This is a genomic window from Labrys sp. Lb11 (assembly GCF_057554225.1).
In genome coordinates, this window is sequence record NZ_BAAJOT010000007.1 from 115344 (window position 1) to 170939 (window position 55596).

General features: G+C 69.5%; 53 protein-coding genes and 1 other RNA gene (2 of these 54 running past the window's edge). 33 read left to right on the forward strand and 21 right to left on the reverse strand.

The genetic code is table 11. From position 1 onward, the window contains the following. A protein-coding gene (locus tag AC27L4_RS25590; protein WP_487145347.1) for a sensor histidine kinase N-terminal domain-containing protein crosses the window boundary here: on the reverse strand, positions 1 to 565 show its beginning. It extends 857 nt beyond the left edge of the window; the window shows 565 of its 1422 coding nt (coding positions 1-565); it begins with the start codon at positions 563 to 565; its stop codon lies off the left edge, out of view. Beyond that, positions 537 to 1205 carry a response regulator transcription factor gene (locus AC27L4_RS25595; RefSeq protein WP_487145348.1) on the reverse strand — a complete coding sequence of 223 codons (669 nt, stop codon included), beginning with the start codon at positions 1203 to 1205 and terminating at the stop codon, positions 537 to 539. Before AC27L4_RS25595 ends, AC27L4_RS25590 begins: the two co-directional genes overlap by 29 nt. A gap of 243 nt (positions 1206 to 1448) precedes the next feature. Here AC27L4_RS25595 and AC27L4_RS25600 point away from each other — a divergent pair, with 243 nt between their 5' ends. From AC27L4_RS25600 to AC27L4_RS25615, 4 genes are read left to right on the forward strand one after another with little or no spacing between them, the layout of a single operon-like run. After that, positions 1449 to 2135 carry a TerC family protein gene (locus AC27L4_RS25600; protein WP_487145349.1) on the forward strand — a complete coding sequence of 229 codons (687 nt, stop codon included), beginning with the start codon at positions 1449 to 1451 and terminating at the stop codon, positions 2133 to 2135. 60 nt (positions 2136 to 2195) lie between these two features. Continuing rightward, on the forward strand, positions 2196 to 3164 hold the full coding sequence (locus AC27L4_RS25605) for a Bug family tripartite tricarboxylate transporter substrate binding protein (protein WP_487145350.1): 969 nt from the start codon (positions 2196 to 2198) through the stop codon (positions 3162 to 3164). Beyond that, positions 3161 to 3655 (forward strand): tripartite tricarboxylate transporter TctB family protein, encoded by a 495-nt coding sequence (locus AC27L4_RS25610; protein WP_487145351.1) that lies wholly within the window; start codon positions 3161 to 3163, stop codon positions 3653 to 3655. Before AC27L4_RS25605 ends, AC27L4_RS25610 begins: the two co-directional genes overlap by 4 nt. Continuing rightward, positions 3655 to 5163, forward strand: a complete 1509-nt coding sequence (locus tag AC27L4_RS25615; protein WP_487145352.1) for a tripartite tricarboxylate transporter permease — start codon at positions 3655 to 3657, stop codon at positions 5161 to 5163. The genes AC27L4_RS25610 and AC27L4_RS25615 overlap by 1 nt, the downstream gene beginning before the upstream one ends. 254 nt (positions 5164 to 5417) lie before the next feature. Here the strand turns inward: AC27L4_RS25615 and AC27L4_RS25620 are convergent, their stop codons facing one another. The 7 genes from AC27L4_RS25620 to AC27L4_RS25650 all read right to left on the reverse strand — a co-directional run bounded on the left by AC27L4_RS25620 (position 5418) and on the right by AC27L4_RS25650 (position 11745). Next, a complete protein-coding gene (locus AC27L4_RS25620) occupies positions 5418 to 6116 on the reverse strand; it encodes a methyltransferase family protein (RefSeq protein WP_487145353.1) in 699 nt (232 codons plus the stop codon). 87 nt (positions 6117 to 6203) lie between these two features. Beyond that, entirely contained in the window at positions 6204 to 6479 is a 276-nt protein-coding gene (locus AC27L4_RS25625) for a hypothetical protein (protein ID WP_487145354.1), read from the reverse strand. A 4-nt stretch (positions 6480 to 6483) separates the two neighbouring features. Then, on the reverse strand, positions 6484 to 7269 hold the full coding sequence (locus AC27L4_RS25630; RefSeq protein ID WP_487145355.1) for an ABC transporter ATP-binding protein: 786 nt from the start codon (positions 7267 to 7269) through the stop codon (positions 6484 to 6486). Further along, entirely contained in the window at positions 7269 to 8267 is a 999-nt protein-coding gene (locus AC27L4_RS25635; RefSeq protein ID WP_487145356.1) for an ABC transporter permease, read from the reverse strand. Before AC27L4_RS25635 ends, AC27L4_RS25630 begins: the two co-directional genes overlap by 1 nt. 10 nt (positions 8268 to 8277) lie before the next feature. Further along, positions 8278 to 9312: an ABC transporter substrate-binding protein gene (locus AC27L4_RS25640; protein ID WP_487145357.1), complete on the reverse strand. Its 1035-nt coding sequence runs from the start codon at positions 9310 to 9312 to the stop codon at positions 8278 to 8280. Between the two features lie 29 nt (positions 9313 to 9341). After that, positions 9342 to 10676 (reverse strand): O-acetylhomoserine aminocarboxypropyltransferase/cysteine synthase family protein, encoded by a 1335-nt coding sequence (locus AC27L4_RS25645; protein WP_487145358.1) that lies wholly within the window; start codon positions 10674 to 10676, stop codon positions 9342 to 9344. Positions 10677 to 10701: 25 nt separating this feature from the next. Continuing rightward, a complete protein-coding gene (locus AC27L4_RS25650; RefSeq protein WP_487145359.1) occupies positions 10702 to 11745 on the reverse strand; it encodes an isopenicillin N synthase family dioxygenase in 1044 nt (347 codons plus the stop codon). A gap of 346 nt (positions 11746 to 12091) precedes the next feature. Between AC27L4_RS25650 and AC27L4_RS25655 the strand changes: the two genes are divergently transcribed. Next, positions 12092 to 13417 (forward strand): UDP-glucose dehydrogenase family protein, encoded by a 1326-nt coding sequence (locus AC27L4_RS25655; RefSeq protein ID WP_487145360.1) that lies wholly within the window; start codon positions 12092 to 12094, stop codon positions 13415 to 13417. A gap of 42 nt (positions 13418 to 13459) precedes the next feature. Here AC27L4_RS25655 and AC27L4_RS25660 read toward each other — a convergent pair whose 3' ends face one another. Beyond that, complete coding sequence (locus AC27L4_RS25660) at positions 13460 to 14158, reverse strand: helix-turn-helix domain-containing protein (RefSeq protein ID WP_487145361.1); 699 nt, start codon at positions 14156 to 14158, stop codon at positions 13460 to 13462. 870 nt (positions 14159 to 15028) lie between these two features. Here AC27L4_RS25660 and AC27L4_RS25665 point away from each other — a divergent pair. The 7 genes from AC27L4_RS25665 (at position 15029) to AC27L4_RS25695 (ending at position 24211) form a co-directional block, all read left to right on the forward strand. After that, complete coding sequence (locus AC27L4_RS25665; RefSeq protein ID WP_487145362.1) at positions 15029 to 15991, forward strand: substrate-binding domain-containing protein; 963 nt, start codon at positions 15029 to 15031, stop codon at positions 15989 to 15991. Then, positions 15991 to 17187: a sugar ABC transporter permease gene (locus tag AC27L4_RS25670; RefSeq protein ID WP_487145363.1), complete on the forward strand. Its 1197-nt coding sequence runs from the start codon at positions 15991 to 15993 to the stop codon at positions 17185 to 17187. Before AC27L4_RS25665 ends, AC27L4_RS25670 begins: the two co-directional genes overlap by 1 nt. Next, a complete protein-coding gene (locus AC27L4_RS25675; protein WP_487145364.1) occupies positions 17184 to 17978 on the forward strand; it encodes an ATP-binding cassette domain-containing protein in 795 nt (264 codons plus the stop codon). The genes AC27L4_RS25670 and AC27L4_RS25675 overlap by 4 nt, the downstream gene beginning before the upstream one ends. A 228-nt stretch (positions 17979 to 18206) precedes the next feature. Then, entirely contained in the window at positions 18207 to 19454 is a 1248-nt protein-coding gene (locus AC27L4_RS25680; protein ID WP_487145365.1) for a DegT/DnrJ/EryC1/StrS family aminotransferase, read from the forward strand. A 31-nt stretch (positions 19455 to 19485) separates the two neighbouring features. Beyond that, entirely contained in the window at positions 19486 to 20283 is a 798-nt protein-coding gene (locus AC27L4_RS25685; protein ID WP_487145367.1) for a glucose 1-dehydrogenase, read from the forward strand. A 65-nt stretch (positions 20284 to 20348) separates the two neighbouring features. Then, the gene (locus tag AC27L4_RS25690) at positions 20349 to 22406 is read left to right on the forward strand and encodes a hydantoinase/oxoprolinase family protein (RefSeq protein WP_487145368.1); all 2058 of its coding nucleotides are present in this window, start codon (positions 20349 to 20351) and stop codon (positions 22404 to 22406) included. 17 nt (positions 22407 to 22423) lie between these two features. Then, entirely contained in the window at positions 22424 to 24211 is a 1788-nt protein-coding gene (locus tag AC27L4_RS25695; protein ID WP_487145369.1) for a hydantoinase B/oxoprolinase family protein, read from the forward strand. A 47-nt stretch (positions 24212 to 24258) separates the two neighbouring features. Here AC27L4_RS25695 and AC27L4_RS25700 read toward each other — a convergent pair whose 3' ends face one another. The 6 genes from AC27L4_RS25700 to tkt form a co-directional block, all read right to left on the reverse strand. Further along, the gene (locus AC27L4_RS25700; protein ID WP_487145370.1) at positions 24259 to 24705 is read right to left on the reverse strand and encodes a DoxX family protein; all 447 of its coding nucleotides are present in this window, start codon (positions 24703 to 24705) and stop codon (positions 24259 to 24261) included. A 122-nt stretch (positions 24706 to 24827) separates the two neighbouring features. Then, complete coding sequence (locus AC27L4_RS25705) at positions 24828 to 25775, reverse strand: tetratricopeptide repeat protein (RefSeq protein WP_487145371.1); 948 nt, start codon at positions 25773 to 25775, stop codon at positions 24828 to 24830. Beyond that, positions 25772 to 26422 (reverse strand): thiamine phosphate synthase, encoded by a 651-nt coding sequence (locus AC27L4_RS25710; protein ID WP_487145372.1) that lies wholly within the window; start codon positions 26420 to 26422, stop codon positions 25772 to 25774. The genes AC27L4_RS25705 and AC27L4_RS25710 overlap by 4 nt, the downstream gene beginning before the upstream one ends. Before the next feature lie 218 nt (positions 26423 to 26640). After that, positions 26641 to 27837 (reverse strand): phosphoglycerate kinase, encoded by a 1197-nt coding sequence (locus tag AC27L4_RS25715; RefSeq protein WP_487145373.1) that lies wholly within the window; start codon positions 27835 to 27837, stop codon positions 26641 to 26643. A 181-nt stretch (positions 27838 to 28018) separates the two neighbouring features. Then, entirely contained in the window at positions 28019 to 29029 is a 1011-nt protein-coding gene (gene gap, locus AC27L4_RS25720; RefSeq protein WP_487145374.1) for a type I glyceraldehyde-3-phosphate dehydrogenase, read from the reverse strand. 50 nt (positions 29030 to 29079) lie between these two features. After that, complete coding sequence (gene tkt, locus AC27L4_RS25725) at positions 29080 to 31068, reverse strand: transketolase (RefSeq protein ID WP_487145375.1); 1989 nt, start codon at positions 31066 to 31068, stop codon at positions 29080 to 29082. Between the two features lie 373 nt (positions 31069 to 31441). Here tkt and AC27L4_RS25730 point away from each other — a divergent pair, with 373 nt between their 5' ends. Continuing rightward, entirely contained in the window at positions 31442 to 31720 is a 279-nt protein-coding gene (locus tag AC27L4_RS25730) for a DUF4164 domain-containing protein (RefSeq protein ID WP_487145376.1), read from the forward strand. A 3-nt stretch (positions 31721 to 31723) separates the two neighbouring features. Next, the gene (locus AC27L4_RS25735) at positions 31724 to 32086 is read left to right on the forward strand and encodes a cell division protein ZapA (RefSeq protein WP_487145377.1); all 363 of its coding nucleotides are present in this window, start codon (positions 31724 to 31726) and stop codon (positions 32084 to 32086) included. Between the two features lie 4 nt (positions 32087 to 32090). Here AC27L4_RS25735 and AC27L4_RS25740 read toward each other — a convergent pair whose 3' ends face one another. Beyond that, complete coding sequence (locus AC27L4_RS25740) at positions 32091 to 33113, reverse strand: LacI family DNA-binding transcriptional regulator (RefSeq protein WP_487145378.1); 1023 nt, start codon at positions 33111 to 33113, stop codon at positions 32091 to 32093. Positions 33114 to 33213: 100 nt separating this feature from the next. Between AC27L4_RS25740 and AC27L4_RS25745 the strand changes: the two genes are divergently transcribed. Further along, on the forward strand, positions 33214 to 34407 hold the full coding sequence (locus AC27L4_RS25745) for a phytanoyl-CoA dioxygenase family protein (protein WP_487145380.1): 1194 nt from the start codon (positions 33214 to 33216) through the stop codon (positions 34405 to 34407). Positions 34408 to 34522: 115 nt separating this feature from the next. After that, on the forward strand, positions 34523 to 35848 hold the full coding sequence (locus AC27L4_RS25750; RefSeq protein ID WP_487145381.1) for an NAD(P)/FAD-dependent oxidoreductase: 1326 nt from the start codon (positions 34523 to 34525) through the stop codon (positions 35846 to 35848). A gap of 10 nt (positions 35849 to 35858) precedes the next feature. Here the strand turns inward: AC27L4_RS25750 and ybaK are convergent, their stop codons facing one another. Both ybaK and AC27L4_RS25760 read right to left on the reverse strand, forming a co-directional pair. Beyond that, positions 35859 to 36332 carry a Cys-tRNA(Pro) deacylase gene (ybaK, locus tag AC27L4_RS25755; protein ID WP_487145382.1) on the reverse strand — a complete coding sequence of 158 codons (474 nt, stop codon included), beginning with the start codon at positions 36330 to 36332 and terminating at the stop codon, positions 35859 to 35861. 17 nt (positions 36333 to 36349) lie between these two features. Then, the gene (locus tag AC27L4_RS25760; RefSeq protein WP_487145383.1) at positions 36350 to 37048 is read right to left on the reverse strand and encodes a sulfate transporter family protein; all 699 of its coding nucleotides are present in this window, start codon (positions 37046 to 37048) and stop codon (positions 36350 to 36352) included. Positions 37049 to 37259: 211 nt separating this feature from the next. Between AC27L4_RS25760 and AC27L4_RS25765 the strand changes: the two genes are divergently transcribed. The 7 genes from AC27L4_RS25765 to ruvC all read left to right on the forward strand — a co-directional run bounded on the left by AC27L4_RS25765 (position 37260) and on the right by ruvC (position 42992). After that, positions 37260 to 38546, forward strand: coding sequence for an AAA family ATPase (locus AC27L4_RS25765; RefSeq protein ID WP_487145384.1), 1287 nt, complete (start codon positions 37260 to 37262; stop codon positions 38544 to 38546). 163 nt (positions 38547 to 38709) lie between these two features. Continuing rightward, a complete protein-coding gene (locus AC27L4_RS25770) occupies positions 38710 to 39450 on the forward strand; it encodes a hypothetical protein (RefSeq protein ID WP_487145386.1) in 741 nt (246 codons plus the stop codon). 108 nt (positions 39451 to 39558) lie between these two features. After that, positions 39559 to 39716, forward strand: a non-coding RNA gene (gene ssrS, locus AC27L4_RS25775) — 6S RNA. A gap of 32 nt (positions 39717 to 39748) precedes the next feature. Continuing rightward, entirely contained in the window at positions 39749 to 40327 is a 579-nt protein-coding gene (locus AC27L4_RS25780) for a 5-formyltetrahydrofolate cyclo-ligase (RefSeq protein WP_487145388.1), read from the forward strand. Next, entirely contained in the window at positions 40327 to 41151 is an 825-nt protein-coding gene (locus tag AC27L4_RS25785; protein ID WP_487145389.1) for a TIGR00282 family metallophosphoesterase, read from the forward strand. The genes AC27L4_RS25780 and AC27L4_RS25785 overlap by 1 nt, the downstream gene beginning before the upstream one ends. A 142-nt stretch (positions 41152 to 41293) precedes the next feature. Then, positions 41294 to 42040 (forward strand): YebC/PmpR family DNA-binding transcriptional regulator, encoded by a 747-nt coding sequence (locus AC27L4_RS25790; protein ID WP_487145390.1) that lies wholly within the window; start codon positions 41294 to 41296, stop codon positions 42038 to 42040. A 442-nt stretch (positions 42041 to 42482) separates the two neighbouring features. Next, a complete protein-coding gene (gene ruvC, locus AC27L4_RS25795) occupies positions 42483 to 42992 on the forward strand; it encodes a crossover junction endodeoxyribonuclease RuvC (protein ID WP_487145391.1) in 510 nt (169 codons plus the stop codon). A 23-nt stretch (positions 42993 to 43015) separates the two neighbouring features. Here the strand turns inward: ruvC and AC27L4_RS25800 are convergent, their stop codons facing one another. Further along, positions 43016 to 44326, reverse strand: coding sequence for an MFS transporter (locus AC27L4_RS25800; RefSeq protein ID WP_487145393.1), 1311 nt, complete (start codon positions 44324 to 44326; stop codon positions 43016 to 43018). 174 nt (positions 44327 to 44500) lie between these two features. Between AC27L4_RS25800 and ruvA the strand changes: the two genes are divergently transcribed. Then, positions 44501 to 45118 carry a Holliday junction branch migration protein RuvA gene (gene ruvA / locus AC27L4_RS25805; protein ID WP_487145395.1) on the forward strand — a complete coding sequence of 206 codons (618 nt, stop codon included), beginning with the start codon at positions 44501 to 44503 and terminating at the stop codon, positions 45116 to 45118. Further along, positions 45115 to 46155 carry a Holliday junction branch migration DNA helicase RuvB gene (gene ruvB, locus AC27L4_RS25810; RefSeq protein WP_487145396.1) on the forward strand — a complete coding sequence of 347 codons (1041 nt, stop codon included), beginning with the start codon at positions 45115 to 45117 and terminating at the stop codon, positions 46153 to 46155. The genes ruvA and ruvB overlap by 4 nt, the downstream gene beginning before the upstream one ends. A 290-nt stretch (positions 46156 to 46445) precedes the next feature. Here ruvB and pal read toward each other — a convergent pair whose 3' ends face one another. After that, the gene (pal, locus tag AC27L4_RS25815; protein WP_487145397.1) at positions 46446 to 46964 is read right to left on the reverse strand and encodes a peptidoglycan-associated lipoprotein Pal; all 519 of its coding nucleotides are present in this window, start codon (positions 46962 to 46964) and stop codon (positions 46446 to 46448) included. A 290-nt stretch (positions 46965 to 47254) separates the two neighbouring features. Between pal and AC27L4_RS25820 the strand changes: the two genes are divergently transcribed. The 8 genes from AC27L4_RS25820 to AC27L4_RS25855 form a co-directional block, all read left to right on the forward strand. Continuing rightward, entirely contained in the window at positions 47255 to 47713 is a 459-nt protein-coding gene (locus AC27L4_RS25820) for an RrF2 family transcriptional regulator (RefSeq protein ID WP_487145398.1), read from the forward strand. A 116-nt stretch (positions 47714 to 47829) separates the two neighbouring features. Continuing rightward, positions 47830 to 49407, forward strand: coding sequence for an ABC transporter substrate-binding protein (locus tag AC27L4_RS25825; RefSeq protein WP_487145399.1), 1578 nt, complete (start codon positions 47830 to 47832; stop codon positions 49405 to 49407). 78 nt (positions 49408 to 49485) lie between these two features. Further along, positions 49486 to 50424 carry an ABC transporter permease gene (locus AC27L4_RS25830; RefSeq protein ID WP_487145400.1) on the forward strand — a complete coding sequence of 313 codons (939 nt, stop codon included), beginning with the start codon at positions 49486 to 49488 and terminating at the stop codon, positions 50422 to 50424. Positions 50425 to 50434: 10 nt separating this feature from the next. Next, positions 50435 to 51289 carry an ABC transporter permease gene (locus tag AC27L4_RS25835; RefSeq protein WP_487145401.1) on the forward strand — a complete coding sequence of 285 codons (855 nt, stop codon included), beginning with the start codon at positions 50435 to 50437 and terminating at the stop codon, positions 51287 to 51289. Continuing rightward, positions 51286 to 52953, forward strand: coding sequence for a dipeptide ABC transporter ATP-binding protein (locus tag AC27L4_RS25840; RefSeq protein ID WP_487145402.1), 1668 nt, complete (start codon positions 51286 to 51288; stop codon positions 52951 to 52953). The genes AC27L4_RS25835 and AC27L4_RS25840 overlap by 4 nt, the downstream gene beginning before the upstream one ends. After that, complete coding sequence (locus tag AC27L4_RS25845) at positions 52943 to 54406, forward strand: amidase (protein WP_487145403.1); 1464 nt, start codon at positions 52943 to 52945, stop codon at positions 54404 to 54406. The genes AC27L4_RS25840 and AC27L4_RS25845 overlap by 11 nt, the downstream gene beginning before the upstream one ends. 2 nt (positions 54407 to 54408) lie before the next feature. Further along, the gene (locus tag AC27L4_RS25850) at positions 54409 to 55338 is read left to right on the forward strand and encodes a MurR/RpiR family transcriptional regulator (RefSeq protein WP_487145405.1); all 930 of its coding nucleotides are present in this window, start codon (positions 54409 to 54411) and stop codon (positions 55336 to 55338) included. Positions 55339 to 55389: 51 nt separating this feature from the next. Next, positions 55390 to 55596 carry the start of a serine hydrolase domain-containing protein gene (locus AC27L4_RS25855; protein WP_487145406.1) on the forward strand. 984 nt of this gene lie beyond the right edge of the window, so 207 of the gene's 1191 nt are visible here — the first part of the coding sequence; the start codon lies at positions 55390 to 55392; its stop codon lies beyond the right edge, outside the window.

Genomic DNA, 55596 nt, shown 5'->3' on the forward strand with positions numbered 1-55596 from the left:
CCATGATCGCAATCAGGATCATCGCCTGGGTGATCAGGTCCGCGGCCAGGGCATCCCGCGCCTCGCGGGTCTGGGCCACGGTGGTGACGACCCAGCCCTGCGCGGCGGGATCGGACAGGAAACGCGCCTGCGTCGCCATGCGCACACGATTGCCGCCGAACCAGCCGTCGGAAACCGACAGCTGGGGCCCGCGCCCGGCGGGCGCCGCACCCGGCGCCTGCAGGGCCTCGTAGCCGGTGACGAAGGCTCCGTTCGGGCCCGCCACCTTGTAGTAGATACGGGCGCTGCCCGACAGGGACAGGCTTTCCAGGGCGGAAAGCGGCACGTCGGCCGTGACCGCGCCGCCCTCGACCCGCACCGTCTCGCTGATCTGGCGCGCGGCGCTGAGCAGCAGCCGGTCATAGGCGCCGTCGGCGGCGGTGCGGGCATAGTCTCGCGCCCCCAGGATCAGGAGCACGGCGCTGGCGGCGAGCGCCAGCGCAATCAGCACGACCAGGCGGCGGTAGAGCGAGGGACCGATCCGCGCGGCGGGGGCCTCACTCGCTCGCGACGATCCGGTAGCCAAGGCCGCGCAACGTGCGGATCTCCGCCTTGGCACCGGCGAGCTTGCGCCGAAGCCGGGCGATGTAAAGCTCGACCGCATTGGCATTGACCTCCTCGTCGAAGCCGAAGATCTGGTCGAGGATCGCCTCCTTGGTCAGGACGCGCTGGGGCTGCGTCATCAGCACTTCGAGGATGGAGATCTCGCGCCGTGTCAGATCCACCGGCTGGCCCGCGACCTTGACGCTACGCGTCGCCTGGTCAAGCGTGATGTCGCCGCAGGTCACCAGGTTGACCGTCTGGCCGTGGCGGCGGCGCAGCAGCGCCCGCGCCCGGGCTTCCAGCTCGCGGAAATCGAAGGGCTTGACCAGATAGTCGTCGGCGCCGAGATCGAGCATGCCGACCCGGTCGTCGACCTGCGAACGCGCCGTCAGCACCAGCACCGGCGTGTCGTGCCTGAGGGCCCGCAGGCGCTGCAGGATGGCGAAGCCGTCGCGGCCCGGCAGCGTCACGTCGAGCAGGATCAGGTCGTAGGACTGCACCGCGATCAGATCGAAGGCCACGGCGCCGTCCGTCTCCCAATCGACCGCGTGCCCCATGCGCTCGAAGCGCGCGACAATGGCCTCTCCGACGTCGACCGTGTCCTCGACCAGCAAAATCCGCACTGTTTTCGCCCGATTCCGCCGCTTTTTGCCCGTGACAGCTTGATGACAGGTTTCCAGCCTAAGGTCCCCGCCCGAAGCTGCCAAGGGCAGCACGATATCGGCCATCGCCGCGCCGGACGGCCGGCGGCAAACAGGGAATCGGATGGACCTGCTCGCAAGACCTCAACCAGCGCCTGCATCGAGGGCCGCCGCGGCACGGATCGTGCCCTGCGGAGCCTTGCCTGTGCTCGGGACCCGGATTTGATGGACCTCCTCTTCGACTACTCGCTCGACATCCTGAAGATCATCTGGATCGACCTCCTGCTGTCCGGCGACAATGCGGTGGTGATCGCCCTCGCCTGCCGCACGCTGCCGCCGCACCAGCGGCGGGCCGGCATGCTGCTCGGCGCCGGCGCCGCGGTCGGCCTGCGCATCATCTTCGCGCTGATCGTCACCCAGCTCCTGGGCGTGCCCTTCCTGAAGGTGGTCGGCGGCCTGCTGCTGTTCTGGATCGCGGTCAAGCTCGCCCGCGGCGAGGACGAGCACGAGCATCAGGTCGAGGCGGCCGACGGCCTCTGGCGCGCCGTGCGCACCATCGCCATCGCCGACGCGGCCATGAGCCTCGACAACGTCCTGGCCATCGCCGCCGTGGCGGACGGCAATGCCTGGCTGTTCATCTTCGGCCTGCTCCTGTCGATCCCGCTGATCATCGCCGGCTCGGCCCTGGTGATGGGCATCATCAATCGCTTCCCGATCTTCGTGTGGGCCGGCGCGGCGCTGCTCGGCTGGATCGCCGGCGAGATGATCATCTCCGACCCGTGGGTCGTCTCCAGGATCGGCTCCGACCTGCACGTCCTCGAATGGGTCATCGCCGGCGCCTGCGCGGTGGGCGTGGCCGCCGTCGGCTACATCCTGAAGAAACGCACCGGGGAGCCCAATCCGGCTCCCTGACATCCCCAGCGACCGGCAAAGCCGGCGCCTCGACCATAAGCTGACCCCAAGGAGGCAATCATGACGTTCCAAGGATCGATGCGCGCGCTCGCCTGCGCCGTCTGCGTCGGCATTCTGACGCTGGCCGGCCCGGCGCAGGCTCTCGACGACCTGCGCCTGATCGCCCCGGCCAAGCCGGGCGGCGGCTGGGACCAGACCGCCCGCTCCCTGCAGGAGGTGATCCAGAAGGGCGGCGCGGTGAAGACCGTGACGGTGGAGAACGTCGCCGGCGCCGGCGGCACCATCGGCCTCGCCCAGCTCGTCGACCGCGAGAAGGGCAATGGCGGCGTGATGATGGTCAACGGCCTGGTGATGCTCGGCGCCGTGCTGACCAACAAGTCGCCGGCCACGCTGGAGCAGACCACGCCGATCGCCCGCCTCACCGGCGAGTACGAGGTGATCGTCGTGCCGGCGGCCTCCGAGATCAAGACCCTGGCCGATCTCCTCGCCAGGCTGAAGGCCGATCCCGGCGCGGTGGCCTGGGGCGGCGGCTCGGCCGGCGGCACCGACCACATCCTGGCCGGGCTGATCGCCAAGGCGGCCGGCGCCGAACCGGCCAAGCTCAACTACATCCCCTTCTCCGGCGGCGGCGAGGCCCTGGCGGCGATCATGGGCGGCCATGTCACCGCCGGCGTCTCCGGCTACAGCGAATGGGCCGGCCAGATCGCGGCGGGCGAGCTCCGGGCCCTGGCCATCTCCGCCCCGGCGCGCGTAGCGGGCATCGATGTGCCGACCCTGAAGGAACAGGGCGTCGATGTCGACTTCGCCAACTGGCGCGCCATCGTCGCCCCGCCCGGCCTGGACGACGCCCAGAAGAAGGCGCTGATCGAGGTGATCGACGCCGCCGCCAGGTCGGAGGACTGGAAGAAGATCCTCGCCGACAAGAACTGGACGGATCTCTACCTCTCCGGCGACGCCTTCGCCGCCTATCTCGCCGCGGAGCACGACCGCACCACCGAGATCCTCAAGAGCATCGGTCTGGTCGAGTGAGCGACCAGCCGGCCCCAGAGCCCGACAACCGCCTGGTCGGCTTCTGCACCGGCCTCGGCATTGCCGGCCTCGGCGTGGTCATCGGCGTCAGCACCTTCATGATGAAGGTCGGCGTCTCCTACGCCAAGGTCGGCCCCCGGGCCGTGCCCTTCGTGGTCGCCGCGGCGCTGACCGTGCTCGGCCTCGCCTTCGCGCTGCAGTGCCGGCGCCTGCCTCGACGCGCCGCGACCGCCCCGGCCGCGCCCGCCACCGAGCTCATGCCGCCGCTGCTGATCGCGGCCGGCATGATCCTCGACATCGTGCTGATGGAGCGGCTCGGCTTCGTCGTCGCCTCGATCGTGCTGTTCCTGGCCGTCGCCTATGCCTTCGGCAGCCGGCGCTTCCTGCGCGACGCGCTGATCGCGGTCCTGGTGTCGCTCGCCGCCTATCTCGGCTTCACGCACGGGCTCGGCCTGCAATTGCCCGCCGGCATCCTCAAGGGGATCGTGTGATGGATACCGTCCTCGCCCTCATGCACGGGTTCGAGACAGCGCTGACCCCGATGAACCTGCTCTGGTCTCTGGTCGGCGTCACCCTCGGCACCTTCATCGGCATCCTGCCCGGCATCGGCCCGGCGCTGACCATCGCGCTGCTGCTGCCGATCACCGCCAAGCTCGACCCGACCGGCGCCTTCATCATGTTCGCCGGCCTCTATTACGGCGCCATGTACGGCTCCTCGACCACCTCGATCCTGCTCAACACGCCGGGCGAGAGCGGCTCGATCATCACGGCGGTCGAGGGCAACATCATGGCCCGGCAGGGGCGCGGCGCGGCCGCGCTCGCCACCGCCGCCATCGGCTCCTTCGTCGCCGGCACCCTCGGCACGCTGTGCCTGACCTTCGCGGCGCCGCTGATGATCAAGGTGGCGCTGAAGTTCGGCCCGGTGGAGTATTTCTCGCTGACCATCCTGGCCTTCACCGCGGTCTCCGCCCTGCTCGGCAGCTCGGTGCTGCGCGGCCTGATCAGCCTGTTCTTCGGCATCGGCCTCGGCGTCGTCGGCCTCGACGGGCTGACCGGCCAGGCGCGCCTCGCCTTCGGCGTGCCCTCGCTGCTCGACGGCATCGACATCGTCGTCGTCGCGGTCGGCCTGTTCGCCGTCGGCGAGGCGCTGCACGTCGCCTCGCGCCGCGAGCTGCGCGAGGCCGAGATCAGCCCGGTGAAGGGCTCGCTGTTCATGACCCGCCGTGAATGGGGCCGCTCCTGGAAGCCCTGGCTGCGCGGCACCTTCATCGGCTTCCCCTTCGGCGCCCTGCCGGCCGGCGGCACCGAGATCCCGACCTTCCTCTCCTATTTCCTCGAGAAGAAGCTGTCGAAGACGCCGGAGGAGTTCGGCAAGGGCGCCATCGAGGGCGTCGCCGGGCCGGAGGCCGCCAACAACGCGGCCGTGGCCGGCGTGCTGGTGCCGCTGCTCACCCTCGGCCTGCCGACCTCGGCGACGGCGGCGATCATGCTGGTCGCCTTCCAGCAGTACCACCTGGAGCCGGGTCCGTTCCTGTTCCAGAACTCCGGCTCGCTGGTCTGGGGCCTGATCGCCAGCCTCTATATCGGCAACGTCATGCTGCTGATCCTCAACCTGCCGCTGGTCGGGCTGTGGGTGCGCCTGCTGTCGATCCCGGCGCCGCTGCTCTATGGCGGCATCCTGGTGTTCTCGACCCTGGGCGTCTACGGCCTCAACCACTCGGTCGTCGACCTGATCCTGCTCTTCGCCCTCGGCCTCGTCGGCCTCCTGATGCGCCGCCTCGACATCCCCGTGGCGCCCTGCATCATGGGCCTGATCCTGGGGCCGCTGGCAGAGGAGAACCTCGGCCGGGCGCTCGCCATCAGCCAGGGCCGGATCGGCGTGTTCTTCACCAGCCCGATCTCGGCGACGCTGCTCGCGGTCTCCCTGGCCATCCTCGCCCTGCCGATCGTCATCCGCATGCGCCGGGCCAGGATGGAGGCGATGGCTGCGGCGCCGTAGGGGCCGTCGGATGGACATGCCGGGACGGTCGCCATGGCGCGGCCGCCCCAAGACGAACGTCCTTCGCCTGACGACGAATTGGCCGTTTCGAGCCATGCCACGGGCTCGTCCGTCCGGGGCAGAACAGGAGCATGTCGAGCGTGAACAGGAGGTTCGGAAACTCGGCCGGCGTCATTCCCAAGCCGTCTCTTTCCGAAATCCCCACGCCCCGAAACGCAGGCCTCGCGGCCGGCGTTCCCCGACCAGCCGGCCCTTCACCACACCCCCGGCACCCACCGGTACCTCACCCGCCTTGTATAGTCCCGGTAGCCCGGCAGCTCGGCGATCAGCGTGCGCTCCTCGAAAAGGGTGCGCGGGATCAACCCGATCACCACGACGGAGGCCGGCGCCAGCGCCCACCAGGAGCCGAGGCACAGCGCCATGCTGACGGCGAGCAGCGATCCGGAGAGGTAGCCGGGATGGCGGACGATGGCATAGGGCCCGCTGTCGATCACCGTCTGCCCGCGATCCTTCTGAATGCGCACGCCCGGCTCGAAATGGCGGTTCACCGCCTGCGGCCACACCTGCCCGGCAAAGCTCAGCGCGAACAGCACATAGCCGAGCCGGACGGCCCAGTCCGGCGCCTGCGCCCAGCCGAACCGGAAGTCGAGCGCGGCGACCGGGAGGATGAGGAAGAAGCCGCCGAGAACGACTGCGAGGAAGAGATAGTCGAGGGGCTTCGTGCCCGGTTGCACCCGGGACCGCGCTGCGAAGATCTCCGGGTTCACCCGCCACAGGACGAGGATCGCGACCAGCATCGCGGCCAGGAAGGCGATGCCGAACCACCAGCCGTGCGGCCAGTCCAGCGTGCCGGCAGGCCCGAACAGCAGCCCGGCCATGACGGCGAGGGCCAAGGCCAGAGACACGAAGCTCCGCCGCATGGCGGCGGCCTGCGCCTTGGTGGCTGAGACCATGGCCACGATCCTTCCGAGCAGCCGGAGCATAGCCCCCCTGCCCGCATCGCGAAACACCTTGCCCCGGAGGCCGGAGCACTGCCTGGCTCAGGCCCGCCGCCAGGCCCGGGCGCTGAGGCTGGCCGAGACCAGGCCGAGGCCGATCCAGAAGCTCGCGGCCCGGTAGCCGACGATGGCGAGGGGATGCTCGCCCCGGCACAGGGCCCGGGCGAGCCGGCAGATGTCGCTGTCGCCGATCAGGCAGGCGCCGGCATCGCCCAGGCTCATATAGGCGTAGCCGACCACCTCGCGATAGGTGAGCCACCACCAGCCGAGGGCGGCGGCGAGGACCAGGCCGCCGCCGGCGAAGAGGGCGCGGGTCACGGCGTCAGCCCCCGATGCCGAGGATCGCCAGGATCTCGCGGCGCAACGCCACCAGATCCGGATCATCGCGATGGCGCGGATGCGGCTTGTCGACCGGGATCTCGGCCTTGATCCGCGCCGGGCGGCCGCTGAAGACGATGATGCGCGAGGCCAGGATCAGCGCCTCCTCGACATCGTGGGTGACCAGCAGCGCCGAAAAGCCGTTGCGCTGCCACAGCGCCGCAAGCTCGGCCTGCAGCGCCAGTCGGGTCAGGCTGTCGAGCTTGCCCAGGGGCTCGTCGAGCAGCAGCAGCGCCGGGTCGTTGACCAGGGCCCGCGCCAGCGCGGCGCGCTGGGCCATGCCGCCGGAGAGCTGGTGCGGATAGGCCCGGGCAAACCCTTCGAGGCCGACCAGGGCGAGCGCGGCGTCGACCCGCTGCTTCTCCCGCGCCAGCACGCCGCGGGCATCGAGCCCGGTCGCGACGTTGTTCCAGACGCTGGTCCAGGGGAACAGCGTCGGATCCTGGAACACCAGGATGCGGGAAGGATCGGGCCTCTCCACCGGCCGGCCGTCGGCCAGGATGGCGCCGGCGGCCGGCGGCTCCAGCCCGGCGACGAGGCGCAGCAGGGTGGACTTGCCGCAGCCCGAGGGACCGAGCAGCGCCACGAACTCGCCGGGCGCCAGCGCGAGATCGACGGCGTCGAGCACGTCCAGCCGGGCGCCGTCCAGGTCGAAATGATGGCTGACCCCGCGAATGTCGACGGCGACGGCGCGCCGGGCCTGCGCCTGAACCGAGGCTGCGTCAGCCATCAGATGAAGCCTTTCTGCCAATTGAGCAGCCGGTCGCGGACCACGAACAGCAGCCGCACGATGCCCGAGCACAGCACGGCCATGATGATCAACGTCGCATAGACGTTGGCGTAGCCGGAATAGGCGGTCTGGAACTGGATGTACCAGCCCAGGCCGTATTTCGCCCCGAGCATCTCGGCCACCACCAGCACGGCAAAGGAGTAGTAGAGACCCATGAACAGGCCGACGAAGACATGCGGCAGCGAAGCCGGAATCGCGACCTTGCGGATGAGATACCAGGGGCCGGCGCCGAGGACGCGGCCGACATCGTAATAGGAGCGGTTGACCGAGCCGACGCCGGACGCGGTCAGGATCGCGACCGGGATGCCCGAGGCGAGCGCGACGATGAACACGCTCGCCGCGAAGGTGGTCGGGAAAAAGTAGAAGGTGCAGGGGATCCAGGCCGTCGCCGGCACCGGGCCGATCAGCTTGAGCAGCGGCATGCCCCAGTAGTTGACGCGCCTCGACCAGCCGAGGGCGAGGCCGGCGCCATAGCCCGCGGCGATGCCGGCGAGGAAACCGAGCGACCACAGCCGCAGCGTATAGGCGATGCACAGGAGGAGCCGCGGCCCATCGGTGACATAGACGTTGAGCAGCCCGTGCGGCGGCGAGAAGAACGGCTTCGGCAACCAGCCGGTCTTGGCCGTGGTCAGCTCCCATAGCGCCAGCCAGACGCCGATGGCGATCAGCCAGGGACCGTAATGCGCCAGGCCGTGGCCGAAGCGGCCGAGGCGATGGGCGGTGACGCCGAGGACGGCGAGCGCCACCGCTGCCGCTCCGGTGATCGCAGCGAACAGGCCGGCGCTGCCCCATGGCACCACGTCGGGCAGGCCGACGGTCACCCATGCCGCCACGGCAAAGGCGACCGCCGCGATCAGCCCATGCCACCAGACGCGCGCCGCAGCGGGTCGCTGCCGCGCGATGGCGCCAAGGGCGATGGCCGATGTCGTTTCGCTCATCCGACCGGCCTCAGGCGAGCAGGTTGACCGTGATCCGCTCGGCGAACGCCCGCGGATCCGTGGTCGGATCGAGCACCTTGACCAGCTTCAGGTCCTCTGCCGACTGGCGGATCTGGTCGACCAGCGGCTGGCCGATCGGGTGATTGTGGGCCACCAGGCCGGCGATCACCGCGTTGAGGTCGTCGAGCCCGAGGCCGGCCGGCTTCAGCGTGTCGAAGTACCATTGCGCCACCTCGTCGGGATGGCTGGCGGTGTATTCGTGCACCTCGATATTCGCCTCGGCGAGGCGGCGGATCGCGTCCTTGTTGGCATCCAGGAACGGACCGTTGGCGCCGAGCACGCAGCAGGTGTGCCCCTCATAGACGCCCGTCTGGGTATCGGCGATCTTGGTGAAGCCGAATTTCCGCTCGATCGCATAGGCCCAGGGGTCGAGATGGGCGGCGAGGTCGGCCTCGCCGCGCTCGACGCTGTCGCCAACGAGGTCGAACGGCACCGCCTTCCAGGTCACGTCCGCCTCCGGGTCGATGCCGGCCTTAGCCAGCGTGACCTGGAAGGCGACCTGCGGTGGGGCACCGATGCCGTAGGTGGCGATGGTCTTGCCCTTGACGCCGGCAAGGTCGGTGACGCCGGAGGCCTTGGAGGCCAGCAGCCGCTGGCAGCCGCCATGCGAGCCGACGAAGAGCTTGACGTCGAAGCCCTGCTCCAGCGGCTTCAGCCAGTCGCCGATCAGGCCGGCGCCGGCATCGGCCTTGCCGGTGGCGAGCGCCTGGATCAGGGTCTGGCCGCTCGCGCCCTGGTAGAACAGCTCGACGTCGAGATTGTGCCTGGCATAGATGCCCTTGGCGACGCCGAAGCCGAGCGGGGAATGGCAGGCCGCCACTTCCGTCCAGGCGAGGCGGATCTTCGGAGCCGGGCCGGCGATGGCGGGCGCGGCCAGGCCGCGACCGACGACGCCGGCCGTCGCGGCCAGGCCGAGCGTGCCGGCCGCCCGCAGCAGCCCGCGGCGGGACAGTGCCCCGAGGCCGTTCGATGGTCTGGTGGTCATGCGCAATCCCTCCGAGGCGAAAACCGGCGTCACGCCGCCTTGCGGGCCGGCTCGCCGCCGATGGCCGGGACGGCCCGGTCGAGCGCCTGCGACAGGTCGGCCAGGATGTCGTCGGCATGTTCGAGGCCGACCGAGAGCCGGACATAGCCGGGCGTCACCCCGGCGGCCTGCTGCTCCTGCTGCGTCAGCTGCTGATGCGTGGTCGAGGCCGGATGGATGGCGAGCGAGCGGGCATCGCCGATATTGGCGACATGGTAGAACAGCTTCAGCCCGTCGATGAAGGCACGGCCCGCCTCGACGCCGCCCTTCAGCTCGAAGCCGACCAGCCCGCCATAGCCGCCCTTGAGATAGGCATCGGCCCGGCGGCGCGGCTCGCCGCTCTGCAGCCCGGGGAAGACGACATGCTCGACCGCCGGATGTCCGGCCAGGAAATCGGCGACCTTGACCGCATTCTCGTTGTGCTGGCGCAGCCGCAGCGGCAGCGTCTCCAGCCCCTGCAGCAGTTGGAAGGCGTTGAAGGGCGACAGCGCCGCGCCGAGGTCGCGCAGCAGCTTCACCCGGGCCCTGAGCACATAGGCGATCGGGCCGAGCGGCTTGGCCGCCTCGGTCCAGACCGCGCCGTGATAGGCTTCGTCCGGCTCCGTCAGCAGCGGGAAGCGGGCGGCATGCTCCTCCCAGGGGAAGTTGCCGCCGTCGATGATCAGGCCGCCGATCGAGGTGCCGTGGCCGCCGATATATTTGGTGGCGGAATAGACCACCACGGCGGCGCCGTGCTCGAAGGGCCGGGCGATCAGCGGCGCGGCGGTGTTGTCCACCACCAGCGGCACGCCGAGCGAGCGGCCGATCTCGGCGACCTCGCCGATCGGGAACACGTTCAGCTTCGGGTTCGGCAGCGTCTCGGCATAATACGCCCTGGTCCGATCGTCGGTGGCGCGGCGGAAATTCTCCGGATCGGCCGGATCGACGAAGCGCACCTCGACGCCGAACTGCTTCAGCGTCTGGGAGAACAGCGTCCAGGTGCCGCCGTAGAGATCGGTCGAGGACACGACGTTGTCGCCGGCCTGGGCGACATTGAGCAGCGCATAGGCCGAGGCGGTCTGGCCCGAGGCGATCGCCAGCGCCGCGGCCCCGCCCTCCAAGGCGGCGACGCGCTCCTCCAGCGCCGTCGTGGTCGGGTTCTGCACCCGCGTGTAGATGTTGCCGAGCTCCTCCAGCGCGAACAGGCGCGAGGCATGGCCGGTGTCATGGAACTGGTAGGAGGTGGTCTGGTAGATCGGCACGGCCACCGCGCCGGTCGTCGGATCGGCGCGGTAGCTGCCGCCGTGCAGGGCCAGGGTCTCGAAGCGGGGTGAAGCAGTGGTCATGGCGTCTCTCCGGAACAGCGTCGGATCAATAGGCGGAGGCCGGCCCGGCGCTGGGGTCGAGCAGGTCGGCGTGATGGCGGCGGGCGACGTCCGGATGGGAGCGCAGGCGGCTCTTGAGGACGTTGCGCCCGACCTCGCGGAACAGCGGGTTGAGCGGATCCCGGGTCAGGCCCCGCGCCTCGGCGGCCAGGTGCGGCGGCAAGTCGAGCAGCGGCACGCTGGCGTCGAGCCGGGCGCCGAGGAAGAAGGCGACCGACAGGCGATCGACGCCGGCGGGCGGCGTCACCACCCGGTGGACATTGGCCCGGAGATAGCCGTCCGAGGCCAGCTCCAGGATCTCGCCGATGTTGACGACGAAGCTGCCCTCGACCGGCGGCGCGTCGATCCAGCCCGCCTCCCCTTCCACCTGCAGCCCGCCCTGGCGGTCCTGCAGGAGCACGGTGACGAAGCCGGAATCCTTGTGGGCGCCGACGCCCTGGTCGCTCGAGGTCGCGTCCCGACCGGGATAGCGGATGATCTTCAGCAGTTGGTTCGGCACCGGCGTGTAGATCGGTTCGAACACGGTCTCCGGCTGCTCCAGGGCCACCGCGAAGGCGCGCAGCACGCGGATCGCCAGCGTCGTCACCGCCGCCTGGTAGTCGAGCAGCACCGGCCTCAGCTCCGGCAGGGCGTCGGGCCACTGGTTCGGTCCCTGCAGCCGCGTCCAGGGCGGCGCGGCCGGATCGGCCGGCAGGGCCGGACGCTCCGCGCCGATATCGACCTGCTCGCGCCAGTCCGGCTTGCCGCGGGTGTGCTCGAAGCCGGCGCGATTGTAGCCGCGGAAATGCGGCGAGTTGACCATCTCGATGGCGAGCTTGTCGGCCTCCGGCAGGGCGAAGAACCGGCGCGACAGCGCCAGGACCTCGCCGATCAGCGAGGGGGCGATGCCGTGGCCGACGAGATAGAAGAAGCCCGGACCGCGCGCAGCCCGTCGCAGGTCGTCCAGGAAGGCGGCACGCTCGGCGGCGTCGGCGTCGAAGCGGCTGATGTCGAGGACCGGCAGGGTCTCGCCGGCGGAGGAATCGGGCATGGGATCGTCTTTCGGTTCGCCGTTCGCGGACCCGGCGGGGCGGCGCGGCGAGGATCAGCCGACCATGTCGCCATCATTAAGTCAATAATTTTGATAGACTATATATTCTAATGATCGTCCCCGCGGCAGCACGAATTTTTGCCCGAGCAGGGCCGTCGCGCCGGTCCGGGCCGCGGGAGACAGGTTGCGCAAACGACCGATTTGCCTCACCTATCATGCGGATGCCGCTACGGTGCCGTCTTTCCCGGCCGGCGCGTGCGGCCTGCGCCTCGCCTGCACGGGCATCGGGGGTCGCCGCGGCGTCACCGGAGCCTATCGCCATCCACGAACGAACTGAGGGCTCGCCTTGCGTATCGCTATGATCGGAACGGGGTATGTCGGGCTGGTGACCGGAGCCTGCCTTGCCGATTTCGGCCACGTGGTCACCTGTGTCGACAAGGATCCGGCCAAGATCGAGGGGCTGCTGGCCGGCCGGATGCCGATCTACGAGCCCGGCCTGGACGACCTCGTCGCCCGCAACGTCCGCGAGAAGCGCCTGTCCTTCGCCACCGATCTCGCCCCGGCCGTGCGCGAGGCCGGCGTGGTGTTCGTCGCGGTCGGCACGCCCTCGCGCCGCGGCGACGGTCATGCGGACCTGTCCTATGTCTACGGCGCGGCCCGCGAGATCGCGGCCGCCGTCGACGGCTTCACCGTGGTGGTGACCAAGTCGACCGTGCCCGTCGGCACCGGCGACGAGGTCGAGCGCATCATCCGCGAGACCCGGCCGCAGGCCGACGTCGCCGTGGTCTCCAATCCGGAATTCCTGCGCGAGGGCGCGGCGATCGAGGATTTCAAGCGGCCGGACCGCATCGTCATCGGCACCGAGGACGAGCGGGCCCGCGCCGCGATGTCGGAAGTCTATCGCCCGCTCTACCTCAACCAGGGACCGCTGCTGTTCACGGAACGGCGCACGTCCGAGCTGATCAAATACGCGGCCAACGCCTTCCTCGCCACCAAGATCACCTTCATCAACGAGATCGCCGACCTGTGCGAGAAGGCCGGCGCCAACGTGCAGGAGGTGGCGCGCGGCATCGGCCTCGACAAGCGCATCGGCTCCAAGTTCCTGCATGCCGGGCCGGGCTATGGCGGCTCGTGCTTCCCCAAGGATACGCTGGCGCTGATGCGCACCGGACAGGACCATGGCGTGCCGCTGCGCCTGGTCGAGGCCGTGGTCAACGTCAACGATGCCCGCAAGACCTCGATGGCGCGCAAGATCGTCTCGGCGCTCGACGGCAACGTCGCGGGCAAGACCATCGCTCTGCTCGGCCTGACCTTCAAGCCCAACACCGACGACATGCGCGAGAGCCCGTCGATCCCGATCGTCTACGCCCTGCTCGACAAGGGCGCCAAGGTCCGTGTCTACGATCCGGAGGGGATGGACGAGGCGCGCAAGGTGCTCGGCGAGGTCGAGTACCGCGCCAATCCCTATGACTGCCTCGACGGCGCCGATGCCGGCGTGATCGTCACCGAGTGGGACGAGTTCCGCGCCCTCGACCTCGACCGCGTCAAGGAGATGCTGGTCCAGCCGCTGATCGTCGACCTGCGCAACATCTACCGGCCCGAGGACATGGCCCGGCGCGGCTTCCGCTATGAGAGCATCGGCCGCAAGGGCGTCAGCGGGGGGGCGATGTAGGCATCCGTCCCAGGCTGCGGGACGCTGTGCTCGACCGATCCCCTACCCGGGGGTCTCCTCCGCGCGCTTCTGCGGCACGCGCTTGGCGCTGCGCCGGTTGAGGCGCTTGGCGAGTTCCTCCCGCAAGGTCTGCGCCAGGTTCGGCGTCGCGCTCGAGCAGCAGATCAGCAGCCAGGCCGGATCCCCGCCGGTGCTGACATAGGCATGGCTCATCGTGCTGTCGAAATAGGCGGCGTCGCCGGCGGCGAGCAGGCTCGGCTCGTAGAACTCCGTGTGGAGCTCGATGGAGCCCTGCAGCACGTAGAGGAACTCCTCGCCGACATGGTTCCACAGGTCGCCGACCTCCTTGATCGAGTTCGCCTTGACCTCGACGACCATCGGAATGATGCGCTTGTGGGCGATGTCGGTGCACAGATAGGTGTAGACGAACTGGTCGTCCCTCAGGGTGAGGCCGGCGTGACCGTACGATATGCTGCGCCGGCCCGTCAGGGGCCGCTTGTCCGCCACCGTGTCCGCCGACGCTCCGGCGACAAGATCGCCGATCTCGATCCCGAGCCCGGCGCACAATTGCAGGATCGTCTGGTAGGATGGAGAAATCAGGTCGTTCTCCACCTTGGAGAGGGTCGACTTCGAGATCCCCGTCTTCCGGGCGACATCGGCGAGAGTCCAGCCGTGATGGGCGCGACGCTCCCGCAGCCCCTGGCCGATGGAGGGCGTCGCCTGTTTCACCTTGAGCGCCATTGTGCTTTCCGACCGCATGACTCGCGCGAGCTTTCGATTCCGTTCATAATGTGAAACTTGCCGCCCGCATAGGCAGGCCCCGGCGCGGCCGGTCCCAACCGGCGCCATGCCGAGGGGATCGGGCCTAAGCAGCCTTCTCGTGGCTCTCGCCACGATTGATGTTGCATTTTCAATGCAACATCAACGCTGCTCGAACTTACAAGTGTAAGCAGGTTCGAGAGAACCTGCTTGGGCGGCTCGGGCCTGCCATGGCGGCTCCTGACGGCGCAGACCGCGCCAGGCCCGCAAGGGTCCCTCGATGCGCGAGCCCAGGTCGGGAAGGTCTGGCGAGGCCGCTCGGGAACGACCGAGTTGGCGATCGAGAAACACTGGGTCGCGCCGCCACGCCGGTCCCGAGCCGTCGACGACACCGTCGGCATCCCGGACGGACGTCGGCAGCCGCTCGATAGAAACATCCTGGCCTCCCTCCTGCCCCATGCGACGGCACTTTTACCGGAAATCGCCGTTGCCGGGGGTGCCTTTTCAGCCATGAAACACGATCATGGCCTCCAGCGCACGAGGCCCACACGACCGACTTCAAGCAACAATTTTTCCATCTTGACAACAAATTTCATAAAAGCAACTCTCCAAGGAGCGAGCCGGGCCGATACCGGCCTCGCTCGCTCCAGGCCGGCTCGGCCCGGAGGAAGACTTAACCGATGCGGTCCGAAGAGGCCGCGAACCATCTGGAAACGAGGAATTGCCATGAGCAGGGGGATGCCACGGCCTTCGATCACGCGCCGCGGGGCACTCGGACTGGGTCTGGGTGCGGCCGCGAGCACCCTGATCGGCGCACCGGCCTTCGCGACCACCGGAAACATCGGTTTCGCGATGGAAACTTTCACGGTGCCGCGCTGGAAATATCTCGACCGGCCGAGCTTCGAGCAGGCGGTCCAGGCGGCCAAGCTGACGCCGATCGTCGTCCAGGCCGACTTCAAGGTCGACCAGCAATTGGCCGACGTCGAGAACCTGCTGACGCGGGGCGTCGACTGCCTGGCGCTGGTCGCCATCGTCGCCGACGCCGGCGTCAACATGGCGCGCAAGGCCAAGCGTGCCGGCGTTCCCGTCCTCGCCTACAACACGGCGATCCCGTCCAAGGACGTCGACGTCTATGTCGCGCGCGACAACAACGGCGTCGGCCGCAAGGCCGTGGAGGCGGCTGAAAAGGCCGGCGTGCTCAGCGGCAACTGGGTGATCGTGTCCGGCCAGGCCGGCAACGCCGTCGCCACCGAGATGACCCAGGGTTATATGGATGCGCTGAAGCCGTACCTGGACTCGGGCAAGGTCAGGATCGTCAGCCAGAAGTTCCACGAAGGCTGGGATCCGGAATCGGCGCGGCGCCAGGCCGACGATGCCCTGACAGCGGCCGGCAACGACATCAAGGGCTTCCTGTGCAACAATGACGACATGGCCGCGGCGGCCATCGGCGCCCTGGAGAAGGCCGGCCTGGCCGGCAAGGTGTTCGTCTCCGGCATGGACGCCACCACGACGGGCTGCAAGCTCATCCTGCAGGGCAAGATGGCACTGTCGAGCTTCACACGCTTCGACGTGATGGGCAGGACGTCCGGCGAGCTCTGCGCGAAGCTGGCAGCCGGCGGAAAGATCGAGACGAACCAGACCTACGACGCCGGCGGCATCAGCGTGCCTTATGTGCCGATCGAGGACTTCAACGTCACCAGGGACAACATCGTCTCCTACATCAAGGACTATAGCCCCGGCTATGTCGATGCGAAGGAGATCTTCCGCGACATTCCCAAATCGTCATGGCCGGCCGGCGCGGAAGGGCTGCTGTGATGAACGGGATCGTCGGCACCGCGAACCCCGGCGCGAGCGATCAGCGGGGTGTCGGCGTCGCGCCCCGCTATTCCCGGGCGGCCGAGGCGCATGCCTGGCGGATGGTGGCGCTCGTCGCCACGACCATCGTCATCTGGATCGGCTTCCATGCCTGGACCGGCGTGTTCATCACGCCGAGGAACCTCTCCAACCTCGCCGTGCAGATGACGATCACGTCCCTGCTCGCCGCCGGGCTGACCTGGCTCCTGGTGGCACGCGAGATCGATCTTTCGGTCGGCGCCCTGCTGGCCGTCTGCGCGGTGACGGTCATGCAGCTGACCGTCAAGGCCGGCTGGAACGACGCGCTGGCCGTGGCGGCGGTGCTGACGCTCGGAGTGGCGATCGGGCTGTTCCAGGGAGCGGTCCGCGTCTTCCTGGGCATCCCCTCCTTCATCGTCACCCTCGCCGGGTTCTCCTATCTGCGCGGGACGGCCTATGTCATCTCCGGCGCCGAGACCGTATCCGGCGGCAGCGACGTCTTCTATGCCATCGCCAACGGCGTCATCCCGCCGACGGTGAGCATCGCGATCATCGTGCTGCTGGCTGCCTATGGCGTCTGGTCGTGGCTGCGCCGGTACACGGACATTCTCGGCCCGCACGTCAGGACACTGCGTCCGGTCAACATCGTGGTCCTCGGTCTCGGGCTGGCGTTCGCGGCACTGGGCATCTGGGTGTTCGGCCTGGCGAGCGGCATCCCCTATCCGCTGGCGCTGCTGTGCGCGGTCGCCTTCCTCCTGGACTATGTCGGGCGGAACACCGCGTTCGGCCGCTACGTCTATGCCGTCGGCGGCAATCCGGAATCGGCGCGCCGCGCCGGCGTCAAGGTCAAGCAGGTGCTCCTCGTCCTGTTCGGGATGATGGGCGGGCTGGCGGCCGTCGCCGGCATCCTGCAGGCGTCACGGCTCGACTCCGCGCCCCCCAATCTCGGCCTCTTCCTCGCCCTCGACGCGATCAGCGCGTCGATCGTCGGGGGAACCAGCCTCTTCGGCGGCACCGGGACGATCATCGGCGCGATCGTCGGCGCCCTGCTGATGAGCAGCATCACCAACGGCCTGAGCCTGGCCGGCGTGAACACCTTCTACCAGATGATCATCACCGGCGCCCTGCTGCTGATCGCCGTCTTCGTCGACACGGCCGCCCAGAGGAGGCCGAAATGACGGGCCAGCTCGCGAACGGATCGCCGCCGGCCGTGCTGGTGCGCGGCTTGCGGAAGAATTACGCCGCCGTGGAGGCGACCCGCGGCGTCGACTTCCATATCGGAGCGGGAGAGATCGTCGGCTTCGTCGGCGACAACGGCGCCGGCAAGTCGACGTTGATGAAAATGATCGCCGGCGATGTCGTCCCAAGCAGCGGCAGCATCGCGATCAACGGCGCGGAGGTGCGCCACGCCTCGAACTCCTGGGCGCGGGAACACGGCGTCGAGATGGTCTACCAGGACCTGGCGCTGTGCGACAATCTCGACATCTGCTCCAACATCTTCCTGGCGCGGGAAATCCGCCGGCGCACCATCTTCGGCCATCGCGCCCTCGCCCATGAGGAGATGCTCGCCCGGGCGCAGGAACTGCTCGAGGTCCTGAACGTCCGGCTGCCCAGCCTGCTGGAGCCGGTGACGGCCCTCTCCGGCGGCCAGCGCCAGATGGTGGCGATCGCCCGTGCGGTCGCCTTCAACCCCCGGCTGGTGATCATGGACGAACCGACGGCGGCCCTGTCGGTCGGCGCCGGCCAGCCGCTCCTGGAGATGATCCGCAAGCTGCCGAGCCGCGGCGTCGCCGTGATGCTGGTCAGCCATCGCCTCAGCGACGTGATGGAGACGACGCAACGCGTCTATGTCCTCCGGCACGGTCGGATCGTGGCGGAGGTCCGGACGTCGGAAACCTCCGAAGGCGAGCTGCTGCGCCTGATGGCGGGCGTCGACACCCAGCCGGCCCGCACTACCGGACCGTCCTAGAGCAAAGCGTGTTTTGGCGGAAAGGCGCTTTGCTCCAACGCTTTGTTTCGACTCGTCTTTGCGGCTTGACGCGATTCCGTCAAATCGCAAAACGCGTTGGCCCGAGCCGCAGCCAACCGCGGCCAACCAGCGAATGCTCGTCCGGCACGGCGCCTGCGCCGCACCGGCTGCGGCGACGCCTGTCCCGGCCACCGCCTCAACGCTCCAGTCTCCCCTCGGAACTTCGACATGTCAGACCTTGCCATAGACGGCGGAACGCCGGCGATCCCCAGCCCGCTCCCCAGCATCCGCAACGCCTCCGGGCGTTCGCTCGGCACCGAAGAGCTACAGGAGCTGCGGGAGGTCATCGAGACGGGCAGCCTTTCCTTCCTCTATGGCCGGAAGACCGCCGAGTTCGAGGCGGCCTTCGCTGCCCGCTACGGAGTGCGGCAGGCGGTCTCGGTCAGCAGCGGCACGGCTTCGCTGCACACGGCCGTCCTCTACCTCAACCCCGAGCCGGGGGACGAGGTCATCCTGTCGCCGATCACCGACATGGGCACGGCCATTCCGATCATGGCGCAGCTCGCCATTCCCGTGTTCGCCGATGTCGATCCCCAGACCCAGAACATCTGCCCGCGCTCGATCGAGGCCAACATCACGGCGCGCACGCGGGCCATCATCGTCACCCATGTCTACGGCAATCCCGCCGACATGGACCCCATCCTGGAGATCGCGCGCAGGCATGACCTGCTCGTGATCGAGGATTGCGCTCAGGCGCTGCTCGCCGACGACAAGGGCCGGCTCTGCGGCACGATGGGCGATATCGGCTGCTTCAGCTTCCAGCAGTCCAAGCATATGACCACCGGCGACGGGGGCATGGTGATCGCCAACGAGGACAATCGCTTCGGCAGACCCCTCCGCCTCTGCGCCGACAAGGCTTGGCCGCGGGACAAAGGCGGGCGCGACCACCTGTTCCTGGCGCCCAACTACCATATGACCGAGTTGCAGGCCGCCGTCGGCCTCGGCCAGTTGCGCAAGCTCGACGATCTCGTCGGCGCGCGCATCCGCGCCGCGGATCGGCTGACGAGCCTGCTCCAGGGTCTCGACGTCGCGCCGGTCCTGCCCCGGCCGAACACCGTCGGCACCTATTTCTTCTACAGCTTCCGCCTCTCCCCGCAGCGGCTGAGCCGGCCGGTCCCCGAGGTGATGAAGGCGCTCGCCGCCGAGGGCATCGACGGCTTCATCGGCTATCCCGGACCGAAACCTCTCTACAAATATCCGGTGATCCGGGACCACATCACCTTCGGCAAGTCCGGCTGGCCCTTCACGCTCGACGGCGTCTCGCGCAACTGGAACTTCGCCGACGCGATCTGCCCGGCCGCCGAGAGCGCTTGCCGCGAGACGATCTGCATGTGGTGGACGGAAAGCCTGACGGCGGAGCACGCGCGGCAGATCGCCGACGCGATCGGCAAGGTGACCTCGGCATATGCGGCCTAGAACCGCTTTTGGGGACGATCGGGGAAGGGCGATGCCAGACACCGCAGTCGAGACCGGCGCCGGCGAGCGCAACCTGTTCAACCTGGCCGGACGCACGGCGGTCGTCACCGGCGGCAATGGCGGCATCGGCTTCGCCATTGCCGGCGGCCTGGCTTCGGCGGGCGCGGCGGTCGCGCTCGTCGGGCGGGACGAGGCCAAGAATGCCAGGGCCGCCTCGGCCTTGGCGGAGCGCGGCGCCCGGGTGCTCGCCTTGCGCGCGGACGTGACGCAAAGGGACGACTGCCACGGCCTTGTCGAGCAGGTGCAGGCGCGGCTCGGACGCGTCGACATCCTCGTCAACAACGCCGGCACCAATGTCCGCAAGCAGCCGGAAGACTATGAGATCGACGAGTGGCGCATGCTCATCGACGTCAATCTGACGAGCGTCTACATGGCGTCGCTGGCCGCATTCCCGATCATGCGCGAGGGCGGCGGCAAGATCATCAACATCGGCTCGATGACCTCGATCTTCGGCGCTTCCTTCTCCGCCCCCTACGGCGCGAGCAAGGGCGGCGTGGTCCAGCTGACCAAGGCCCTGGCCTCGGCCTGGGCCAAGCACGGGATCCAGGTCAACGCCATCCTGCCCGGCTGGATCGAGACCGACCTCACCATCCGCGGCCGGGCTGCGACCCCTCACCTGCAGGACCAGGTCATCGCACGCACGCCGGCGGGGCGCTGGGGGCAGCCCGGCGACCTGGCGGGCACGGCGATCTTCCTTGCCAGCCCCGCCTCCGACTTCGTGACCGGCGTCGCCCTCCCGGTCGACGGCGGCTACTCCGCCCAGGCCTAGCTGTCCGCCCCCGGGGCACCGTCGCCGTTCCATCCAGACCAACGAGACCGAGTTGAGGCAATCCCATGCGGCTATCCTGCGATACCGGCGGAACATTCACCGACCTGGCGGTCGAGGTCGGCTCCGACATCACCATGTTCAAGAGCCTGACGACGCCCGAGGATCCGGTGCGGGGAATTCTGAACGCGATCGAGCTCGCCGCCCGGCATTTCGATCGCAGCACGGCGGACTTCCTCGCCGGTGCCGACAGCTTCCTGCATGCGACGACCCGTTCGCTCAACGCCGTGCTGACCGGCAACGTCGCGCGGACCGCCTTCCTGACGACGAAAGGCCATCCGGACATCCTGGTGATCCGCGAGGGCGGCAGGGCCGATCCGTTCAACTACTCCCTGCCCTATCCCAAGCCCTACGTGCCGCGGGCGCTCACCTTCGAGGTCAACGAGCGCATCGACGCCGCCGGCACGGTGATCGAGCCGCTCGACGAGTCCGCCCTGGTCGAGACGCTGCATCGCCTGGAGGCCCTCGGCGTCGAGGCGATCGGCGTCTGCCTGCTCTGGTCGATCGCCAACCCGGCCCATGAGAGCCGCGTCGGCGAACTGATCCGGGAGATCCTGCCGGACGTGCCGTTCACGCTCTCGCACGCGCTGAACCCGACGCTGCGCGAATACAGGCGGGCCTCGGCGACCTGCATGGACGCCTCGCTCAAGCCGACGATGAACCACTATCTGCAGAGCCTGAAGTCGCGCCTCGTCGCGGCCGGCTTCGGCGGGCGGCTGCTGATGGTCACGTCCCAGGGCGGGGTGATGGACGCGGAGGCCGTCGCGGGCGAGCCGATCCATGCCCTGAACTCCGGGCCGGCCATGGCGCCGGTCGCGGGCCGGCACTATGCGAAGCGCGACTTCGACAGCGCGGTCGCCATCGTCGCCGACACCGGCGGCACCAGCTACGACGTCTCGGTCGTGCGCAACGGACGCATCCCCCGGACCAAGGAGAGCTGGATCGGCCAGCCTTTCCAGGGGCACATGACGGGCTTTCCCTCCGTCGACGTGACCAGCGTCGGCGCGGGCGGCGGCTCCATCGCCTGGGTCGACGAGGGCGGCCTGCTGCGCGTCGGCCCCCGGAGCGCGGCGGCCATGCCCGGCCCCGTCTGCTACGGCCGCGGCGGCAGGCTGCCGACCGTTACCGACTGCGCCGCGATCCTCGGCTACCTCGATCCCGACTACTTCCTGGGCGGCACCATGGCGCTGCATGTCGAGGCCGCCAGGACCGCGCTCGACCGGGAGGTCGCGAGCCGGCTGGGCGTCTCCGTCGAGGAAGCTGCGCTCGCCGTCATGGCCCTGACCACCGAGAAGATGGTCGGCGCCATCGAGGAGATCGCCGTCAACCAGGGCATCGACACCACCTCCGCCACGCTGATCGGCGGCGGCGGCGCCGGTGGACTCAACGCCGTCTCCGTCGGGCGCCGGCTCAAATGCCGCTCCGTGCTCGTCCCGGAAAGTGGCGCCACGCTCAGCGCCGTCGGCGCCCTGATGTCGGATCTCTACGGCGAGTTCACCCAGGTCGCCTACATGACCAGCAGCCGTTTCGACGCGGCCGTCGCCAAGGCCGTGGTGCGCGAGCTGAGGGCCCGGTGCGAGAGGTTCGCCGCTGATTACGGCCAAGGCTCGCTGCGCACCTCTATCGAGATCGCAATCGAGGCGCGCTACCCCAAGCAGGTCTGGGAGATCGAGATCCCCGTCGGCAACGAGGATTTCGACGATCCGGGCGCCGTCCAGGCCCTGGTCGACGCCTTCCACGCCGAGCATCGCACCCTGTTCCAGATCAGCGACGACGCATCCGGCATCGAGATCATCGCCTGGCGCGCCTTTGTCCGCTGCGTGCTGAAGGACATCGAGGGCAGGACGGAGATCGAGCTCGCCGCGCCGCAACACGAGGCGAACCGTCCCGTCTACCTCGCCGGCAGGGGCTGGGCCGAGGTGCCGGTCCGCCGCGTCGGCGAGCTGGCGCCGGGCGAAAGCCTGACGGGGCCGGCGGTGATCGAATCGCCCTTCACGACGGTCGTCATCGACCCCGGCGCGGTGGTCAGCCGCACGCCGGCCGGCGGCCTGGTCGTTCAACTCTGATCCGGAAGGCATCCGAAATGGCTGAAGCACAACAGGACGGCGGGATCGAGATGGCGATCCTGGCCAGCCGCATCGACGGCATCGCCCGCAAGATGGCCAACACCTTGTTCCGCACGGCCCGCTCGGGCGTGCTGAACAGCGGCCACGACTTCTCGTGCGTCGTGCTGACCGCAGACTGTCGCCTCGTCGCCGGCGCGGTGAGCCTGCCCTCCCATGTCATGTCGGGCCCGGACGCCATGGCGCGCTACATCGCCGCCATGCATCCCGACATGAAACGGGGCGACGCCTATCTGCATAACTCGCCCTATCACGGCAACTCGCATGCGGCCGACCACTGCCTCTTCGTGCCGGTCATCGACGACGAGGGCGTGCATCGCTACAGCGTGCTGGCGAAGGCCCATCAGGCCGATTGCGGCAACTCCAAGCCGACCACCTATATCGGCGACGCCGTCGACCTCTACGAGGAGGGCGCGCTGATCTTCCCCGCCGTGCAGGTCCAGCGGGACTACCGGGACATCGCCGACATCATCCGCATGTGCAAGGCGCGCATCCGCGTTCCCGACATCTGGTGGGGCGACTACCTGGCGACGCTCGGCTCCGTCCGCATCGGCGAGCATGAGCTGCTGGCGCTGGGGCGCGATGTCGGATGGGACCGGCTCGCCCGCCACGTCGAGAACTGGTTCGACTATTCCGAGCGGCGGATCGCCGCGGCGATCGGCCGGATGCCGGGCGGAAGCGCGACCGTCACGAGCACGCACGATCCGTTCCCCGGCGCGCCGGACGGCATTCCGGTCACCGCGACGGTGACGGTCGACGCGCGGAATGCCCGCATCGCGATCGACCTGCGCGACAATCCCGACTGCCTCCCCTGCGGGCTGAACCTGACCGAAGGCACGACGCGCAGCAGCGGCCTGCTCGGCGTCTTCAACGCCCTGGGCGACCATACGATTCCCTCGAATGCCGGCTCGTTCCGCCGGATCGACATCCATCTGCGCGAGAACTGCGCGGTCGGCATCCCGCGCCATCCCTATAGTTGCTCGGTCGCGACCACCAACCTCGCCGACCGGGTGGTGAGCGCGACGCAGAGCGCCCTGGCGACGATCGCGGCAGGTTTCGGCATGGCCGAGGCCGGACCGATCTACCCGGCCGCGGGCGGCGTCATCTCCGGACGCGACGCGCGCCAGGAGGGTGCCCCTTACGTCAACCAGGTCCATCTCGGCATTTCCGGCGGGCCGGCGACACCGCGCCAGGACGGCTGGCTCACGCTGATCCACGCCGGCAATGCCGGGATGTGCCGGCACGACGGCATCGAGGTGGACGAGCTCTCCTACCCGCTTCTGATCCGGGAGCGGCGCATCCTGCCCGATACCGGCGGCGCCGGCGAGTTCTGCGGCGCCCCGTCCATCCGCGTCGAATTCGGCCCGCGCGACGCCGAGCCGATGCGGGTGTTCTACAACGCCGACGGCATGGTCAATGTCGCCAAGGGCGTCAGGGGCGGCATGGCAGGCGGCCAGTCGCGCATCCTCAAGCGCCTGGCGGGCGGCGGGCTCGAGCCCCAGGCGCCGTGCACCGGCGTGTGGCTGAACGAGGGCGAGAGCATCGTCTCGGTCTCCTCGGGCGGCGGTGGGTACGGCGCCCCCGCCGACAGGACGGAAGAGGCCGTCCTGAACGACATCCGCGAGGGCTATGTGTCCGAGGGCTTCGCCCGCGCGACGTTCGGCGTTGTCCTCGACAGCCACGGCGCCGTCGATGCCACCGCCACGCGCGAGACCCGGCAAGGCCTTCGGCGCGGCGGCGGGCGCTGAGCGCGGCGCATCGGCCGCTCCGGCGGCCGATGCGCATCCGCGTGGGCTCAGTCCTTCCGGCCGCGCAGCGCGTCGATGCTCACGGGGCCTGGCCCGGCAAACGTCAGGTAGAGGAAGATGAAGCAGAACAGGATCGCCGCCACGCCGCCGTTCTGGGCGGGAAAGACGCTCTGCGGCGCATGCGCGATGAAATAGGCAGAGGCCATCAGGCCGGAGAGCACGAAAGCCGACAGCCGGGCATGGAAGCCGAGCAGCAGGGCGAGCCCCAGGATCAGCTCGAACAATCCGGCGATCCAGGGCAGCGAGAACGTGGCGGGAACTCGATCGGATGCAGGAAAGCCCAGGATTTTCTGCGTGCCATAGCTGAACAGCACGAGGGCCGACACAAACCGCAGCAAGCTCAGGAGGTAAGGTTGGTACGCTTCAAATCTGGACAGCACGCGCGGCACCTCTGCTCGGGACGGGATGGCCACGCTTATTTCCAGACCGGCCATCGAGCCATCCAATCTTCTTCACGTATGCGTTATCCCGCCATGGCCGGAGCTGCTGTCCCCCCGTTGCGGGACCGCGGCCGACGATCGCGGCAAAGGGGGGACACACAGGCCCCGGAACGCCCTTACAGCCCGTGGTCCATCGCCGCCTTCAGCGCGGCGTCGCGGGCTTCCTGGGTCTGCGACGCCATGTACTGGTCGAGCCAGGGATCGCGCAGGCCGGCGGCGCGGGCCAGAAGGTTCCACATGCCGGCCAGGGCCGGGTCGGCCGGCACGCCCTTGCCGGCGGCATAAAGCCGGGCCAGGCGGTTGCGGCCGATGGGAGAGCCGGCCTCGGCCGCCTTGCGGAACCAAGCCACTGCCGCCGCCTCGTCCTTGTCGACCCCGTCGCCGTTGTACAGGTCGATGCCGATCTCGATCATGGCATCGACATGGCCTCCCTGCGCCGCGGCCAGGAAATAGGCGGCGGCGGCCTTCGGGTCGACGGCCATGCCGCGCCCTTCCTTGGAGAGCACGCCCAGCGAATATTTGGCGTCGACGCTGCCGAGTTCGGCCGCTTCGCGGAATCGCTTCACCGCCGTGACGAAATCCGGCGCGCCGTTGGTCGGCCGCAGCGCCAGGATGCCGAGATTGTAGGAGGCGGCCGGAACCTTCATCTCCGCCGCCTGGGTGAGCAGCAGCACGCCGCCCGCCTCGTCCTTGGGCACGCCGCTGCCGTTCACCTTGGCCATGCCATAGGCGAAGATCGCGTCGCGGTTGCCGCGCCGTGCCGCCTGGGCGTACCAGGACGCGGCCTTGGCCGGGTCGCGCGGCACGCCGAGCCCCTCGGCGTAGAGCTGGCCGAGCAGCGTCATCGCCACCGGATCCTGGCTGGCCATGACCCGCTTGGTCGCCTCGTCGAAGGCCGTGAGGTAATAGCCGCGCTGGAAGGCGCCGAAGGCGAGGTCGGCGCCCGGCGCCGCGACCGGCGGCTCGATCGGCGGGAATTCCGGCTTGGCCGCCGGCTTGGCGGTCTCGGCCAGCGACGGCGTGGCGGCAAGCGCCACCGCCAGGGCGAGCGCGAACCGCCTCATGCCTGCACCTCCCTCTGGGCCAGCAGGCGGCTGGCCAGCGCCAGGGCCTCGGCCGGCCCCCTGTCGTGCTCCCAGACCGCGCTGCCGAGGGCGACGAAATCGGCGCCGGCATCGGCCAGGAGCGGCACCGAGCCGAGATCGGGCGCATAGGCGACGCAGGGAATCTCGAACAGCTCGGCCCACCAGTTCGTGCGCTCGACCACGGCCTCCAGCGGCGGCGTGCGCCCGTCGCCCGCCGGCTCGCCGAGCATGATGTAGTCGACCCCGGTCTCGGCGATCGACATCGCGTCGTGGCGCGACCGGATGCCGCCGGCGCCGACGATCCGCTCCGGCTTGAAGCTCTCCAGCGCCTCGTCCAGCCCCTTGCGGCCGTCGGCGATATGAATGCCGTCCGCGCCGGCACGGGCCACGATCGAGCCGAAGCCGTTGACGATCAGGGCCGCGCCCTTGGGCTGCACCACCGCGGCGATCTCCTTGACCAGGCGCTTGGCGGCGTGGTCGTCGGCCGCGGCGAGGTTGAGCAGCACGCAGGCCACCTCCCCGGCGTCGAGCACCTGCCGCAGCACGGGCGCGAACGCGGCCGCATCGGTCACGAAGGGTGTCACGAGATAGAGCTGCACGGGCGGGCGAGGATCGGTTGCGGCCATGTCGGTTCGTTCCGGCGAGCCGGTGTTCAAGCGCGTTATCGGGGCGAAAGCAAGACTGGGGGCTGATTTCGAGGGCGGCGTCCGGGTCCGAACAACACGCCGGAAGCCTTCTCCACGCAAGTCGGACGTTTCCGGCTTGCTCTCCATGCCAATCTCGGGAACGCCCGGGATTGTCGGTGGGGAAGGCCGCTCGCGCCCGACTCCGCCGCGGACCGGCGTCAGCTCTTGCGCAGCACGTCCACGCCTGGCAGCGGCTTGCCTTCCAGCCATTCGAGGAAGGCGCCGCCCGCGGTCGAGACATAGGAGAACTGGTCCGCCACCTTGGCGTGGTTGAGCGCCGCCACCGTGTCGCCGCCGCCGGCGACCGACAGGAGCTTGCCGGCCCTGGTGCGCGCCGCCACGTGCTTGGCCGCGGCCACGGTGCCGTGGTCGAACGGGGTGAGCTCGAAGGCGCCGAGCGGACCGTTCCACACCACCGTCTCGGCCTCGTCGATGGCGCCCTTGATGCGCTCGAGCGATTGCGGGCCGACGTCGAGGATCATGGCGTCCAGCGGAATGGAATCGAGGCCGTAGGCCTGGCTCGGGGCGTTGGCGGCGAAGTGATAGGCGATCACCGCGTCGACCGGCAGGATGATGGCGCAATTGGCGGCCTGCGCCTTCTTGAGGATCTCGCGCGCCGTGTCGGCGAGGTCGCGCTCCGCCAGCGACTTGCCGACGCTGACGCCCTGGGCATAGAGGAAGGTGTTGGCCATGCCGCCGCCGATCACCAGGGCGTCGACCTTGCTGACGAGGTTGCCGAGCAGTTCCAGCTTGGTCGAGACCTTGGCCCCGCCCACCACCGCGGCGACCGGCCGCTTCGGGTTCTCCAGCGCCCTGGACAGCGCCTCCACCTCCTGCTGCATGGTGCGCCCGGCATAGGCCGGCAGCACATGGCCGAGCCCCTCGGTCGAGGCGTGGGCGCGGTGCGCCGCGGAGAAGGCGTCGTTCACCCAGATGTCGCCATTGGCGGCGAGCGCTTTGACGAAGTCCGGATCGTTCTTCTCCTCGCCCTTGTGGAAGCGGGTGTTCTCCAGGCAGAGGATGTCGCCGTCCTTCATCGCCGCCACCGCCTTGGCCGCGGCCTCGCCGATGCAGTCCTCGGCGAAGGCCACCGGCCGGTGCAGGATCTCGGCGGTCTTCTCGGCCACCGGCCGCAGACTCTCCTTCGGATCGACGCCCTTGGGCCGGCCGAAATGGGCGAGCAGGATCACCTTCGCATGCGCCCGCGACAGCTCCAGGATGGTCGGCGCCACCCGCTCGATGCGGGTGGCGTCGGTGACGACGCCGTTGTCCGTCGGCACGTTGAGGTCGACGCGCACGAGCACGCGCTTGCCGGTGACGTCGCCGATATCGTCGAGGGTGCGGAAAGCGGTCATCGTCGGTTAGCCCCATTCCTATCCATGATGGCCGCCCGAGCCGCCATCGGAGTGATCATGAAAGTCACCGGACCCGTTCCCCGGCCAGGCGATGCCCGGGTTGGGGTCCTCGTTCGAGTTGCCGCCGGGCCCGCCCCGGCGGCTCTTCCAGAACGCATGCGGCGCGAACGCCGCCCGACGCTCAGATCAGCTTCGCGAACGCGACGGCCGTGTCGGCCATGCGGTTGGAGAAGCCCCACTCGTTGTCGTACCAGCTCAGCACGCGCACGAACTTCTCGTCGATCACCTTGGTCTGGTCGAGCGCGAAGATCGAGGACGCCGGGTGGTGGTTGAAGTCGCGGCTGACCAGCGGCTCGTCGGTGTAGGCGAGCACGCCCTTGAGCGGGCCGCGCTTGGCCGCCTTGAGGATCGCCTCGTTGACCTTCTCGGCGCTGGTCTTCCTGCGGGTGTTGAACTTGAAGTCGACGACGGAGACGTTCGGCGTCGGCACGCGGATCGAGGTGCCGTCGAGGCGCCCCTTCAGGTCGGGCAGCACCAGGCCGACGGCCTTGGCGGCGCCGGTCGAGGTCGGGATCATCGACAGCGCCGCGGCGCGGGCGCGGTAGAGATCCTTGTGCATCTGGTCCAGCGACGGCTGGTCGTTGGTGTAGGAGTGGATCGTGGTCATGAAGCCGCGCTCGATGCCGAAGGCATCGTGCAGCACCTTGGCCACCGGGGCGAGGCAGTTGGTGGTGCAGGAGGCGTTGGAGATGACCAGGTGGTCCTTGGTCAGTTGGTCATGGTTGACGCCGTAGACCACGGTGAGGTCCGCGCCGTCGGAGGGGGCCGAGACCATGACGCGCTTGGCGCCGGCGGCGAGGTGCGCCGCCGCCTTGTCGCGGGCGGTGAAGATGCCGGTGCACTCGAAGGCGATGTCGATGCCCAGTTCCTTGTGCGGCAGCGTCGAGGGGTCCTTGATCGCGGTGACCTTGATCTTCTGGCCCTGGACGATGATCGAATCACCGTCGACCGTCACCTCGGCCGGGAAGCGGCCATGGATCGAATCGTAGCGCAGCAGATGCGCATTGGTCTCGACCGGCCCCAGGTCGTTGATGGCGACGATCTCGATGTCCTTGCGCTTGGCCTCGACCACGGCCCGGAGAATGTTGCGCCCGATACGGCCGAAGCCGTTGATGGCAACGCGGACTGCCATGACACTTCCTTCCTGTTCGACGATGGATGATAGCAGATGGGGCTCGGACGTCAGCCGTTGTGACGCTTCATGGCGGTTTCGACGACGGCTTCGACCGTGATGCCGAAATGGCGGTAGAGATCCTTGATCGGTCCGCTGGCGCCGAAGCTCGCCATGCCGACGAAGCCGCCATGCTCGCCGATCACCGCATCCCAGCCGAAGCGCACCGCCGCCTCGACCGCGACCTTGACCGGCGCATCGCCGATGACCTCGGCGCGCACCGCGTCGGGCTGGCCGAGGAAAACGTCGAGCGAGGGCACGGAGACCACCCGGGTCGGCACGCCGCGCTCGTTCAGCACCTTGCGGGCATTGAAGGCGATCTCGACTTCCGAGCCCGAGGCGAACAGCGTCACCCGGGCCGGGCCGCCGACGGCCGGCACCAGTTCGTAGGCGCCCCGGGCGCACAGGTTCGCCGCCGAATAGTCGCGCAGCTGCGGCAGGTTCTGCCGGGTCAGGGCGAGCACGGTCGGCCCGTTGGTGCGCTCCAGCGCCAGTTGCCAGCACTCGGCCGTCTCGATCGCGTCGCAGGGGCGGTAGACGTGCATGTTGGGCATGGCGCGCAGCGCCGCCAGATGCTCCACCGGCTGGTGGGTCGGGCCGTCCTCGCCGAGGCCGATCGAGTCATGGGTCATGACGTAGACCGGCGCGGTGCCCATCAGCGCGGCCAGGCGCATGGCCGGGCGGGCATAGTCGGTGAACACCAGGAAGGTGCCGCCGGCCGGCACGTAGCCGCCATGCAGGTAGATGCCGTTCATGGCCGCAGCCATGCCGAACTCGCGGATGCCCCAGTGGATGTAGCGGCCCTTGAAGTTCTTCGGGCTGATCTCGACGAGGCCCTTGGCCTTGGTGTTGTTGGAGGGCGTCAGGTCGGCCGAGCCCAGCACCAGTTCCGGCATCACCTCGACGATAACGTCGAGCGCCAGCTCGGACGCCTTGCGCGTCGCCACGCTGACGGGCGCTGCCGCCAGCGCCTTCTTGTGATGGGAGATCGCCTTGGCGAGCTTGGCCGGCCGGCCGCCGGTGACGCGGCGGGTGAACTCGGCGCGCTTACGCTCCGAGAGGGTGGCGAAGCGCTCTTCCCAGGCGATGCGGGCCTCGGCGCCGCGGGCGCCGACCTCGCGCCAGGCCTTCAGCACGTCGGCGGGCACCTCGAACGGCGCGCCGGGAATGCCGAGCTTGGCCTTGGCCGCGGCGGCCTCCTCGGGACCGAGCGGCTCGCCATGCGCCTTGGACGTGCCTTGCTTCTTGGGGGCGCCGTAGCCGATGATGGTCTTGCAGGCGATCAGCGTCGGCTTGGAAGACTTCTGCGCCCGTTCGATCGCCGCCGCGACGGCTTCGGGGTCGAGCCCGTCGACGCGCTCGGCGCGCCAGCCGCAGGCCTGGAAGCGCTTCACCTGGTCGACCGAGTCGGAGAGGGTCAGCGGCCCGTCGATCGAGATGCCGTTGTCGTCCCACAGGACGATCATCTTGTTGAGCTTGTAGTGCCCGGCGAGGGCGATCGCCTCCTGGCTGATGCCCTCCATCAGGTCGCCGTCGGAGGCGATGACATAGGTGTGGTGGTCGACGATCTTCCGGCCGTATTCGGCCTGCAGCATCTTCTCGGCGATGGCCATGCCGACCGAGGTGGCCAGGCCCTGGCCGAGCGGACCGGTGGTGGTCTCGATGCCGGCGGTGTGGAAGTTCTCGGGATGGCCGGGGGTCTTGTAGCCGAGCTGGCGGAAATGCTTCAGGTCGTCCAGGGTCATGCCGGGCACGCCCGTCAGGTAGAGAAGCGAATAGATCAGCATCGAGCCGTGGCCGGCCGACAGCACGAAGCGGTCGCGGTCGGGCCATTTGGGCTGGGCCGCGTCATATTTCAGGAAGCGCGTGAACAGCACCGTGGCGACATCGGCCATGCCCATAGGCATGCCCGGATGCCCGGACTTGGCGGCCTCGACACCGTCGATGGCCAGACCGCGGATGGCATTGGCCATGCGCTCGTGGAGTTCGCGCTGAATCATGGGCATTGTCCTGATTGTGGCTGGAGAAACGCGACGGAAGGGCCGCGCGGTTCTTAACACCTCATCTCCGCCTGTCAATCTTCGGCCATTTCGAGGGAAATCGCCCGAATCCGCCCAAGCCCGGCCGGGATCGGCGAATACAACCCCGGGTAGGCAGTCGCACCGGCATTTGCGGCCGGGCTTGTGGATGCATGCCCCTGGCGCGCTCGTGACAGATTGACGCTCGTGTCCGGCGCGACCTATTTTTTCTCAGGTTCGGCTCGTTGTTCGGCCGTTGATTCGAGGAAAGCCGGATGCCCGGATCTCGCCCGGCATGGCGGGTCCGAACATCGCAGCGACAGTTCGGAGACCCGCTCAGGGACAATCGCGACCGATGACGACGCCTCCCCTCGACACCGCCCTGCAACGCCTGTCCGCCGCCGTGTCGCGGATCGAGGACGCGGTGGAGCGACGGATCGAGGCCGACAGGGTCGGCGCCAACCACAAGATCGAGGTGCAGGCCCTGTCGGACGATCGCGCCCGGCTGGCCCAGGAGCTCGACGACAGCTTCGCCCGTTTCGCCAGGGTCGACGCGGCCAATCGCGACGTCTCCCGGCGGCTCGATCAGGCCATCGACGCCATTCGCAGCCTCCTCGAACCCCAGGAGCCCTGAACCATGGCGCATGTGTCGGTCACGATCGCCGGGCGGGCCTACCGCATGGCCTGCGACGAAGGCCAGGAGGAGCACCTCCTCAACCTCGGCAGAATGCTCGACGGCAAGATCGACGCCCTGCGCGGCTCCTTCGGCGAGATCGGCGACATGCGCCTCGCGGTCATGGCCGGCATCATGGTGGCCGACGAGCTCTCCGAGGCGCAGCGCCGCATCGGCGCCCTGGAGGCGGAGATGCAGGATCTGCGCAACGCCCGGGCCAGCGCCGTGGCGCGCGACGAGCAGGCGCAACTGCGCGTCGCCGAGGCCGTGGTCGAGGCTGCCGCCCGCATCGAGAAGCTGGCGGAGACACTGCACCGCGGCGCGTAGGCCCTCACCCCGGCGGCAGGTTGAAGGGCGTGATCACCTGAACCTGCGAAGGCATGGCGGCCGCCGCCCGCGGCAGCAGCCGATGGGCGCGCATCAGGTGCTGGCAGGCGGCGCGCATGTCCGAGCGCAGGTCGTGGTGCAGCACGGCCGAGATCGCGGCGCCGCGCAGCAGGGCGAGGTTGTCGGCGTCGAGGTCGTGCGCCACGAACACCCGGCAGGTCCGCCCCATCGCCCGGAAGGCCTCGACGATGGCGCGGTTGCCGCCGCCGATCGAGTAGACCGCGGCGATGCCGGGCGATGCCGCGAGCGCCGCCCGCACCAGGTCGCCCGTCGCCTTGTCGATGCCGAAGCCCTCGCTGACGTCGATCACCTCCAACTGCGGATAGCGCTGGCGCAGGCCGCGGCGAAAGCCGATCTCGCGCTCCTCCTCGCCGCGGAACCGGCTGCTGGAGAGGGTGGCCAGCACCTGCGCCGGCCCCGGGCCCAGCCATTCGCCGATGAGGTAGGCTGCGGTCTCGCCCGCGGCGCGGTTGTCCATGCCGACATAGGCCGAGCGCCCCGCGGCGGCGACGTCGGTGACCAGCGTCACCACCGGCACGCCGCGCCCGGCCAGGCGCTCGACCGCGGCCGCGACCGCCGGCATGTCCGGCGCTTTGAGCAGCACGCCGTGGCTGCCGCGCCGGCCGATGCGGTCGAGCATCGCCACGAGGTCGGGCACCGGCACCACCTCGCCGAAATGGTAGCGCGCCCGGAAGACGGCCGGGCGCAGCCCCGGCATCTCGGCTTCCAGCGCCAGGCGCACCGCCTCGGAGAAGCGCGCCGGCGCCTCCATCACCACGTCGATGATCAGCTTGGCGCCGGCGAGCCCCGCCTGCTCGCTCTGACCCTCCAGCTCGCGGATCGCCTGGCGCACCCGCTGCTCGGTGTGGCGGCGCACGCCGCCACGCCCGTTCAGCACCCGATCGACCGTCGCCTCGCTGACGCCGGCCTGCAGGGCGATCTCCTTGACCAGGAAGGGATGAGGCAAACACTGCGTCCTTGATGGGTTTTTGAAGGATCGATGCGGTATTCCCGCCAGCCGCTCCTCCTATACTTCCGCCGGCGTCACAGGTCCAAGGGAGGATGGAATGAAGACCGACAATGTCCGGAAGGTGCGCAGCGACCGGGTCTGGCTCAGCGCGGATCTGTGCGACCTCGACGAATTCAGGGCGCTGGTCGAGCGCACGACCGACCCGGCCGACTATCCCTATGCCAGCGAGGTCGCCTCGAACGTCCTGGTCTACGACGCGGCCGCGGTGCGCCAGGCCGCCGCATCCCCCGACTCGCGCCGTGAAATCCTGGCGGAGTGGACGGAGGCCATGACCGACGGCCCGGGCATTGTCGTCTTCCGCGGCGCCTTCGCCGACCATGCCGTGCTCGACGCGGCCACCGCGCATTTCCAGGCGATCATCGCCGAGCAGCACGCCGCCAACACCGGCGGCGGCGACCATTTCGCCAAGCCGGGCGCCAACGACCGGATCTGGAACGCCCTGGAAAAGCTCTGCCTGCGCGATCCCGCGACCTTCGCCGCCTACTACGCCAACGAGATCATCGCCCTCGTCAGCGAGGCCTGGCTCGGCCCGGACTACCAGATCACCTCGCAGCTCAACGTGGTCAATCCCGGCGGCGCGGCCCAGTCGCCCCATCGCGACTATCATCTCGGCTTCCAGAGCGCGGCGGTGATCGAGCGCTTCCCCGCGCATGTGCACCGCCTCTCGCCGGTCCTGACCCTGCAGGGCGCCGTCGCCCATTGCGACATGCCGCTGGAGACCGGCCCGACGCTGTACCTGCCCTTCTCGCAGACCTACCTGCCCGGCTATCTCGCCACGGGACGGCCGGAGTTCCGCGACTATTTCGCGCGGCATCATGTGCAGCTGCCGCTGGCCAAGGGCGACGCCGCCTTCTTCAATCCGGCCGTGTTCCACGGCGCCGGCACCAACCGCTCCAGCGACGTGCGGCGCATGGCCAACCTGCTGCAGGTCTCCTCGGCCTACGGCCGGGCGATGGAGAGCGTCGACCGCACGCGCATGAGCATCGCGCTTTACCCGACCCTGCGCCGGCTCGCCGCCGAGGGCCGGCTCGATGCCGGCGGGATCGCCAACGCCGTCGCCGCCTGCGCCGAGGGCTATTCCTTCCCCACCAACCTCGACCGCGACCCGCCGCTCGGCGGCCTCGCCCCGCAGACCCAGCAGGCGCTGATGCGTCAGGCCCTGGCAGAGGGTTGGGAGCCGGAAGCCTTCGCCAAGGCCGTGGAGGCCCAGGCCCGGCGCAAGCTGACCTGATCCGCCGGCCGGCTCCGAACGAGCCGCCGGCCTTCCTCTCTCCTCAGGCTATGCTGAACCGGGACGCATCTGCGGCGTTCCCGATTCGGCGTGACGCAACCGATGGAGGCCGGACATGACGGGAGACCCTGCCGGGGACGCGGAGGCTCCTGCCGGCCCGCACCGCGTGGTGGTGGTCGGGGCGGGCTTCGGCGGGCTGGAGGCCGTCAAGGGCCTGGCCGGCGCTCCCGTCGCCGTTACCGTCGTCGACCGGCGCAACCATCATTTGTTCCAGCCGCTGCTCTACCAGGTGGCGACCGCCTCGCTGGCCACTTCGGAGATCGCCTGGCCGATCCGCGCTCTGATGCGGGACCGGCCGGAGGTGACCACGCTGCTGGCGACGGTCGGCGGCGTCGATGCGGCTGGGCGGCGCGTGCTGCTCGAGGACGGCACCAGCCTGCCCTATGACAGCCTGGTGCTGGCGACCGGCGCCAGGCATGCCTATTTCGGCCACGACGAATGGGAGCCCTTCGCCCTCGGCCTGAAGACGATCGAGGACGCCACGACGATCCGGCGGCGCATCCTGCTTGCCTTCGAGCGGGCCGAGCGCGAGCCCGACCCTGCCCGGCGGGCGGCGCTGCTGACCTTCGTCATCGTCGGCGCCGGGCCCACCGGCGTGGAGCTGGCCGGGACGATCGCCGAGCTTGCCCGCAAGACCCTGCCGCGCGACTTCCGCCACATCGATACCGGCAGCGCCCGCGTCGTGCTGATCGAGGCCGGGCCGAGCGTGCTCGCCGGCTATCCCGACGCCCTCTCCGACTATGCCCGCCGCTCGCTGGAAGCGCTCGGCGTCGAGATCGAGCTCGGCCGGCCAGTCTCCGACTGCACGGCGGAAGGCGTGAGCTTCGGCGAGCACCGGCTGGCGGCCCGCACGATCATCTGGGCGGCCGGCGTCCGCGCCTCTCCGGCGGCCGAATGGCTGGGCGCGCCGGCGGACCGCGCCGGCCGGCTGAAGGTGCAGCCCGACCTCACCGTGCCCGGCCATCCCGACATCTTCGTCATCGGCGACACCGCGGCCGTGGCCGGGCCCGACGGCAAGCCGGTGCCGGGCATCGCCCCCGCCGCCAAGCAGGAGGGCCGCCACGTCGCCGCCGTGATCCGGGCAAGGCTGGACGGCAAGCCCGCGCCGGCCCCCTTCCGCTACCGCCACCAGGGCAGCCTCGCCCAGATCGGCAAGCGCCGCGCCGTCATCGATTTCGGCTGGATCCGGCTCAAGGGCGCCCTCGCCTGGTGGCTGTGGGGCATCGCCCATATCTACTTCCTGATCGGCGTGCGCACCCGGCTGAGCGTCGCGCTCAACTGGCTGTGGATCCATGCGCGCGACCAGCGCAGCGCCCGGCTGATCACCCAGGGCGAGCCCCATGCCGAGCTGCCGGCCGATCCGGCGCGGACATCGTCCTGACCGGCGGCGGTCAGGCGGCGATCGTGGCGGACACCGCATCGGTCGCCCGCAGCAGGTCGGCCGGGGCGATCTTCAGCTGCAGCCCGCGCTGGCCGCCATTGACGTAGACCATGGCCTCGGCCATGGCGGAAGCTTCCACGGCGGTGCGCAGCCGGCGCCTCTGGCCGAAGGGGCTGACGCCGCCGACCTTGTAGCCGGTCAGCCGCTCGGCATCCGGCACCGGCATCATCGCCGCGCTCTTGCCGCCGAAGGCGGCCGCGACCTTCTTCATGCTCGCCTCGCGGTCCGAGGGCAGGACGACGCAGACCGGCTTGCCGTCGACCTGGGCGATCAGGGTCTTGAGCACGCGCTGCGGCGGCTCGCCCAGTGCCTCGGCCGCCTGCAGCCCGACACGGGCGGCGTCGGGGTCGTAGTCGTAGGTCCGGGTCTCGAAGGCGATCCCGAGCGCGCGCAGCGCCTGCGTGGCGGGCGTGGTCTGGGCCATGGCGTGCACTCCCCTGATCAAGGCGACGGGAACGGGGCTCCCGCCGGCGGCCGCGGCCGCGAGCCGACCACCGCCTTGTGCAGGTGCACCATGAAGGCGGTGGCGAACAGCGGCGTGACGAAGTTGACCACCGGAATCGCCAGCACGACCGCGATCACCAGGCCGCCGAGGAAGATGCGCAGGCCGTATTGCTGGCGCAGGCGCCGCACCTCGTCGCGCGGGTGGAAACGGCCCGCGGCCAGCTCGAAATATTCGCGGCCGAGCAAATAGCCGTTGGCGACGAAGAAGGCGGTGAAGTTGATGCCGGGCAGCAGCACCAGCAGGAGCACGACGATGTTGACCGCGACCACCAGCGCGGTGAAGCGGATCGCCGCCAGCAGCGCCTCGCCGACGGGCAAGGCCCGGCCGGGCGGATCGTCGGGATAGAAGGTCGTCTCCACCGTCGCCGCGACGTCGTCGAGGAACAGGCCGGCGAACATCGCCGTCACCGGCGCGACGAGGAAGCCGAGCCCGACCACCAGCCCGACGCCGGTGAGGATGTCGATCACGGTCTGCAGCCAGCCCCAGGGCACGGTGACGAACCAGGTGAACGTGCCGTAGACCGCCGCCCAGACCGCCGCCAGCATCACCAGCGTCAGGCCGATGGACTTGAGCAGCACGGAGCGGAACGGCGGCGAGGTGATCTGCTGGAGGGAAAGGGCGGCGTAGGAGAACATGGCGTGCGGGCGTCCGATCCGGCGAAGGCCCCGGCAAGCCCGCGGCTGTCCGCAGATAGGTCGGATCGGCCGTCGGCTCAAGCCAGCGCCGGCAAATCCCCGCTCCCGCGCGCCGTCGAATCTCCGGCCGTCGGACCGACGCCGAAACGGGACGCACGGCTTGTGAAGGCCGGCCGGCGCGGACATATTGGCTGTGTCGGAGGCCGTCGCCGTGTATGCCAAGTCCATCGCCATCCGCGACTTCAAGTGCTTCGGCAAGGCCGAGGTCGAATGGTGCTATCCCGGCCGCCCGGACGAGGCGGAGGTCGAGCACCCCAACGTCAATCTGATACTGGGCGACAACGGCGGCGGCAAATCGTCGGTGCTGCGCGCCATCGCCATCGCCGCGCTGGCTCCCGCCCTGCGCAATGGCGGCTTCGTGGCCTATCGTCTCGTCCGCCGCGGCCCTTCCGGCGAGGTGAACGGCGACGGCCTGCTCAAGCTGCGCGGCATCCTCGACGAGGCCGAGCGTCTGCCGAAACCACCGACGCCGTCGTCGCAGCGGGCCGCGCCGAAGGCGTCACGGCCGCATGAGTTCCTCGCCCGGCTTCGTGCCAAGCCGCGCAGCCAGATCGACCAGCTGACACTGGAATCGACGCGGCGGAACCCGATTTCCGAGCTGATCTACGACGACTACTCGCCGGCCTTCTTCGTTGTCGGCTACGGCGCAACGCGCCGGGTCGAGAGCGGCAGCTTCAGCGCTGCGAGCGAGGACAAGCGCCGCGGCCGGCGCTATCAGCGCGTCGCCAGCCTGTTCGAGGACCATGTTGCGCTCAGGCCGCTCCAATCCTGGCTCCCGCAACTGCCGGAGGACCGCAAGACCGAGGTGATCGAGCTTTTCGCACGCGCCCTTCCGGACAGCATCCGCTTCGAGGGCGCCATGGAGGACGACGACTACATCTTTCGCTTCGACGGCGTGCCGACGCCGTTCCCCGCCCTGTCGGACGGATACAAGGCGTTCATCGGCTGGGTCAGCGACCTGATCGGCCACATGGTCTCGGTCTCCGAGGGCGCGAAACTGCTGGACCTTGCCGGCATCGTCCTGGTCGATGAGATCGACCTGCATCTCCATCCCTCCTGGCAGCGTGATGTCGTCGCGCGCCTCTCGCGCGGCTTCCCGCGGTTCCAGTTCATCTTCACCTCACACAGCCCGCTGGTGGCAGCCTCGGTGCGCGCGGCCAACGTTGTCGTCACCGGCGCCGACCCGGCCGGCCTGCCGACGCTCGAGCGGATGACGGAGACGCTGTACGGACGCAGCATCGAGGCGGTTCTGATGAGCCCCTATTTCGGCCTGGACAGCCTGCGGCCGCCCGAGGCCAGGGCGATGACAGCGACCTTGGCGGAAGAGGTGGCGGCAACGCCAGGCGGCGACGTCGACGCCGCGGAGGCCTTCCTTCGCCAACTCTCCGAACCGCTTGAGCGGCTCCGCAACGGATCCTCGCGCGCCAAGCAGGCCTGACCGCATGATCCGCCACGCGCTCGATCCGGCCCGGTTGCGCAGCGACATCGAGAGGGAGGATGCCACTTGGTTCGCCAAGGCGGCGACACGAACGCGGACCCTTGTCGCCCTTGGCCGGTTCCAGGAGCAGAGCTCGATCTGGTCCAGCGCCAAGCCCGCCTTCATGCTGCTCCAGTCCAACAAATGCGCCTTCTGCGAACGCCTTTTCACCGGGCCCGAGGAAAGCCGCATCGAGATGGATCTGGAACATTTCCGACCCAAGAGCGCCGTCAAGGCATGGAAGCGACCGGCGGGCGACAGGCCCTATCCTGCCGCGACGGGGGCGGCCTCGCCCACGGGCTATTACTGGCTGGCCTATGATGTCGCCAACTACGCGGCCGCCTGCAAGATCTGCAACTCAGACTACAAAAGCGCTTGCTTTCCGGTGGCCGGTCCGCGCTGCAAGGATGCAACCGATCCGGAAGCATTGGCGGCCGAGCAGGCTTATCTGGTCTATCCGATCGGCACGGCGGACGATGACCCGGAGGATCTCATCACCTTCACCGGAACCGTGGCGCACCCCGTCGCACCCGACGGTCCGCGCCATGCCCGCGCCGCCCTGATCATCGACTTCTTCGGCCTCAACAGCCGCGACCAGTTGCACGTCCAGCGCGCCGAGACGATCGAGCGTTTCGGCACCGCGCTCGCGGCCGTCGCCGACGGCCGGGCGACGACGTCCGACCACGGCTATGTTGCGGCAATCGGCAGTCCCCTCATCCCGCACGCCGCTTGCCTGCGCGCCTTCAAGCGCCTGTGGGACCGTGACGAACAGGCCGCTCGCCGCCTGCTGGCAGCCTGTCGCGACATGCTGGCGAAGCGGCTCCTCGATCCGTCCGCCGGGGGGCTCGGCATCGGGCTGCCATAGCCGGCTCGGGCCTTCCGCCGGCCGCCCCCGAACCCGGCTCGCGATTTTCCCCTGCGGCGCGGTCTTCCCCACTGGCGTTTCCGGCCGCAAACCCTTATCTTCGGCGTCGCGGTGCTGCCTGGTTCGTCAGGACAACACAATCCCCGGGGCCATACGATCTCCACGGGAGCTGTTCCTGCCCTTGTCCGTGGACTTGGGCATCACGGCGCCCACCTACTTTTGTAGGCGCCCGGGATCGAACCGTCCAACGGCCGAGGTGGCCCGCACCTGTGTTTTCCGAGGCCCCTCTCCGCAGCTTATGCCGTCTTCCGCCATCAAGATCGCGCTTCGCAACCAGGCGATCGAAAAGCGTTCCGCCCTTCGGGGCGAGGAGCGTCATCGTGCGACGGCGGCGGTGGCCGACCGCATCTTCGAGCGGCTGGCCGACACGCACGGGCTGGTCGGCCTCTATTCGGCGATCCGGGGCGAGCTGCATCCCGGCGTGCTGATCGAGCGCCTGGCCGCGGCCGGCCGCCGGCTCGGCCTGCCCTGCACCCCGAAATTCGGCCAGCCTCTGGTGTTCCGCGCCTGGAAGCCGGGCGACCCGCTGGTCAAGGGCCACATGAACATCCCCGAGCCGCACGCCGATGCGCCGGAAGTGTTCCCCCAGGTGCTGGTGGCCCCGCCGGTCGGCTTCGACCGGCGCTGCTACCGCATCGGCTACGGCGCCGGCTTCTACGACCGCACCATCCCGAAGCTGCGCGCCATGCATCCCCTGGTGGCGCTCGGCGTCGCCTTCGCCTGCCAGGAAGTGGAGCAGGTGCCGGTCGAGCCGCACGACGTGCCGTTCGACGCCATCGCCACCGAGAGCGAGATGATCGTGGCGGGTGCCGCCTGATGCGTCTCCTGTTCCTGGGCGACATCGTCGGCCGCTCCGGCCGCCTCGCCGTCATCGAGCGGCTGCCGGGCCTGCGCGAGCGCTGGAAGCTCGACGCGGTGGTGATCAACGGCGAGAACGCCGCGGGCGGCTTCGGCATCACCGAGGCGATCTTCGACGAGGTCGTGGCCTCCGGCGCCGACGTGGTCACGCTCGGCAATCATTCCTTCGACCAGCGCGAGGCCCTGGTCTTCATCGAACGGGCGCCGCGCCTGGTGCGCCCGGCCAATTATCCCGCCGGCACGCCGGGCCGCGGCGCCACGCTGGTCGAGCTCGGCAACGGCGCCCGCCTCCTGGTGGTGCAGGTGATGGGCCGCACCTATATGGAGCCGCTCGACGACCCCTTCGCCGCCGCCGAGCACGAGATCGAAGCCTGCCCGCTCGGCCGGGCCGCCGACGCCATCGTCCTCGACGTCCATGCCGAGGCGACCAGCGAGAAGCAGGCGCTCGGCCATTACTTCGACGGCCGCGCCAGCCTCGTCGTCGGCACCCACACCCACACCCCGACATCCGACCACCAGATCCTGCCGCACGGCACCGCCTACCTGTCGGACGCCGGCATGTGCGGCGACTATGGCGGCGTGCTCGGCATGGACAAGGAGGAGCCGATCCGGCGCTTCATCCAGAAGACGCCGGGCGGCCGCTTCGAGCCGGCCCATGGCGAGGCGACCCTGTCGGGCCTGGCGGTCGAGACCGACGACCGCACCGGCCTCGCCCTGCGCCTGGCGCCGGTCCGCCTCGGCGGCCGGCTGTCCCAGGCCGTGCCGGACTTCTGGGAACCGTGACGGCGGCCAGGCCGCCTCCCCGCCGAGCCAGGGTTGCCGGCATCCGCCGCAGCCGTGGATTTTCGACGTCGGCGCCCCTATAAGCGCCGCCATAGCACCGTCACGCCCCGCGCCAAGCCGCGGCCCCGAGGACCACACGACAATGGCCGGTCATTCCCAATTCGCCAACATCATGCATCGCAAGGGCAAGCAGGACGCCCAGCGGTCGAAGCTCTTCTCCAAGCTGGCGCGCGAGATCACCGTCTCCGCCAAGCTCGGCCTGCCCGATCCCAAGGCCAATGCCCGCCTGCGCGCCGCCGTGCTCGCCGCCCGCGCCGAGAACATGCCCAAGGACAACATCGACCGGGCGATCAAGAAGGCGTCGGGCGCCGACAGCGAGAACTATGACGAGATCCGCTACGAGGGCTATGGTCCCGGCGGCGTGGCGCTGATCGTCGAGGCGCTCACCGACAACCGCAACCGCACCGCCTCGGACGTGCGTTCCTTCTTCACCAAGGCCGGCGGCAACCTGGCCGAGACCGGCGCGGTCTCCTTCATGTTCGACCGCATCGGCGTGATCGAGTACGACGCCGACAAGGGCACGCCCGACGCCATGGTCGAAGCCGCGCTCGAGGCCGGCGCCGACGACTGCACCTCCTCCGAGGAGGGCCATGAATTCGTCTGCGGCGCCGAGAACCTCGCCGAGGTGACGCGGGCGCTGGAGGAGCGTTTCGGCGAAGCCCGCAAGTCCGCCCTGATCTGGCGCCCGCAGAACACGGTGGCGGTGGAGGACGAGGTCGGCGAGCGGCTGCTGAAGCTGGTCGACACCCTCGACGACCACGACGATGTCCAGCACGTCTACGCCAATTTCGAGGTGTCGGACGCGCTGATGGCCAAGATGGGCGGCTAGCAGGCTGCTGAAAAAGTCCCCGATGTACCCGGTTCGATTCGGCTTCGGACTCATTCCGATTGCGGCACGTCCCGTGAACAAAGCAGTTTTTCAGCAGCCTGCTAGAGCGTTTTGCGATTTGACGGAGTCGCGTCAAATCGCAAAGACGCGTCGAAACAAGGAGCTGGAGCAAAGCGCGTTTCCACCGAAACGCGCTTTGCTCCAGGGAGGCTCTCGAGGCGAACCTTCCACGGCCGTGTGAGACGCCGCGGTTCCTGTCTTCCAGCGACGTTGGCGTCTTCCCTGCCCCTTGTGGGGAGGGATAAAGGGTGGGGGTCGTACAGGACGGAGTGCGCCCTACGCCAACGCCCCTTGCCCCTTCCCCCTCCCCACAAGGAGGAGGGGAGCGGCCGGCGTTGCGCCTGAAGCATTGATCGGCGAAAGAAGGCCAGGAGGCCGCGACATGACCACCGTCCGCATCCTCGGCATCGATCCGGGCCTGCGCCGCACCGGCTGGGGCGTGATCGACGTCGTCGGCAACAAGCTGGTCTTCGTCGCCTGCGGCACCGTCCTTTCCGACGACGCCGACGAGCTCGCCCGCCGCCTCGTCACCCTGCATGACGGTCTGAGCGAGGTGGTGGCGTGCCATGCGCCGGACGAGGCGGCGGTGGAGGCGACCTTCGTCAACAAGGATGCGGCGGGCACGCTGAAGCTCGGCCAGGCCCGCGGCATCGCGCTGCTGGTGCCGGCCCGGGCCGGCCTCGCCGTCGGCGAATATGCGCCGAACCTGGTGAAGAAGACCGTGGTCGGCGCCGGCCATGCCGAGAAGCAGCAGATCCGGACGATGATCAAGCTGCTGCTGCCCAAGGCCGACCCGAAGTCCGACGACGCCGCCGACGCCCTCGCCATCGCCATCACCCATGCCCATCATCGCGGCCGCCGCACATTGGAGGCGATGCTGGCCCGCACGTGAGGCGGCGGCGCGGCCCGACGCGATCACGGCGGCGGCGGCGCGCCGCGCGCGACCGGCGCCGCATCCCCGGCGGGCTGGAACGCGGCCAGGATCCGCGCGCGGCCCATCCATGCGAAGCCCCAGGAGGCCAGCGCGACGGCGGCGGCGGCCAGCATCGGCAGCCGCAGGCCCGCATCCTGCGCAAAACCGCCGACCATCAGCGTTCCCAGCCCGCCGGCCGCCCGCTGCAGCAGGAAGCGCGTGCTCATCACACGCCCGCGCTGGGCGTCGTCGACCGTCGTCTGGAGGATGGACAGGGTGGCGGTCCGGGCGGTCTCGCCGGCAAATCCAAGGACGAGCATGGCCGGCACCGAGACCAGGAGGCCCGGCGAGGCGGCCAGCGCGGCGACCGCGAGCGTGAAGGCCAGGAAGGCCCAGAACACCCGCGGCGGCGTGGCGAGGCGGGAGCCGCCATGGGCGAGCCAGAGCGCCGCCAGGGTCGCGCCGAGGCCGCCCGTCCCCAGGAGGATGGAGACGCCGCCGACGCCGGCGCCCAGCAGCGTGTCGCTGTAGGCCGGCATCAGCTGATAGACCGCGGCGAGAAGCGCATCCCCGGCCAGCGTCATCAGGAGCAGGGCGCGAATGCCGCCATGGCGCAGGATGTAGCGGGCCCCCTCCGGCAGGTCGGCGAAGAGGGAGCGGCGGCCGGATTTCGACTGCCGGTAGTCCTCCGGCGTCCGGAGGAAGCAAACGGTCGCAAAATAGAGCAGATAACCGGCCACGTTGGTCGCGAAGGCGGCGACCAGGCCCCAATGCACCAGGATCCATCCGGCGATGGCCGGGCCGACGAAGATCGCGAACTGCGTGTAGGAGGCGTTCACAGCGATCGCCGAGGACAGGCGCTCGCGGGCCACGAAGCGCGGCATCATGCCGTAGGACGCCGGCACGCTGAATGCGTGGATCACCCCGTGCAGCACCGCGCAGACGCAGAGGACGGGCAGCGTCAGGTGCCCGGTGAACGCCAGGGCGGTGAGCGCCGCCGCCTTGAAGAGATCGAAGGCATAGGCCGTCACGACCATCCTGAAGCGGTCGACGCGGTCGGCCAGGGCTCCGCCGAACGGCAGCAGCAGGACGTTGGCGGCGACGTCGAGCAGCGCGATGGCCGCCAGCCAGGCCGGCGAACGGGTGATCTCCCAGGCTGCCCAGGAGAAGGCGATCTGCTGGACGAAATAGGTGATCCAGGAGATGACCGACCCGACGGAGTAGAGGCGGAAATTGCGGTCGGCGAAGGCCTCGCCGATGCCGCCGAGCCAGCGCCTCACATGCATCGGGTGGTCTGCGATCCGGCGCTTCATCTCACCCGCGCATCATCGGCCTTCTCCGGCCCCGATGATGCGGACCTGCCGAAGCGTGCGCAAGGACCGCGACGTCGGACGAGGCGTACGCCCGCCCGCGGCCTGGCGCCGCCCGCTCGACACTCCCGGCGCCAGCGCCCATAAAGCGGCGGACAAACAGGAAACACGATTCGCATGATCGGGAAGCTGCGCGGCACCATCGACAGCGTGGGCGAGGACTGGGTGATCCTCGACGTCGGCGGCGTCGGCTATGCCGTCTTCTGCTCCTCGCGCACCCTGGCGGCCCTGCCCCAGGCCGGCGAGGCGACGACGCTGGCCATCGAGACCTATGTGCGCGAGGACCAGATCCGGCTGTTCGGCTTCACCTCCGACCTGGAGCGCGAATGGTTCCGCCTGCTGCAGACCGTGCAGGGGGTCGGCACCAAGGTGGCGCTCGGCATCCTCTCGACGCTCAAGGCGGCCGACCTCGCCTCGGCCATCGCCCTCGGCGACAAGGCGGCAATCGCCCGCGCGCCCGGCGTCGGACCCAAGGTGGCGCAGCGCATCGTCACCGAGCTGAAGGACCGCGTCCCCTCGTTCGCCGGCGTGGCGCCGGACATCGCCCAGCTGCATGGCGACCTCGGCGACAGGAGCGCACCCGCACCGGTGGCCGACGCGGTCTCGGCCCTGGTCAATCTCGGCTATGGCCAGACCCAGGCCTCGGCCGCGGTCGCCGCGGCGCTGCGTGAGGTCGGCGAGGCGGCCGACACCGCCCGGCTGATCCGCATCGGCCTGAAGGAGCTGGCCAAGTGAGCGCGCCGCCCCGCCGCCTGGTCGCCGGCGAGCGCCGCGACGAGGACGCCGCCGACACCAAGCTGCGCCCGCAGATCCTGGACGAGTTCGTCGGCCAGGCCCAGGCCCGCGCCAACCTCTCCATCTTCATCGAGGCCGCCCGCGCGCGCGGCGAGGCGCTCGACCATGTCCTGTTCGTCGGCCCGCCGGGCCTGGGCAAGACCACGCTGGCCCAGATCGTCGCCCGCGAGCTCGGCGTCAATTTCCGCGCCACCGCCGGGCCTGTGATCGCCAAGGCCGGGGATCTGGCCGCGCTCCTCACCAATCTGGAGGACCGCGACGTCCTGTTCATCGACGAGATCCACCGCCTCAACCCGGCGGTGGAGGAGATCCTCTATCCGGCGATGGAGGACTATCATATCGACCTGATCATCGGCGAAGGTCCGGCGGCGCGCTCGGTGCGCATCGACCTCGCCCGCTTCACCCTGGTCGGCGCCACCACCCGCGCCGGCCTGCTGACGACGCCGCTGCGCGACCGCTTCGGCATTCCGGTGCGGCTGCAATTCTACACGGTCGGCGAGCTGGAGCTGATCGTCAAGCGCGGCGGCCGGGTGCTGGGCGTGGCCGTGTCGGAGGACGGCGCCAACGAGATCGCCCGCCGCGCCCGCGGCACGCCGCGCATCGCCGGCCGGCTGCTGCGCCGCGTCCGCGACTTCGCCGCCGTGTACGGAGCCGAGACGGTCAGCCGCGAGATCGCCGACAAGGCGCTGCGCGCGCTCGAGGTCGACGATGCCGGCCTCGACGCCATGGACAACCGCTATCTCCGCCTGATCGCCGCCAGCTTCGGCGGCGGCCCGGTCGGGGTCGAGACCATCGCCGCGGCGCTGTCGGAGCCGCGCGACGCCATCGAGGACATCATCGAGCCCTATCTGATCCAGCAGGGCTTCCTGCAGCGCACCCCGCGCGGCCGCGTGCTCACCCCGCACGCCTTCCGTCATCTCGGCCTGCCGGCCCCGGCGCCGAGCGTGGGCCAGATGCCGCTGTTCGACGAGGAATGACGGACTTGCAGCGAGCAAGCACCATAAGCTCGACTTTGTCTAAAACTCCTGCGGCAGGGCTGCGGAGAAGGCCTTGCACGCCCCTATCTTGCCGCGTCGGCGTGACTGCCGCCGACCGGCGCTGATGACGATATCTCGGCCGGATCATGACACCGCAGGAAATCCGACGCGCGGATATCGCTCCGGGCGCGCCGTCTCGCCTCTCGCCGGATTCCGACAAGGCCGAGATAAGGCGGGGTTGCAAAACGGCGCCCGAAGGCGCCGCTCGCAGGGCTGGCTTTCGCCGCCCCTCAGGCCCCGGCGCCGCCGTTCAGCACGGTGACGGCGCGGCGGTTCTGCGACCAGCAGGAATCGGCGTTGCAGGTCGCGACCGGGCGCTCCTTGCCGTAGGAAATGGTGCGCATGCGATTGCCCTGGAGGCCCTGCGCCATCAGGTAGTCGCGCACGGCCTGGGCGCGGCGGGCGCCGAGGGCGATGTTGTATTCGCGGGTGCCGCGTTCGTCGGCGTGGCCCTCGATGGTGACGGTGTAGCGCGGATACTGGCGCAGCCACTGCGCCTGCTTGGACAGCGTCGCCTGGGCCTGGCCGGTCAGGTCGGACTGGTCCTCCAGGAAGAAGACGCGGTCGCCGACATTGACGACGAAGTCCTGCTGGCTGCCGGGCGTGGCGGCGCCGCCTCCGAGGCCGCCCGCGCCGTCGCCCAGGCCGCCATTGGCCGCGGTGTTCTTGGCGCAGGCGCCGAGCGCCAGGGCGGTGGACAGGATGGCTGCGAAACGCAGGCCGCGGGCGATACGCAGGGAATTCAGCATTCCGGTCACTCCTGGAAGAACCTCAAACGTGGTGAACGAGACTTAGCCAAGCGCGGTTAATCGAACGTTCTGGAAATCCCGTCCGCAGCCGGCAGAATTGCGTCGTTCCGGCGCCACGGGCCTCGATCGCCGGTTTTTGTCGATCGCGGTTAATGGAATGCTAACCAAATCGGGCGGCAAGGTGGCTGCGCGGCGGCAGGGCTGCGGTGCGGCGAGAGCGTCGGCGCCTGTTGCGAAAACGCAACGATTCAGCATTGGCTCCCGGCGGGCGCGTCGGCTAGACCTGCGTCATGATTTCCCAGAAAGCCCGCTACGCCTTCAAGGCGCTGTTCGCTCTCGTCCGCGCCGGCGACCGGGTGGTGCAGGCGCGCGAGATCGCCGCCGCCGAGCAGATCCCGCAGAGCTTCCTCGAGCAGATCCTGCTCGACCTCAGGCGCGGCGGCCTCGTCGCCAGCCGCCGCGGCAAGGTCGGCGGCCACTACCTCGTCAAGGATCCCGCCGAGATCAGCTGCGGCCAGGTGCTGCGCCTGATCGACGGCCCGATCGCCCCCCTGCCCTGCCTGTCCAAGACCGCCTATCGCCGCTGCGACGACTGCCGCGACGAGCGGACCTGCGCCGTGCGCCACCTCTTCGCCGACGGCTATGCCGCAATGATCGGCGCCCTGGAGAACGCCTCGCTGCTGGAGGCCTCGCGCCGGGCCGAGGGCACGACCGCGGCCGAGACGATCCACGCCGGCGCCTATATCTGAGCGCGACGTCGTCCAGGGTCCGGGCTGCGCACGGCCGGTCCCGCCATTGTTATTTTTCCAACACCGACATTGACGTGCGTGGCTTATATCACATAGCCTGATCGCAGAAGGCCTGCATGGCCCCAACGACAGATCGGGAGGAAGTCACCATGGACATCTCGGCCGGAAGCCATAAGAGGGGATTTGGCGCGGCGTTGGGCGGGGTCGCCCTTCTGGCCGCCGGCGTGGCGTGGACGGCGCCGGCCTGGGCGGCCGACGTGATCCGCATCGCTTCGCCCTACCAGACGACGACGCTCGACCCGATGCGGTCCGCGGCGGCCGGCAATATCGAGACTTACGGGCAGATCTATTCGCGCCTGCTGCGCCGCGATCCGGAGACGGGCAAGCTGGAGCCGGGACTGGCCGAAAGCTGGGAGGTTTCGGCCGACGGCCTGACTTACACCTTCCATCTGCGCGACGCGCGGTTTTCCGACGGCTCGGCGATCACCGCCGACGATGTCGTCTTCAGCCTGGAGCGCATCCGCAGCGACAAGAAGTCGGCCTATCCGGCGCCGCTCGGCGCCGTCGACACCATCAAGGCGGGCGACGCCGGGACTGTGGTGGTGAAGCTCAAATCGCCCTTCGCGCCGTTCCTCGGCAATGTCGAGATCTGGAACATGGGCATCGTCTCGAAGGCGGACGTGGACAAGCGCGGCGACGACGCCTTCGTCAAGGCGCCGCTCACGTCCGGCCCCTATGCGGTGAAGGAATGGAAGCCCAACGAGAAGCTGGTGCTCGAGCCGAACCCTCACTATTGGCGCAAGGGCTATCCGAAGTCCGACGCGACGGTGGAGCTGATGGAGATCGCCTCCCCCGAGACGCGGCAGGCCATGATCAAGGCGGGCGAGGCCGACGTCATGCGCTTCGTGCCCTGGGCGCAGGTCGACGACCTCAAGAAGGTCGACGCCGTCGACATGCGGCTCGAGCCGTCCACCACCATCTACATGACGCTGCTCAGCGAAAAGCGCGAGCCCTTCTCGAACATGAAGGCCCGCCAGGCCGCCGCCTACGCCATCGACAACAAGGCCATGACCAAGGCGATCACGCGTGGCTACGCGACGCCGGCCAACACCACCCTGCCCGGCTCCATCGAATTCCATGACAAGGACTATCCGGGCATCCCGCAGGACGTCGCCAAGGCCAGGCAGCTCCTGGCCGAATCCGGCATGGAGGGCCATGAGGTGAAAATCCTGGCCACGGCCGACGCCGCCGCGCAGCAGATGGCGCTGCTCCTGCAGGCGCAGTGGCAGGCAATCGGTCTGAAGCCGGTCATCGTCAACGTCGATTCCGGCGCCTGGTGGGACGCCACCGGCAAGGGCGACTACGACGCAGCAGCCAACTGGTGGTACAACGAGACGCCCGATCCCGACCTCGCCGTGCGCTGGGCGGTGTGCGGAACTTGCGGCTCCAACTCCTACAACACCTTCTACGAGAACCCGAAGGTGGACGAACTGGTCGAGCAAGGCACGAAGGAGGCCGATCCGGCCAGGCGTGCCGCGATCTACAAGGAGATCCAGACGATCACCACCGAGGAGGTCGCCCAGATCCCGCTCTACTACGCGCCGAACGCGGTCGCCTATTCCAAGCGCCTGCAGGGACTGAAGCTCACTCCTTCACTGCAATGGACGCTGGAAGACACCACCATCGCCAAGTAGGCGGGAAGAACCGGGTATTGCTTCCAGCCTTGCAGGTCACCGCATGATGACGTTTGTGCCCCACGCCGGTTTAGCGCCTTGAACCTCCTGTCCACCACGGCGCGGCGTCTGCTGCAGCTCGCGGGCGTGCTGGTCGGCATCGCCGTCATCACCTTCGTCCTGCTGCGGCTCGCGCCCGGCGATCCGGCGCGACTGCTGGCGGGCGACCGGGCGAGCGCCGAGACGATCGCGGCGATACGCCAGCAATACGGGCTCGACCTGCCGCTGTGGCGGCAGTTCGTCGTCTATGTGCTGAACCTGCTCGCCGGCGACCTCGGCCGCTCGCTGCGCTTCCAGCAGCCGGTGGCCGACATCGTCGTGCGCTTCATGTGGCCGACGCTGTTCCTGGCCGGCTATGCGGTCTGCCTCGCTGTTCCGCCCACCGTGGTGCTCGCCATCGTCGGCGCGCGCCGGCCGGGAGGCGCCGCGGACCAGGCGATCCGCACGGTCGGCATGGTGGGGCTCGCCATCCCGGTGTTCTGGCTCGGCATCATGATGTCGCGCCTGTTCGGCGTGAGCCTCGGCTGGTTCCCGGTCTCGGGCTACGGAACCGGCTTCGCCGGCCACCTCCACCATCTCTTCCTGCCGGCGCTGTCCACCGCCATCTGGATGGTGCCGGTGCTGACGCAGAGCCTGCGCGCCGCCCTCATCGACCGGGCGGGCGCCGATTTCGCCACCGCTGCGCGCGCGCAAGGGGCCAGCGAGCGCGAGATCTTCTGGAAGACGGTGCTGCCCAATTCGGTGCTGCCCACGCTCAACCTGCTCGGCGTCATGGTCGCCTTCCTGATCGGCGGCGCCATCATTGTAGAGACCGTCTACGCCGTGCCCGGCCTCGGCTCCCTGATGGTGATGGCCCTGCTGGGGCGGGACTACTACGTGGTGCAGGGGCTGACGCTGATCTTCGCGCTCGCCACGGTGCTGGTGACGCTGGCGGTCGACGTGCTGACCCGCCTGGTCGACCCGCGCGTGAAACTTTGAGGGGAGCGGCATGTCGAACCAGAGCCTGCCCGCCTCCTCCGCCCCCGGCGGCCCATCCCGCCTCACGCCGGCGATGGCCGTCGCCATCGCCATATTGTGCGCGTGGTTCGCCGCCGCCGCCGCGGCGCCGCTTCTCGCGCCCTATGATCCCGATGCCGTCGACATCATGAACATGCTGGCCCCGCCCGGCGCCGCCCACTGGTTCGGCACCGACCAGGTGGGCCGCGACGTGTTCTCGCGCGTGCTCCATGCGGCGCGCATCGACCTCTTCCTGTGCGTGGTCGGCGTGCTGCCGCCGCTGCTGATCGGCACCACCGTCGGGCTCGTCAGCGGCTATTTCGGCGGCACGGTCGACAGCCTGTTCATGCGCATCTACGACCTCACCGTCGCCTTCCCGTCCTTCGTGCTGGTGCTCGCCATCGTCGGCGTGCTGGGGCCGGGCCTGGTCAATTTCGTCATCGCGCTCGCGCTGGTCGGCTGGGTCGCCTATGCGCGGCTGGTGCGAGCGGAGGTGCTGACCGTGCGCGAAAGCGAATATGTGCAGGCCGCCCGCTGCCTCGGCTATTCGCCCGCCGTCATCGTCACGCGCCACGTGATGCCCAACGCCATCGGCCCGATCATCGCCTATGCGGTGAGCGATGCCGTGCTCGTCATGCTGGCCGGCGCCAGCTTCGGTTTCCTCGGCATGGGCGCCCAGCCGCCGAGCGCCGAATGGGGCGTGATGATCGCGGACGGCCAGGCCTTCGTACAGCAGGCCTGGTGGATATGCCTGTTTCCCGGCCTGGCCGCCGTGTCGCTCGGCCTGGGCTTCGCCTTCCTGGGCGACGGGCTGGGCCAGATGCAGCGGCGGCAGGTGGCGCCATGACCGCGCAAGCCGAGCAGCGGCCCTTGTTGCGGGTCGAGAACCTCTCCGTTTCCTTCGCCGCGGCCCAGGCCGTGAAAGGCGTGTCGTTCGACCTGCAGCCGGGAGAGATCCTGGGCATCGTCGGCGAGAGCGGGTCGGGAAAGTCCGTCACCTGCCGGGCGCTGATGGGGCTGCTGCCGGGCGCGGCGCGGGCCGGCGGCAGCGTGACGCTCGAAGGCCGCGAACTGCTCGGCCTGGCGGAGGCCGACTGGTGCGCCATACGCGGCCGCGACATGGGCATGATCTTCCAGAACCCGGCCTCGCATCTCGACCCGCTGCGCCGCATCGGCCGGCAGGTGGCGGCCCCCATGCGGCGTCATCTCGGCGTCGGCCGGGCCGAAGGGATGCGGCGGGCCGCGGCGCTCCTCGACGCCGTCGGGATCCGCGAGCCGGACAAGCGGGCGCGCTCCTATCCGCATGAATTCTCCGGCGGCATGAAGCAACGCGCCATGATCGCCGCCGCCATCGCCTGCGGCCCGAGGCTGCTCATCGCCGACGAGCCGACCACGGCGCTGGACGTCACCGTGCAGGCGCGCATCCTGCGGCTGCTGAAGGATCTGAACCGCGAGCGCGGGCTGGCCGTCATCCTGATCTCGCACGATCTCGGCGTGGTGGCCGACATCTGCTCGCGCGTGGTGGTGATGCGCAACGGCGCGGTCGTGGAGCAGGGGCCGGTGGCGGACGTGATCGAGCGGCCGCGCCATCCCTATACGCGGCTGCTCATCGAATCCCAGCCCGGACGCAGGGCGCTGCCGGCGCCGAAACCGGGGACCGGCGGCGATGCCCCCTTGCTCAGCGTCGAGAATCTCTCCGTCTCCTTCCCGGCGCGGGGCGGCCCGATGGCCGGCCTGACGGGCCGGGCGGATGCCTTCCTCGCCCTCGACGGCGTCGACATCAGCATCGAGGCCGGCGAGACGGTCGGCATCGTCGGCGAAAGCGGCTCCGGCAAGAGCACGCTCGCCCGCGCCATCATCCGGCAGGCTCGGCCGAGCGGCGGCGCCGTGCGCTTTTCGGGGGAGGACGTCCAGGCCCTCGGCGGCCAGGCGCTGACGCGCTTCCGCCGCCGCGTGCAGATGGTGTTCCAGAACCCCTACGATTCGCTCAACCCGCGCATGCCGATCGCCGAGGCCGTCGCCGAGCCGATCTGGCGGCACGGCCTGGCCGACCGCAGGACGGCCTTGAAGCAGGCGGACGAGCTGCTGGAGATGATGGAACTGCCCGCCGCGGTGCGCGGCCGCAAGCCGCGCCAGCTTTCCGGCGGCCAGTGCCAGCGCGTCGGCCTGGCGCGCGCGCTGGCGCTGAAGCCGCAACTGCTCATCGCCGACGAGATCACCTCGGCGCTCGACGTCACCACGCAGGCGCAGATCCTCGAACTCCTGATGCGCCTGCAGCGCGAGCGGGCGCTGGCGCTCCTCTACATCTCGCACGACCTGTCGGTGGTCGGCAGCATCTGCAGGCGCGTCTATGTCTTCAAGAGCGGCCGCGTCGTGGAGACCGGCGCCGCCGCAGAGGTCCTTTCGGCGCCGCGGCACCCCTACACGCAGGAGTTGCTCGGGTCCCTGTCGCACCTCCCCTCCGCCGTCACGGCCGGTTTCCCCAAGGCGGAGCTTCACGATGCACCTTGACGACTATGCCGCCCGGGACGGCATCGGCCTCGCCCGGCTTCTGGCGAAGGGAGAGGTCACGCCGAGGGAGCTCGGACGCTGCGCCGCCGAGGCGGCCGCCAGGGTCAATCCGGCGCTCAACGCCGTGGTGGAACTCTATGCCGACGCGCTGGAGGCGCTGCCTCCGGCCGCCGGTCCCAGCCCGTTCCACGGCATCCCGACGCTGACCAAGGATTTCCCGATCGAGGCCGGACGACCCGCCGAATTCGGCAGTCGGCTGGCCGCGGGGTTCCGCGCCCGGGCCGACGCCGCCTACTGGCAGCGCCTGCGCGCGGCCGGGCTGGTCAATGTCGGCCGCACGGCCAGCTCCGAATTCGGCATCGCGGCGGCGACGGAGACCCTCCTCCACGGCGCCACGCGCAACCCCTGGGACGTGGCGCGAGGCGTGTCCGGCTCGAGCGGCGGCGCGGCGGCGGCGGTCGCGGCCGGTATCGTCCCCTTCGCCCAGGGCGGCGACGGCGGCGGCTCGATCCGCAACCCCGCCTCCTTCTGCGGGCTCATCGGCCTGAAGCCCTCGCGCGGCCGTGTCACCGGCTCGCCCGGCGCCAACGCGCCGCTCCAGGGATTGGCGACCGGCTTCCTGCTCACCCGCTCGGTGCGCGACACCGCCCTGCTGCTCGATCTGTGCCAGGGCCCCGATGCCGGCGACGGCTATGAGATCACCCCGCCCGCAGGCCCTTACACCGAGGCCATGCGGCAGGCCCCGAAGGGCCTGCGGATCGCGCTGTGCACGCGGTCCTGGTCCGGCGTGCCGATCGACGCGGAAGCGTCGGCCGCGGCCGTGTCCGCCGCGGCGCGGCTGGACAGGCTCGGCCACCACGTGGAGGAGGCGTCGCCCGATTTCGACTATGCGGCTTTCCTGCATGCGCAGAAGGTGATCTGGGCGGCCGATGCCGCCGCCGGCATGCCCCGCATGGCGGCGCTGACCGGGCGTCCGGTCGACGGGACGACCCTCGGCGCCACGGTGCTGGCGATGTATCGCTACGGCTGCACCTTGAGCGCCGCGCAATTGGTCGATGCGTTCGCCGTCTACGACCGGGTAACGCGACAGGTGGGCCGCTTCATGGCCGGATACGACCTGCTCGTGACGCCGACGAGCACCATTCTTCCCGAGCCGGTCGGCGCCTTCGACCCCGACAGGCCGGGCATCGATCATGACGACGTGTTCGACGACCTCGCGCCGAAGGAGACGTTCACCGCGCTGTTCAACGGCACGGGCCAGCCGGCCGTCTCGCTGCCGCTCGGCCGCAGCGCCTGCGGCCTGCCCATCGGCGTCCAGTTCGTCGCCCGTTTCGGACGCGAGGACGTGCTGCTTGCCGTCGCACGTCGATTGGAGGAAGAGCTGGAAGCGGGCCGCGGCATCTGGGGCCAGGGCCTGCCTCCGGTGCACGCCGCCGGCCCTGGGGAGGGGTGATCGTGGCCAAGGCACGAAACGACCGGAGCGGCGAAACGCCGGGCGGCGAGGAGCAGAAGATCGACTTCGAGGCGATGCTGCGCGCCCGCATGACGGAACTCTCGCCATCGGAGCAGAGCGTCGCCGCCTATATGCTCGACAACGTCCAGATGCTGCCCTTCGAGACCGGTGCGAGCATCGCTCAAGCGGTGGGCGTCAGCGAAATGACGGTGTCGCGTTTCGTTCGCGGCCTCGGCTTCGAAAACCTGCGCGACCTGAAGAACAGGCTGCGCGTCTCGGTCGCCGACAAGGAGAGCGACATCGACGACTACATGGCCCGCTTCCAGATGCGCGACGCCCGCCACCAGGCATTGCAGGAGAGCCTGCGGCTGGAACTGGACGCCATCGTCAAGGCCTATGGCCTGACCGCCACCGACCTCTGGGACGAAGCGACGGCCGCGCTCACCAAGGCGCGCACCGTCTACGTCGTGGGCTTTCAGGCGTCGAAGGGGCTGGCGCTGGATTTCGCCAGCCGGCTCCTGTGGGCGCGGCCCAACGTCATCTTCGTCGAGAACACGACCGGCGCCTTCGGCGAGATCGTCCTGGCCGATCCGCGCCACAGCCTCGTGGTCCTGATCGACACCGCCGCTTATGCGGCGCGCGGCGTGAAGCTGGCCGAGAAGCTGAAGACGCTGGAGATGCCGCTCGTCATCGTCACCGACAAGTTCAGCCACTGGGCGTTTTCCTACACCCGCTTCGTGTTCGAGGCGCACACCCATGTGAAGACGTTCTGGGATTCCACGGCGTCGGTCGGCGTCGTCCTCAACCTGATGATCGACGCCGTCGCCACCAGGCTCGGCCCGAAGGCGCAGGAGAATTTCGCCAGGATGCGCGATATGGCCGGTCTGCTGGGCGAGTTCGTCGGCGGCTCCTATCTGCGCGGCAAGGACTGAGGTGTCCCCGTCCTCCCGCGCTCCGACTGTTTCCATGAAAGACCGCGTGACATGACGAGCGTCTCCCCGTTCCGCGATCCCACGAGGCCGGGCGCGCCGATCATCCCCCGCCAGGACTGGGACCGGGCGCCGTGGAACCGCTGGACCTTCCAGCATGTGCGCGACATGGTGCCGACCACGCAGGTCCGGCGCGGGCGAGGCCCGGCGAGCCCGCTGCCGGAGAAGCACGAGGACATCGACCGGATCAGCTTCGAGATC

Excerpts from the sequence above, each read along its gene's own strand:
- AC27L4_RS25600 (WP_487145349.1), top strand. The coding sequence starts at position 1,449 with ATGGACCTCCTCTTCGACTACTCGCTCGACATCCTGAAGATCATCTGG.
- AC27L4_RS25605 (WP_487145350.1), top strand. The coding sequence starts at position 2,196 with ATGACGTTCCAAGGATCGATGCGCGCGCTCGCCTGCGCCGTCTGCGTC.
- AC27L4_RS25615 (WP_487145352.1), top strand. The coding sequence starts at position 3,655 with ATGGATACCGTCCTCGCCCTCATGCACGGGTTCGAGACAGCGCTGACC.
- AC27L4_RS25620 (WP_487145353.1), bottom strand. The coding sequence starts at position 6,116 with ATGGTCTCAGCCACCAAGGCGCAGGCCGCCGCCATGCGGCGGAGCTTC.
- AC27L4_RS25630 (WP_487145355.1), bottom strand. The coding sequence starts at position 7,269 with ATGGCTGACGCAGCCTCGGTTCAGGCGCAGGCCCGGCGCGCCGTCGCC.
- AC27L4_RS25635 (WP_487145356.1), bottom strand. The coding sequence starts at position 8,267 with ATGAGCGAAACGACATCGGCCATCGCCCTTGGCGCCATCGCGCGGCAG.
- AC27L4_RS25640 (WP_487145357.1), bottom strand. The coding sequence starts at position 9,312 with ATGACCACCAGACCATCGAACGGCCTCGGGGCACTGTCCCGCCGCGGG.
- AC27L4_RS25645 (WP_487145358.1), bottom strand. The coding sequence starts at position 10,676 with ATGACCACTGCTTCACCCCGCTTCGAGACCCTGGCCCTGCACGGCGGC.
- AC27L4_RS25650 (WP_487145359.1), bottom strand. The coding sequence starts at position 11,745 with ATGCCCGATTCCTCCGCCGGCGAGACCCTGCCGGTCCTCGACATCAGC.
- AC27L4_RS25660 (WP_487145361.1), bottom strand. The coding sequence starts at position 14,158 with ATGGCGCTCAAGGTGAAACAGGCGACGCCCTCCATCGGCCAGGGGCTG.
- AC27L4_RS25665 (WP_487145362.1), top strand. The coding sequence starts at position 15,029 with ATGGAAACTTTCACGGTGCCGCGCTGGAAATATCTCGACCGGCCGAGC.
- AC27L4_RS25670 (WP_487145363.1), top strand. The coding sequence starts at position 15,991 with ATGAACGGGATCGTCGGCACCGCGAACCCCGGCGCGAGCGATCAGCGG.
- AC27L4_RS25675 (WP_487145364.1), top strand. The coding sequence starts at position 17,184 with ATGACGGGCCAGCTCGCGAACGGATCGCCGCCGGCCGTGCTGGTGCGC.
- AC27L4_RS25680 (WP_487145365.1), top strand. The coding sequence starts at position 18,207 with ATGTCAGACCTTGCCATAGACGGCGGAACGCCGGCGATCCCCAGCCCG.
- AC27L4_RS25685 (WP_487145367.1), top strand. The coding sequence starts at position 19,486 with ATGCCAGACACCGCAGTCGAGACCGGCGCCGGCGAGCGCAACCTGTTC.
- AC27L4_RS25690 (WP_487145368.1), top strand. The coding sequence starts at position 20,349 with ATGCGGCTATCCTGCGATACCGGCGGAACATTCACCGACCTGGCGGTC.
- AC27L4_RS25695 (WP_487145369.1), top strand. The coding sequence starts at position 22,424 with ATGGCTGAAGCACAACAGGACGGCGGGATCGAGATGGCGATCCTGGCC.
- AC27L4_RS25700 (WP_487145370.1), bottom strand. The coding sequence starts at position 24,705 with ATGGCCGGTCTGGAAATAAGCGTGGCCATCCCGTCCCGAGCAGAGGTG.
- AC27L4_RS25705 (WP_487145371.1), bottom strand. The coding sequence starts at position 25,775 with ATGAGGCGGTTCGCGCTCGCCCTGGCGGTGGCGCTTGCCGCCACGCCG.
- AC27L4_RS25710 (WP_487145372.1), bottom strand. The coding sequence starts at position 26,422 with ATGGCCGCAACCGATCCTCGCCCGCCCGTGCAGCTCTATCTCGTGACA.
- AC27L4_RS25715 (WP_487145373.1), bottom strand. The coding sequence starts at position 27,837 with ATGACCGCTTTCCGCACCCTCGACGATATCGGCGACGTCACCGGCAAG.
- gap (WP_487145374.1), bottom strand. The coding sequence starts at position 29,029 with ATGGCAGTCCGCGTTGCCATCAACGGCTTCGGCCGTATCGGGCGCAAC.
- tkt (WP_487145375.1), bottom strand. The coding sequence starts at position 31,068 with ATGATTCAGCGCGAACTCCACGAGCGCATGGCCAATGCCATCCGCGGT.
- AC27L4_RS25730 (WP_487145376.1), top strand. The coding sequence starts at position 31,442 with ATGACGACGCCTCCCCTCGACACCGCCCTGCAACGCCTGTCCGCCGCC.
- AC27L4_RS25735 (WP_487145377.1), top strand. The coding sequence starts at position 31,724 with ATGGCGCATGTGTCGGTCACGATCGCCGGGCGGGCCTACCGCATGGCC.
- AC27L4_RS25745 (WP_487145380.1), top strand. The coding sequence starts at position 33,214 with ATGAAGACCGACAATGTCCGGAAGGTGCGCAGCGACCGGGTCTGGCTC.
- AC27L4_RS25750 (WP_487145381.1), top strand. The coding sequence starts at position 34,523 with ATGACGGGAGACCCTGCCGGGGACGCGGAGGCTCCTGCCGGCCCGCAC.
- ybaK (WP_487145382.1), bottom strand. The coding sequence starts at position 36,332 with ATGGCCCAGACCACGCCCGCCACGCAGGCGCTGCGCGCGCTCGGGATC.
- AC27L4_RS25760 (WP_487145383.1), bottom strand. The coding sequence starts at position 37,048 with ATGTTCTCCTACGCCGCCCTTTCCCTCCAGCAGATCACCTCGCCGCCG.
- AC27L4_RS25770 (WP_487145386.1), top strand. The coding sequence starts at position 38,710 with ATGCTGCTCCAGTCCAACAAATGCGCCTTCTGCGAACGCCTTTTCACC.
- AC27L4_RS25780 (WP_487145388.1), top strand. The coding sequence starts at position 39,749 with ATGCCGTCTTCCGCCATCAAGATCGCGCTTCGCAACCAGGCGATCGAA.
- AC27L4_RS25785 (WP_487145389.1), top strand. The coding sequence starts at position 40,327 with ATGCGTCTCCTGTTCCTGGGCGACATCGTCGGCCGCTCCGGCCGCCTC.
- AC27L4_RS25790 (WP_487145390.1), top strand. The coding sequence starts at position 41,294 with ATGGCCGGTCATTCCCAATTCGCCAACATCATGCATCGCAAGGGCAAG.
- ruvC (WP_487145391.1), top strand. The coding sequence starts at position 42,483 with ATGACCACCGTCCGCATCCTCGGCATCGATCCGGGCCTGCGCCGCACC.
- AC27L4_RS25800 (WP_487145393.1), bottom strand. The coding sequence starts at position 44,326 with ATGAAGCGCCGGATCGCAGACCACCCGATGCATGTGAGGCGCTGGCTC.
- ruvA (WP_487145395.1), top strand. The coding sequence starts at position 44,501 with ATGATCGGGAAGCTGCGCGGCACCATCGACAGCGTGGGCGAGGACTGG.
- pal (WP_487145397.1), bottom strand. The coding sequence starts at position 46,964 with ATGCTGAATTCCCTGCGTATCGCCCGCGGCCTGCGTTTCGCAGCCATC.
- AC27L4_RS25820 (WP_487145398.1), top strand. The coding sequence starts at position 47,255 with ATGATTTCCCAGAAAGCCCGCTACGCCTTCAAGGCGCTGTTCGCTCTC.
- AC27L4_RS25825 (WP_487145399.1), top strand. The coding sequence starts at position 47,830 with ATGGCCCCAACGACAGATCGGGAGGAAGTCACCATGGACATCTCGGCC.
- AC27L4_RS25835 (WP_487145401.1), top strand. The coding sequence starts at position 50,435 with ATGTCGAACCAGAGCCTGCCCGCCTCCTCCGCCCCCGGCGGCCCATCC.
- AC27L4_RS25840 (WP_487145402.1), top strand. The coding sequence starts at position 51,286 with ATGACCGCGCAAGCCGAGCAGCGGCCCTTGTTGCGGGTCGAGAACCTC.
- AC27L4_RS25845 (WP_487145403.1), top strand. The coding sequence starts at position 52,943 with ATGCACCTTGACGACTATGCCGCCCGGGACGGCATCGGCCTCGCCCGG.